Annotated in this window: 43 protein-coding genes and 1 riboswitch (1 of these 44 only partly in view); of the genes, 32 read left to right on the plus strand and 11 right to left on the minus strand. The window is 73.1% G+C overall.

What is annotated here, in order from left to right; all coding sequences use genetic code 11:
* Window positions 1-173, plus strand: the final stretch of a protein-coding gene (locus tag CHR28_RS17260) for a LuxR C-terminal-related transcriptional regulator (RefSeq protein WP_094054518.1). The gene continues 559 nt to the left of window position 1, outside the view; only the last 173 of its 732 coding nucleotides appear in the window; its start codon lies off the left edge, out of view; its stop codon occupies window positions 171-173.
* A gap of 137 nt (window positions 174-310) precedes the next feature.
* On the opposite strand, the gene CHR28_RS17265 is transcribed toward CHR28_RS17260, so the two are convergent.
* Window positions 311-1,366, minus strand: a complete 1,056-nt coding sequence (locus tag CHR28_RS17265) for a C40 family peptidase (RefSeq protein WP_094054519.1) — start codon at window positions 1,364-1,366, stop codon at window positions 311-313.
* A gap of 424 nt (window positions 1,367-1,790) precedes the next feature.
* On the opposite strand from CHR28_RS17265, the gene CHR28_RS17270 reads away from it, so the two are divergent.
* Entirely contained in the window at window positions 1,791-2,144 is a 354-nt protein-coding gene (locus tag CHR28_RS17270) for a hypothetical protein (protein ID WP_094054520.1), read from the plus strand.
* On the opposite strand, the gene CHR28_RS17275 is transcribed toward CHR28_RS17270, so the two are convergent.
* Complete coding sequence (locus CHR28_RS17275) at window positions 2,122-3,066, minus strand: hypothetical protein (RefSeq protein WP_094054521.1); 945 nt, start codon at window positions 3,064-3,066, stop codon at window positions 2,122-2,124. The genes CHR28_RS17270 and CHR28_RS17275 overlap by 23 nt on opposite strands.
* 77 nt (window positions 3,067-3,143) lie before the next feature.
* Window positions 3,144-4,316: a C40 family peptidase gene (locus CHR28_RS17280; protein ID WP_094054522.1), complete on the minus strand. Its 1,173-nt coding sequence runs from the start codon at window positions 4,314-4,316 to the stop codon at window positions 3,144-3,146.
* Window positions 4,317-4,324: 8 nt separating this feature from the next.
* A riboswitch (cyclic di-AMP (ydaO/yuaA leader) is annotated at window positions 4,325-4,496 on the minus strand.
* Window positions 4,497-4,808: 312 nt separating this feature from the next.
* Between CHR28_RS17280 and pcrA the strand changes: the two genes are divergently transcribed.
* Window positions 4,809-7,286 carry a DNA helicase PcrA gene (gene pcrA, locus CHR28_RS17285; protein ID WP_094054523.1) on the plus strand — a complete coding sequence of 826 codons (2,478 nt, stop codon included), beginning with the start codon at window positions 4,809-4,811 and terminating at the stop codon, window positions 7,284-7,286.
* 98 nt (window positions 7,287-7,384) lie between these two features.
* Here the strand turns inward: pcrA and CHR28_RS17290 are convergent, their stop codons facing one another.
* Together CHR28_RS17290 and CHR28_RS17295 are read right to left on the minus strand one after the other, a co-directional pair.
* A complete protein-coding gene (locus tag CHR28_RS17290; protein ID WP_094054524.1) occupies window positions 7,385-8,968 on the minus strand; it encodes a M23 family metallopeptidase in 1,584 nt (527 codons plus the stop codon).
* 317 nt (window positions 8,969-9,285) lie between these two features.
* Entirely contained in the window at window positions 9,286-10,149 is an 864-nt protein-coding gene (locus tag CHR28_RS17295) for an esterase/lipase family protein (RefSeq protein WP_094054525.1), read from the minus strand.
* 539 nt (window positions 10,150-10,688) lie between these two features.
* Between CHR28_RS17295 and CHR28_RS17305 the strand changes: the two genes are divergently transcribed.
* Window positions 10,689-11,111, plus strand: coding sequence for a cobalamin B12-binding domain-containing protein (locus CHR28_RS17305; RefSeq protein WP_094054527.1), 423 nt, complete (start codon window positions 10,689-10,691; stop codon window positions 11,109-11,111).
* A 206-nt stretch (window positions 11,112-11,317) separates the two neighbouring features.
* Here the strand turns inward: CHR28_RS17305 and CHR28_RS17310 are convergent, their stop codons facing one another.
* Window positions 11,318-12,982 carry a DUF5691 domain-containing protein gene (locus CHR28_RS17310; protein ID WP_094054528.1) on the minus strand — a complete coding sequence of 555 codons (1,665 nt, stop codon included), beginning with the start codon at window positions 12,980-12,982 and terminating at the stop codon, window positions 11,318-11,320.
* A gap of 139 nt (window positions 12,983-13,121) precedes the next feature.
* Complete coding sequence (locus tag CHR28_RS17315; RefSeq protein ID WP_094054529.1) at window positions 13,122-14,471, minus strand: SWIM zinc finger family protein; 1,350 nt, start codon at window positions 14,469-14,471, stop codon at window positions 13,122-13,124.
* A gap of 145 nt (window positions 14,472-14,616) precedes the next feature.
* Between CHR28_RS17315 and CHR28_RS17320 the strand changes: the two genes are divergently transcribed.
* The 6 genes from CHR28_RS17320 to sucD all read left to right on the plus strand — a co-directional run bounded on the left by CHR28_RS17320 (window position 14,617) and on the right by sucD (window position 23,932).
* On the plus strand, window positions 14,617-15,747 hold the full coding sequence (locus tag CHR28_RS17320; RefSeq protein ID WP_094054530.1) for an ATP-binding protein: 1,131 nt from the start codon (window positions 14,617-14,619) through the stop codon (window positions 15,745-15,747).
* A gap of 39 nt (window positions 15,748-15,786) precedes the next feature.
* Entirely contained in the window at window positions 15,787-18,255 is a 2,469-nt protein-coding gene (locus tag CHR28_RS17325) for a DUF5682 family protein (protein ID WP_094054531.1), read from the plus strand.
* 139 nt (window positions 18,256-18,394) lie between these two features.
* Window positions 18,395-19,582, plus strand: coding sequence for a VWA domain-containing protein (locus tag CHR28_RS17330; RefSeq protein WP_094054532.1), 1,188 nt, complete (start codon window positions 18,395-18,397; stop codon window positions 19,580-19,582).
* Window positions 19,583-20,932: 1,350 nt separating this feature from the next.
* Entirely contained in the window at window positions 20,933-21,205 is a 273-nt protein-coding gene (locus CHR28_RS17340; RefSeq protein WP_094054534.1) for a hypothetical protein, read from the plus strand.
* A gap of 639 nt (window positions 21,206-21,844) precedes the next feature.
* Complete coding sequence (gene sucC, locus CHR28_RS17345; protein ID WP_094054535.1) at window positions 21,845-23,026, plus strand: ADP-forming succinate--CoA ligase subunit beta; 1,182 nt, start codon at window positions 21,845-21,847, stop codon at window positions 23,024-23,026.
* A gap of 21 nt (window positions 23,027-23,047) precedes the next feature.
* Window positions 23,048-23,932 (plus strand): succinate--CoA ligase subunit alpha, encoded by an 885-nt coding sequence (gene sucD, locus CHR28_RS17350; protein WP_094054536.1) that lies wholly within the window; start codon window positions 23,048-23,050, stop codon window positions 23,930-23,932.
* 156 nt (window positions 23,933-24,088) lie between these two features.
* On the opposite strand, the gene CHR28_RS17355 is transcribed toward sucD, so the two are convergent.
* Entirely contained in the window at window positions 24,089-25,507 is a 1,419-nt protein-coding gene (locus CHR28_RS17355) for a helix-turn-helix domain-containing protein (protein WP_094054537.1), read from the minus strand.
* A 96-nt stretch (window positions 25,508-25,603) separates the two neighbouring features.
* Here CHR28_RS17355 and CHR28_RS38380 point away from each other — a divergent pair, with 96 nt between their 5' ends.
* Entirely contained in the window at window positions 25,604-27,775 is a 2,172-nt protein-coding gene (locus tag CHR28_RS38380; protein WP_256984280.1) for a cell division protein PerM, read from the plus strand.
* Between the two features lie 10 nt (window positions 27,776-27,785).
* Here CHR28_RS38380 and CHR28_RS17365 read toward each other — a convergent pair whose 3' ends face one another.
* The gene (locus CHR28_RS17365) at window positions 27,786-28,565 is read right to left on the minus strand and encodes a hypothetical protein (protein WP_094054538.1); all 780 of its coding nucleotides are present in this window, start codon (window positions 28,563-28,565) and stop codon (window positions 27,786-27,788) included.
* 306 nt (window positions 28,566-28,871) lie between these two features.
* On the opposite strand from CHR28_RS17365, the gene purN reads away from it, so the two are divergent.
* The 18 genes from purN (at window position 28,872) to CHR28_RS17455 (ending at window position 46,835) form a co-directional block, all read left to right on the plus strand.
* Entirely contained in the window at window positions 28,872-29,510 is a 639-nt protein-coding gene (gene purN / locus CHR28_RS17370; RefSeq protein ID WP_094054539.1) for a phosphoribosylglycinamide formyltransferase, read from the plus strand.
* On the plus strand, window positions 29,507-31,069 hold the full coding sequence (purH, locus tag CHR28_RS17375) for a bifunctional phosphoribosylaminoimidazolecarboxamide formyltransferase/IMP cyclohydrolase (RefSeq protein ID WP_094054540.1): 1,563 nt from the start codon (window positions 29,507-29,509) through the stop codon (window positions 31,067-31,069). Before purN ends, purH begins: the two co-directional genes overlap by 4 nt.
* A gap of 215 nt (window positions 31,070-31,284) precedes the next feature.
* A complete protein-coding gene (locus CHR28_RS17380) occupies window positions 31,285-31,926 on the plus strand; it encodes a ScbR family autoregulator-binding transcription factor (RefSeq protein WP_256984281.1) in 642 nt (213 codons plus the stop codon).
* A gap of 186 nt (window positions 31,927-32,112) precedes the next feature.
* Complete coding sequence (locus CHR28_RS17385; protein WP_094054541.1) at window positions 32,113-33,066, plus strand: helix-turn-helix transcriptional regulator; 954 nt, start codon at window positions 32,113-32,115, stop codon at window positions 33,064-33,066.
* On the plus strand, window positions 33,063-33,884 hold the full coding sequence (locus CHR28_RS17390) for an MBL fold metallo-hydrolase (RefSeq protein ID WP_094054542.1): 822 nt from the start codon (window positions 33,063-33,065) through the stop codon (window positions 33,882-33,884). The genes CHR28_RS17385 and CHR28_RS17390 overlap by 4 nt, the downstream gene beginning before the upstream one ends.
* Window positions 33,885-34,200: 316 nt before the next feature.
* Window positions 34,201-34,722 (plus strand): flavin reductase family protein, encoded by a 522-nt coding sequence (locus CHR28_RS17395; protein WP_094054543.1) that lies wholly within the window; start codon window positions 34,201-34,203, stop codon window positions 34,720-34,722.
* A 28-nt stretch (window positions 34,723-34,750) separates the two neighbouring features.
* On the plus strand, window positions 34,751-35,872 hold the full coding sequence (locus CHR28_RS17400) for a Gfo/Idh/MocA family oxidoreductase (RefSeq protein ID WP_094054544.1): 1,122 nt from the start codon (window positions 34,751-34,753) through the stop codon (window positions 35,870-35,872).
* Window positions 35,873-36,035: 163 nt separating this feature from the next.
* Window positions 36,036-37,184, plus strand: a complete 1,149-nt coding sequence (locus CHR28_RS17405; RefSeq protein ID WP_094054545.1) for an LLM class flavin-dependent oxidoreductase — start codon at window positions 36,036-36,038, stop codon at window positions 37,182-37,184.
* 215 nt (window positions 37,185-37,399) lie between these two features.
* Window positions 37,400-38,056, plus strand: coding sequence for an AAA family ATPase (locus tag CHR28_RS17410; RefSeq protein WP_094054546.1), 657 nt, complete (start codon window positions 37,400-37,402; stop codon window positions 38,054-38,056).
* Window positions 38,057-38,102: 46 nt separating this feature from the next.
* Window positions 38,103-38,900, plus strand: a complete 798-nt coding sequence (locus tag CHR28_RS17415) for an ATP/GTP-binding protein (RefSeq protein WP_094054547.1) — start codon at window positions 38,103-38,105, stop codon at window positions 38,898-38,900.
* Window positions 38,901-39,053: 153 nt separating this feature from the next.
* Window positions 39,054-40,523, plus strand: a complete 1,470-nt coding sequence (locus tag CHR28_RS17420) for an MFS transporter (protein WP_256984282.1) — start codon at window positions 39,054-39,056, stop codon at window positions 40,521-40,523.
* Window positions 40,524-40,644: 121 nt separating this feature from the next.
* Entirely contained in the window at window positions 40,645-41,580 is a 936-nt protein-coding gene (locus tag CHR28_RS17425) for an AvrD family protein (protein ID WP_094054548.1), read from the plus strand.
* 118 nt (window positions 41,581-41,698) lie between these two features.
* The gene (locus CHR28_RS17430; RefSeq protein WP_094054549.1) at window positions 41,699-42,712 is read left to right on the plus strand and encodes a beta-ketoacyl-ACP synthase III; all 1,014 of its coding nucleotides are present in this window, start codon (window positions 41,699-41,701) and stop codon (window positions 42,710-42,712) included.
* Window positions 42,713-42,762: 50 nt separating this feature from the next.
* Entirely contained in the window at window positions 42,763-43,026 is a 264-nt protein-coding gene (locus CHR28_RS17435; protein WP_094054550.1) for an acyl carrier protein, read from the plus strand.
* Window positions 43,016-43,774 carry an HAD family hydrolase gene (locus CHR28_RS17440; protein WP_094054551.1) on the plus strand — a complete coding sequence of 253 codons (759 nt, stop codon included), beginning with the start codon at window positions 43,016-43,018 and terminating at the stop codon, window positions 43,772-43,774. Before CHR28_RS17435 ends, CHR28_RS17440 begins: the two co-directional genes overlap by 11 nt.
* A 67-nt stretch (window positions 43,775-43,841) precedes the next feature.
* Window positions 43,842-44,855, plus strand: coding sequence for an NADP-dependent oxidoreductase (locus CHR28_RS17445; protein ID WP_094054552.1), 1,014 nt, complete (start codon window positions 43,842-43,844; stop codon window positions 44,853-44,855).
* A 132-nt stretch (window positions 44,856-44,987) separates the two neighbouring features.
* On the plus strand, window positions 44,988-46,040 hold the full coding sequence (locus tag CHR28_RS17450; RefSeq protein WP_094054553.1) for a ScbA/BarX family gamma-butyrolactone biosynthesis protein: 1,053 nt from the start codon (window positions 44,988-44,990) through the stop codon (window positions 46,038-46,040).
* Window positions 46,041-46,055: 15 nt separating this feature from the next.
* Window positions 46,056-46,835 carry an HAD-IA family hydrolase gene (locus CHR28_RS17455; RefSeq protein ID WP_256984283.1) on the plus strand — a complete coding sequence of 260 codons (780 nt, stop codon included), beginning with the start codon at window positions 46,056-46,058 and terminating at the stop codon, window positions 46,833-46,835.
* Here the strand turns inward: CHR28_RS17455 and CHR28_RS17460 are convergent.
* Together CHR28_RS17460 and CHR28_RS17470 are read right to left on the minus strand one after the other, a co-directional pair.
* Window positions 46,804-48,369: a protein kinase domain-containing protein gene (locus tag CHR28_RS17460; protein ID WP_094054554.1), complete on the minus strand. Its 1,566-nt coding sequence runs from the start codon at window positions 48,367-48,369 to the stop codon at window positions 46,804-46,806. The genes CHR28_RS17455 and CHR28_RS17460 overlap by 32 nt on opposite strands.
* Window positions 48,370-48,678: 309 nt before the next feature.
* Window positions 48,679-49,260: a hypothetical protein gene (locus CHR28_RS17470; RefSeq protein WP_094054556.1), complete on the minus strand. Its 582-nt coding sequence runs from the start codon at window positions 49,258-49,260 to the stop codon at window positions 48,679-48,681.
* A 275-nt stretch (window positions 49,261-49,535) separates the two neighbouring features.
* Here CHR28_RS17470 and CHR28_RS17475 point away from each other — a divergent pair, with 275 nt between their 5' ends.
* The 3 genes from CHR28_RS17475 to CHR28_RS17485 form a co-directional block, all read left to right on the plus strand.
* Window positions 49,536-50,390 (plus strand): bifunctional methylenetetrahydrofolate dehydrogenase/methenyltetrahydrofolate cyclohydrolase, encoded by an 855-nt coding sequence (locus tag CHR28_RS17475; protein WP_094054557.1) that lies wholly within the window; start codon window positions 49,536-49,538, stop codon window positions 50,388-50,390.
* The gene (locus CHR28_RS17480) at window positions 50,380-50,940 is read left to right on the plus strand and encodes a DUF3017 domain-containing protein (protein WP_094054558.1); all 561 of its coding nucleotides are present in this window, start codon (window positions 50,380-50,382) and stop codon (window positions 50,938-50,940) included. Before CHR28_RS17475 ends, CHR28_RS17480 begins: the two co-directional genes overlap by 11 nt.
* 382 nt (window positions 50,941-51,322) lie before the next feature.
* The coding region (locus CHR28_RS17485) for a helix-turn-helix domain-containing protein (protein WP_373453361.1) at window positions 51,323-52,035 on the plus strand (713 nt) is incomplete at its 3' end.

Genomic DNA, 52,035 nt, shown 5'->3' on the forward strand with positions numbered 1-52,035 from the left:
AGCGCGAGGTGCTGCGGCTCATCGCCCGGGGGTACGCGTACAAGGAGATCGCCAAGCAGCTGTTCATCTCCGTGAAGACGGTCGAGTCGCATGTCTCGGCGGTCCTGCGCAAGCTCCAGCTCTCCAACCGGCACGAGCTGACCCGCTGGGCGACGGCCCGCCGGCTGGTCTGACCCCGGCCCGGCGCACCGCCCGGGGCGTCCCCGCCCCCCGGCTCAGGCCGCCCGGGCCGCGTCCCCGCCCCCGGCTCAGGCCGCCCGGGCCGCGTCCCCGCCCCCGGCTCACCGCCCGGGCCGCGTCCCCGCCTTGCTCAGACCACCCGGGTGGCGCCCGCGTAGGGCATCTCGTCGAGCGGGGCGATCCGTACCGGCGCCGACGGGTTCGGGGCGTGGATCATGCGGCCGTCGCCCACGTAGATGCCGACGTGGCTGATGCCGGCGTAGAAGAACACCAGGTCGCCAGGGAGGAGTTCGGAGCGGGAGACGCGGCGGCCGGCGTCGATCTGGGAGTAGGTCGTACGCGGCAGCGAGACACCGGCGGAGCGGTACGCGGCCTGGACGAGGCCCGAGCAGTCGAAGGCGTTCGGGCCGGTCGCGCCCCAGACGTAGGGGCTGCCCAGCTTCTGGTAGGCGTAGGACACGGCCGCGGCGGCGCGGGAGTTGGGCGCCTGGGAGGCGGCGGGCCCGGGCGCCGCCAGGGGGTCCCGTGCCCCCGAGGCGCGTGAGGCGCGCGGGGACTCGCCGAGCCGGGTGCGCTCCTCGGCGGTGAGCCGGGTCAGCAGCCGCCGTGCCGAGCCCAGCTTGCCGGTGATGGTCCTCTTGTGCCGCTTCAGCTCCGACTGCCGCGACTTCAGGGAGGTCAGCTCGATGTGGGCGGCGCCGCGCAGCTGCTCGATCTCCCGGAGCTGCTTGCGGACGCCCGCGACGGCGGATCTCTGCCGGTTGCCGGCCCGCTCGACGAACTCGGCGTTCTCCAGGTAGCGGTCGGGGTCGTCGGACAGGGCGAGCTGCACCGCGGGATCCAGGCCGCCGTTGCGGTACTGCGCGGACGCGACCGCGCCGAGAGCCTCACGGGCCGTGTTGAGCCGTTCCTCCTTGCGGGCCGCCTGGTCCTGGAGGCCCTTCAGCCGCTGCCCGGCCGCCTCGGCCTTCTCCTTCGCGCCGTTGTACTTCTCGGTGGCGACCTCCGCCTCCTGGTACAGCTTGTCCACCTTGGCCTTGACCTGGCCGGGGGTGAGCTGCGGTTCGGCGTGCCCGGTCCCGTCGAAGCCGGTCGCCGTCGCCGCGCCCGCGAGGGCGATCGTGGCGGCCGTGCGGGCCGTGCCGCCACCTGTCGAGCGCTGTCGGGGCTTGCGGTGCGCTGCCACTGGGGGGCCACGTCCTTTCCTCGGCCGCCGATGGGTGCGTACGGCCGTCGGGGGAGCGGACAGCGGCCTGTGCGCGTCCGGCGACGGCCCGCACAGGGGAAGCGGACCGCCGCCGGACCTTCTCGGCGGTGGTGCCCGACTGCCGCCCCTGGCCCGGGCGGCGGTGGGGAGCCGGTCACCTGGTGGAGGACGCTAAACGTCGGCGCAGGGGGCCGGAGGCGGGTGCGCGGAAGTGTTGCGAGAGGACCGACGGTGACCGTATGCGACCGCGATGCGCCCCTGGCCCCGTTCACTCAACTCAGCGTGATGACCGATGTGTCCATTTCCTGAGCGAGTGACGGTGATCAGGTGCTATGGGGCCGCATATATGCATCGGCAGGCCGGTGTCCGGGCGCTGTGGGGCCCCTGATTAGGCTCCGGCCTCATGGACGTACTCATCCACCTCTTCGTCGGTCTCCACATCGTCGGCATCGCCGCGCTCCTGGGCGGATTCCTCACCCAGATGAAGGCGATGGGCCAGGGCACCGCCCGCTACACCCCCGCGATGCTGCACGGCGCCCTGACGATGCTGGTCACCGGAGTGATCCTGGTCGGCCTCAACCAGGCCGACGACCAGTCCGTGAACAACATCAAGATCGGGGTGAAGCTCGCCCTGCTGATCGTGATCCTCGGCCTGGTCTACGTGAAGCGGGACGACGAGAAGGTGGGCAAGGGCCTGTTCGGTCTGGTCGGGCTGCTGACCACGGCGAACGTCTTCATCGCCGTGCTCTGGACCTGACCCCGGCGGACCGGGATCCGGCCCGGGCCGCGGCGATCGCCCAGGCGGTGCACGCCAGCCACAGTGCCACCGCGGCCCACAGCAGCACCTCCCCGACGACATCGAGCCAGGGGGCGTCCAGGGCGGCGGCGACGGCCAGCGCCGCGGCCGCCGTCACGGCCGCGCCGAACACGCCGGCCCAGCGGCGCACGTCGCAGCCGTGCCGCGGCCACATGAGCGCGGCGGTGAGCAGGGCGACCCAGCACACCAGGGTGAGGACCAGCAGGGCGACCGTGACCCTGGTGAGGACGGCGTGGTCGTCGTCGTTCCACAGGTACAGGCGGTCGCTGTCGGCGCCGAGGAGCCGCGCCCCGGCCAGTGCCGAGACGGCGAGCGCGCCGCCCGCGAGCCAGTGGTCCCCGTGTCCCTCGGTGACCTCGCGCGGGGCGAAGCGGAACAGGGCGAAGCAGTAGAGGATCAGCCCGAGCCAGAACAGCACCAGGGCCGCGTGGGCGAGCCAGGCCGCCGACTCGGCCGCGGCGAGCGTGGCGCCCAGCACGGCGAGCCCCTGGGTGGCCACGCAGCGCAGGAACACGGTCCCGCCGCGGCCCGGGTCCCCCGCCGTGAGCAGCAGCGTCCAGCACAGCGCCGACAGCGCCAGCAGGGCCGCAGCGGACCGTTCCCAGCCGGCCGCGGCGAAGCCGGTGCCGATCAGGGCGGTCGCCGCCGTGAAGGTGTGGGCGGCCGGTGCCTGTGCCCGCCACGCCGCCCGCGGCAGCCGCAGCACGGCGTACGCCACCGCCCCCAGCCAGGCCGCGCAGGCGGGCACGAGCGCGATGCGGGAGAGGGCCTCGTACCCCGCCGAGTCGAAGCCGGCCGAGAGGGTGCCGATGGTCAGCGCGTAGGTCGCCCACAAGGTGGCAAACGGGGAGGGGCCGGACATAGCGCCGATGCTAGGCAGCGGCGCACGGGATGGGAGAGGGGCACGCGCGCGTGCCCCTCAAAAACGTCCCGGACCCCTCAGGCCGGCCGTACCACGCTGTGGATGGCCGACTCGCCGTCGTAGTAGATCGACTCCTCACGCACGTAGGTGCCGGGCTTCGGGGCGTGGATCATCATGCCGTTGCCGATGTAGATGCCGACGTGGGTGACGTCGTCGTAGAAGAACACCAGGTCACCGGGCTGGGCGGCGGCCAGGGAGACCGTCGTGCCGGCGTTGACCTGGTCGTACGTCGTGCGCGGCAGGGTCACCCCGGCGGCCTTCCACGCGGCCTGGGTGAGGCCGGAGCAGTCGTAGGAGCCGGGGCCGACGGCGCCCCATACGTACGGCTTGCCGATCTGGGCGCGGGCGAAGGCGAGCGCCTTGTCGGCCTTGGTGGCGTACGAGGAGTCGGCCGGGGCCGTGGAGGTGGGACCGGAGGCGGTGCCCGACGAGGGGGTGCCGCTCTCCTGCTGCTGGGCGGCCTCCTGCCGGGCCTTCTCCTGAGCGGCCTGCTCGCGGGCCAGCTCGGCGGCCTTGCGGGCGGCCTCCTCCCGCTTCTCCTTCTCGATCGCCGCGAGCCGCGCCTTCTCCTCGGCGGTCAGCCGGGACAGCAGGTCGCGGGCGTCGGCGAGCTTCCGCTGGACGGTGGCCTTGGCCGTCTTCAGGTCGCTCTGCGACTCGGTGAGCGTCCGCAGGCTCTCGGTGGCCTCCTGGCGCTTCTTCATCGTCGCGGACTGCTGAGTGACGTAGTCGTCGACGGCCACCTTCTGACGACCGGTCATCCGGTCCATCAGCTGGGACTGGTCGAAGTAGTCCTGTGGGGTCTCCGCGAGCAGGAACGTGGCGGTGTCGGGCGCCGCGGTGCCGGTGCGGTACTGGGCGGCGGCGAAGGAACCCAGCTTCTCGCGTGCCTCGTTGAGCTTCTCGGTGCGCTGGGCGACGTCGTCGAGGAGGGTGTCGACGCGCTTGCGCTGCTTCGCGGTCTTCTCCTTGGCCGCGTTGTACTTGTCGGTCGCCGACTCGGCCTGGCGGTACAGGTCGTCGACCTTCTTCTCGACTTCCTCCAGGCTGGGTTTGTCGTCGGCCTCGGGGGCGGCCTGGGCCGACTGGGACAGCAGGGCCACGGAGGTGAGGGCCGCCGTTGCGAGGGCGGGGGTCCGTATGCCTGCCACGCGCGTGCCCGAAGGACGCGACTTGCGGTGCGACGCCAAAGGAGGCGACTCCTTCCAAAGATCCGCCTACCGGGTTAGCTGTCGGGTTCGGGCGGGTGGTTCGGAAGGGTTGCCCTACGGCCTTCCCGGGACGGGAGTCGGGCCGATTCACCCCAGAGTCTCGGTGGGTCCCCGGCTCCGGCTGCCGCTGCGGCACACCGGACTCGGCGGAGGCCGCGCGGCCCGGCGACGTTCGCCGGTGAGGGTCGTGCGGCCCGGTCGCACCGTAGCCAACCGGTGTGGCGCCTGTGAAGGTTGATGGGTGATATGCCCGATACATTTTCGTGACCTTGTGCCGGAGCATTGCCGAGCGTGAGGTTGTGAGGGCTTCTGATGGCGACTTGTCCGGGATTGTGGGGATCGTCGCACGGTGTGATCACGCCATTCCGCAGGGCGATCAGGGGCTTCCGCTCGCCACGGAGGGCCCGATTCCCGGCGATGTTCTCGGGGCGGCGGCGGGCTGTCAGTGGGGCGCCCTAGACTCGGAGAGCGATGAGCAGCCTCTTTGACGACAGCTTCCTGGCGAGCCTCCAGGCCCAGCGGGGCCCCGCGGACGAGCCCCCTCCGCCACCCGAGGACGATCACGTTCCGGAGTCGATCCCGGACGATCTGTTCGGCGGGAAGTTCGACGTGCCGCCGGACCGGGACACCCACTACCGGGACGGCGCCCCCCGCCCGGTGATCGACTCCGCCGCGCTGCTGGACGGGCTGAACGACAACCAGCGCGCCGCCGTCGTCCACTCCGGCTCCCCGCTGCTCATCGTGGCCGGCGCCGGCTCCGGCAAGACCCGCGTGCTCACGCACCGCATCGCCCACCTGCTCGCCGAGCGGGACGTCCACCCCGGCCAGATCCTCGCGATCACCTTCACCAACAAGGCCGCCGGTGAGATGAAGGAGCGCGTCGAGCAGCTCGTCGGCCCGCGCGCGAACGCCATGTGGGTCATGACGTTCCACAGCGCCTGCGTGCGCATCCTCCGGCGCGAGAGCAAGAGGCTCGGCTTCACGTCCTCCTTCTCGATCTACGACGCCGCCGACTCCAAGCGCCTGATGGCCCTGGTCTGCCGCGACCTGGACCTCGACCCCAAGCGGTTCCCGCCGAAGTCCTTCAGCGCCAAGATCAGCAACCTGAAGAACGAGCTGATCGACGAGGAGGACTTCGCCGCCCAGGCCACCGACGGTTTCGAGAAGACCCTCGCCCAGGCCTACGCGCTCTACCAGTCGCGGCTGCGCGAGGCGAACGCCCTCGACTTCGACGACCTGATCATGACGACGGTCAACCTGCTGCGCGCCTTCCCGGACGTCGCCGAGCACTACCGCCGCCGCTTCCGGCACGTCCTGGTCGACGAGTACCAGGACACCAACCACGCGCAGTACGCGCTGGTCCGCGAGCTGGTCGGCACCTCCGAGCACCCCGTCGACGTGCCGCCCGAGGCCGAGATCCCGCCCGCCGAACTGTGCGTGGTGGGCGACGCCGACCAGTCGATCTACGCCTTCCGCGGCGCGACGATCCGCAACATCCTCCAGTTCGAGGAGGACTACCCGGACGCGACGACGATCCTGCTGGAGCAGAACTACCGCTCCACGCAGACCATCCTCAGCGCCGCCAACGCGGTCATCGAGCGCAACGAGTCCCGCCGCCCCAAGAACCTGTGGACCAACGCCGGCTCCGGCGCGCTGATCACCGGGTACGTCGCCGACACCGAGCACGACGAGGCGCAGTTCGTCGCCGACGAGATAGACCGTCTCACCGACGCCGGCGAGGCCAAGGCGGGCGACGTCGCGGTCTTCTACCGCACCAACGCCCAGTCCCGTGTCTTCGAAGAGGTCTTCATCCGCGTCGGCCTGCCCTACAAGGTCGTCGGCGGCGTCCGCTTCTACGAGCGCAAGGAGGTCCGGGACGTCCTGGCCTACCTGCGCGTCCTGGCCAACCCGGAGGACTCGGTGCCGCTGCGCCGGATCCTCAACGTGCCCAAGCGGGGCATCGGCGACCGCGCCGAGGCGATGATCGACGCGCTCGCCCAGCGCGAGAAGATCAGCTTCCCGCAGGCGCTCAAGCGGGTCGACGAGGCCTACGGCATGGCCGCGCGCTCCACCAACGCGGTCAAGCGGTTCAACACACTGATGGAGGACCTCCGCACGATCGTCGAGTCCGGCGCCGGACCGGCCACGGTGCTGGAGGCGGTGCTGGAGCGCACCGGCTACCTCGCCGAGCTGCAGGCCTCCACCGACCCGCAGGACGAGACCCGGATCGAGAACCTCCAGGAGCTCGCCGCCGTCGCCATGGAGTTCGAGCAGGAGCGCGGCGAGGACGAGCAGGGCACGCTGGCCGACTTCCTGGAGCAGGTCGCCCTGGTCGCCGACTCCGACCAGATCCCCGACGAGGAGGACGGCGACGGCGTCATCACGCTCATGACGCTGCACACAGCCAAGGGCCTGGAGTTCCCGGTCGTCTTCCTCACCGGCATGGAGGACGGCGTCTTCCCGCACATGCGCGCCCTCGGCCAGACCAAGGAACTGGAGGAGGAGCGGCGCCTGGCGTACGTCGGCATCACCCGCGCACGGGAGCGGCTGTACCTGACCCGCTCCACCTTGCGCAGCGCCTGGGGCCAGCCCTCGTACAACCCGCCCTCCCGGTTCCTGGAGGAGATCCCGCCGGCTCACGTGGAGTGGAAGCGCACGGGAGCGACCTCGCCCGCGTCCTCCGGTCCGGTCTCCGCCGTGGCGGCCTCCCTGTCGTCGTCCCGCTCGCGCTCGTCCGCCTCGGGCGCGTCCGGCTTCGCCACCCGCCGTACGTCGGAGAAGCCGGTGGTGTCGCTGGCGGTCGGAGACCGGGTCACGCACGACCAGTTCGGTCTCGGCACGGTCGTCGCGGTGAAGGGCACGGGGGCGAACGCCGAGGCAACGATCGACTTCGGCGACACGAAGCCGAAGCGGCTGCTGCTGCGGTACGCGCCGGTGGAGAAGCTGTAGCCCGGGGGCCGTCCGCCGGACGGCCTCCGCTGGTCGGTCTCTTGCCGGGCGGTCCTGTGCCGGGAGGTCTTGTGCCGACGGTCCTTCCCGGCGCGGCCTTACGTCGGGTCGACGCCGTGGCTGCGGAGCCAGGAGAGCGGGTCGATCGCCGAGCCGCCCGCGGGGCGCACCTCGAAGTGCAGGTGCGGGCCGGTCGAGTTGCCCGAGTTGCCGGAGCGCGCGATGGGGTCCCCGGCCTTGACGGCCGTCCCCGAGGGGACCGTGTACGTGGAGAGGTGGCAGTACCACGTCTCCGTACCGTCCTTCGCGGTCACGATCATCATGTTGCCGTACGCGCTGTTCCACTGCGTGCGCACGGTGCCGTCGGTCGCGGCCATCACGGTCGTGCCGTACGAGACGGGGAAGTCGATGCCGGTGTGCAGGGACATCCAGTTGATGCCCGACTGGCCGTAGAAGGCGCTCAGTCCGTGCTGCGCGACGGGCAGGGCGAACTTGGGGCGCAGCCGCTCCTTGCGAGCCGCCTCCTCCGCCGCCCGCTTGCGCTCGGCGGCCTGCTGGGCCTTGAGGTCGATGCGCTCCTGCGTACGGCTGGCCCGGTCGGCGAAGTCGTCGGCACCGGCGGCGAGGCTCTGCAACTGCGTGTCGAGCTTGTTGTTGGCCGCGGCCGGCTTCACCGGCTGCGCGTCCGCCGCGGTGGTCTGCGCCTCCGCCGCGCTGTCCTCGGTGAGGCTGCCGACGGAGGCGGCCGCGATCCCGGCCACGCCCATCACGCACGCCGAGGGCACCGCGATGGTCATCAGCGCCGAGCGCTTGGGCGGCGTACGGCGGCGGGAGCGGGAGCCGGAGCGCGAGGCCGCCCGGGAAGCGGGGGGCGCGACCTCTTCCTGGCCGTCCAGGAGCGGGGCGACGGTGGGCAGTTCGCCGGTGGCGGCCTGCTCGGGGGCGTCCGCGGCGGGGTCGTGGTACCCGGCTCCCGCGGATTCGTCGTAGGCCACCTGCTCGAACGTCGCGGTCTCGAGCTGGTCGAACGGCACCGCTTCGTGCTGGTCGAACGTCGCCGTCTCGTGCTGCTCGAAGGTTTCGCCGTGCTGCTCGTAGGCGTCCGGGGCGGCTGCGGCGGTGCCGTCGGAGTTCCACTGCGTGGCGTCGAAGGCGCCCGTGTCGAAGGTCTGCGTGCCCCATTCCCACTGCTGGGTCCGGTCGGCCGGATTGCCGCCCTGGTCCGGCTGGAGCCAGGCACCGGACTCCCACTGGCCGGTGCCGTCGGGGGACGCGGCCTGCGGCGGGACGGCCGACAGCGGCTGCTGCCCGGTGTGCCAGGAGGTCGTGTCGTAGACACCGGTGTCGTAGGCGGCGTGGTGCTGGGCCGCGTACGCGTCGTAGTGCGGGTTCTCGTGCGTACCCGTGGGCCAGTGGCCGGTGTCGTACGTGCCCGTGCCCTGGCCGCTGCCCGGCATGTCGCCGAACAGGGGGTCCGTGGCGAAGCTCGCGGTGGCGTGGCCGGTGGCGTCGAAACCGGCGCCGTCCGTGCCGGCGGGATCAAAACCAGTGGCGGCGTAGTCGCCGTACGTGGTGAAGTCGCCGTACTGGACTTCCTGGGAGCCGTACGACGCGTAGTGCGCCGAGGCGGCGTCGGAAGCCGGAGCCGGGGCCATGGTCCCCGACGGGTGACGGTCGTTCACCAACTTCTCTTTCGCCTCGACAACAGGGGCTGCCAGAGCAGTGCGGCGACTGTACCCGGCGGTACGCGGGCACGACAATCTTCGGCAGGTTTCGCGCGCGCAGGAAACGGGCATTCGGCCGTGTTTTGGCGGACTGCGGGCGCAGGCTTGGCCCTGTGTTCGAAGTTTGTTCGAGGCTGTTGGGTGATGCGGAACTGTGCGTCATCTGTATGACGAGTCCGCGCGCCGGGTGTGACGGCCGAGGGCCGACTGTCGCCCGACCGTGTGGTGTGACCGTCGGGCGGACCGGTGTGGTGTGACCGTCGGGCGGCCCGCCGTCAGGCCACCGTGAGTCCTCCGGCGTGGCCCGTGGACGGTTCACCCGGGCGGGCCGTGTCGAGAACCTGCCGTATCCCGTTGGCGACGGCGGGGTGGACGGGCAGGGCGAGATGACCGATGCCGGTGACCCGCACGTTCTGCGCCGTCAGATCCGGATGGTCGATGCAGGCCGACTCCAGCGGATCCATCACGTGGTCGAGGTCGCTCCAGAAGCTCACGAAGTGCGTACGGCAGCCCGGGGCGGGCCGAGTGAGCTCCTCGAGCACCGGCGAGCCGGGGCGCATCTGGCGCACGATGGGGTGCGCGTTGGCCAGGGGCGCCACCCGGGTGCCCGAGTGCGGCGTGCCGAGGGTCACCAGGGTCCGCACGCGCGTGTCGCCGCCGAGCCGCTGCACGTAGTAACGGGCTATGAGACCGCCGAGGCTGTGCCCGACGACGTCCACCCGCTGGGCGCCCGTGCGCTCGCAGATCTCCTCGATGTGCCGGCCGAGCAGCTCGGCCGCGGCCCGTATGTCACAGGTCAGCGGTGAGTAGTTGAGCGACTCGATCTGCTGCCTGCCGTGCTGGGCGAGGCTGCGGCGCAGCAGCACGAAGACCGAGCGGTTGTCGATGAAGCCGTGCAGCAGGACGACCGGGGGCTTGGCCTCCGTCGGCAGCTGGGCCGCGCCGTCGGCCGGCAGGACCGGGGCGGGGGCGCGCCGCTCCTGCGCGATGCCGGAGGGGTAGAGCAGGAGGTGCCCGGCCAGGATCGCGATCTCCAGGGCGGTGGCCTTCAGAAGCGCCAGGGAGAGCCCCGCCAGGCGGTTCGGCAGCAGGCGCTGGCAGAACGGAAGAAAGGGCAGAGCCGCCCCGGTGACCTTCATGGCCGACCTCCTGTCGGCACGCGGGAGGACGGCATGGCCCCCCGTGTGCACTCGTGGAAAGCAGCAGCGAAGACGGCCGACGACGACCGCGCGGGCGGCGTGAGCCGCGTGAGCTGCGGGGAATGAGCGCGGCGTGTGGCGTGTGTGACGCCGGTGGTGCGGCGGGGTCCCCGGTCGGTGCGGTGACGTGGCTCCCCGCTGGTGCGCCGTGCGTGCCCTGCGTGCTGTGCGTGCGGTGCGTTCAGTACGTGCGGTGCTTGCCCTGTGTGCTGTCGCCGAAGTGACGTACCGCCGCGGTGTGGGGTGGGTGGCGCGGCGGTGCGGCGGCCTCCTTGCGGCTCCCCTTGCGCTTGTCCCACCGTGTGATTTCCCCCTCGGTCAGCACCGTGAAACTGCCGGTTGCGGGATGCTGGAGATAACGTTCGTTCACTTCCCCGGGCGGTTCGGGGCGCGTCCGGGGCACGGTGACGTGTACGGCGTGCCGGATGTGTGCGGTACTTGTCCGTACGGATGGATGTAGTCGCTTCATGGAGGCAGTGATGGGTGTGGCAGCCGGTCCGATCCGCGTGGTGGTGGCCAAGCCGGGGCTCGACGGCCACGATCGCGGGGCCAAGGTGATCGCGCGGGCCCTGCGCGACGCCGGTATGGAGGTCATCTACACCGGCCTCCACCAGACTCCCGAGCAGATCGTCGACACGGCGATCCAGGAGGACGCCGACGCGATCGGGCTGTCCATCCTCTCCGGGGCGCACAACACGCTCTTCGCCGCGGTGATCGACCTGCTCCGGGAGCGGGACGCGGCGGACATCCTGGTCTTCGGCGGCGGGATCATCCCCGAGGCGGACATCGCCCCGCTGAAGGAGAAGGGTGTCGCGGAGATCTTCACGCCCGGTGCGACGACGCAGTCGATCGTGGACTGGGTCCGGGCGAACGTACGCCAGCCGGCTGCTTCCGGCGGCTGAGCCGACGCCGCCCGGCCCCGGGCCGGGCTGATCGTTGCCCGGGCCGGGGTGATCGTTTCCTGGGCCTTTGTGGTTGCGACCCGGGCTGGTGTGGTCGTTGCCCGGGCCGGTGCGGGCATGAGTCGGACTGGCGTGGTCGTGGCCCCGGCCGGTGTGGTCGAGGGCCGGACTGGCCTGGTCGGGGCCCCGGTGTGCGGGGTGTTTCTCTAGGCCGGGGTGATGGGTTTCGCCGGGCCCAGTTCCTCGATCATCGCCGCGCGCAGGCGCAGGGTCGTGACCAGGCGCTGGAAGGCCTCCGCCCAGTAGCCGCCCGCCCCGGGCGACGCGTCCTCCGGCTCGTCCGGTACGGCCAGCAGGGCGTCGAGACGGCCGGACTCGGACGGATCGAGGCAGCGCTCGGCCAGCCCCATGACTCCGCTGAAACTCCATGGATAACTCCCCGCGTCCCGCGCGATGTTGAGCGCGTCCACCACGGCCCGGCCGAGCGGCGGAGCCCACGGCACCGCGCACACGCCGAGCAGCTGAAAGGCTTCCGACAGGCCGTGCGCCGCGATGAAGCCGGCCACCCACTCGGCCCGTTCGGCGGCGCCCAGCGTGCCGAGCAGCTTGGCCCGTTCGGCCAGGGACACCGCGCCCGGCCCGCCCGCCTCCGGTGCGGAGGGCTCGCCGAGCAGCGCCCGCGACCACTCGGCGTCCCCCTGGCGGACCGCCGCCCGGCACCACGCCGCGTGCAGTTCGCCCTGCCAGTCGTCCGCCACCGGCAGCGCCACGATCTCCCGGGGCGTCCGGCCGCCGAGCCGCCGTGACCACGTCCCCAGCGGAGCCGCCTCCACCAACTGACCGAACCACCAGGAGCGTTCACCCCGCCCCGCCGGGGCCTTCGGCACGACGCCGTCGCGCTCCATGTCCGGATCGCACTCGTGCGGAGCCTCGACGACGATCGTGGGCGTGGGGGCCGTCCCCGCGGCCCCGCTGCCGCGCGTGTGGTCGATGGCCACGCACGCCGCCGCCCGGACCGCCATCCGCGCGGCGAGCGCCGAACCGGGCAGGGCCGACAGCAGTTCCGCCGCCGTCGCCCGGACGTTGCGGCTGCGGTCGCTCAGGGCCTGTTCCAGGAACGGCTCGTCGTCCGGGCCCAGTCCCGTGCGCAGGGAGTCGAGGAACATCAGCCGGTCCTCGGCCCGCTCCGTCGCCCAGGTCGTGGCGAGCAGCTCGCGTGCGGCGGCCGGGTCGCCGGAGCGCAGGGCGGACAGCAGGGCGACCCGCTCGGCGAACAGGCCCTCCTGCCACACCTGCCGGGTCCTGTCGTCGTCCGCGACCGGCGGTGGGGCCGCGCCGCCACCGGGAGCCGACCGCAGGGCGAATCGCCAGTCCGGGTTCAGCCGGGCCAGCCACAGGGCCCGGGGCCCCGCGAACTCCAGGGCGGCCGGGCGCAGATCCGTCCGCCCCCTGGCCGCGTCCAGCAGCGCCGGCAGCACCTGCGGAGGCGGGGCGAACCCCCGGGCGTTCGCCGCCGCCAGCCACTGGGGCAGCAACTCCATCAGGTCGGGTGCGGTGCCGCGGCGGCCGCCGGCGGACGCGCCGGGCCGGTCGGCCAGCAGCATCGCGAGTCTGCGGGCGGCAGCGGCGGGCAGCGGCGGGCGCCCGTCCGCCGGGGCCGGTCGCGGACGCTGCGCCGCCCGCGCCGGACGCAGCCCGGCCCGCCGCCGTACGGTCTCCACGGCCGCCGCGTCCAGCAGGGCCACCGGGGCGTCCTGCCCGGGGGCGGTGCCCGGCGGGGTGCGCCGGTCCGTGCCCAGCAGTGCCGTGGTGACGAGCCCCTCCCAGGCGCCCGTGCCGGGCGCGTCCACAGGAGCGGAGGTCCTGGTCATGCGCTTCCTTTCCGCGGGGCGCCCGGAGTTGGTTGAAGGCTCGCCCTTACCGGTTGTCCCGTGATGCCTGAAAGATTCATGGATCGGTGAGAAGGGTGGGTCCGGCCGGTGCCGCCCAGGCCGGGCGGCCGCCGTCGGTTCAGCACAGGGACACGGCGTCGCCCGCGCCCTCGGGCCAGGCCGTCAGAGGGTTGAAGCCCTGGTGGCCGCACTCGCCGAAGACCGTGACCGGGGCGCCGCCCGAGAGGGCGACGAGCCGCCACAGGCCGGGCCGGGACCGCGCGGCCGGAGTCAGCGGCAACGCCGCGTCCTCGTCGGCGTCGGCCAGCTGCCAGGAGTCGCCGTCGGGGGTCGGGACGACCCTGCCCAGCGTCACCGGGACGGACTCGAGCCACGGGTCGTCGCGCAGGGCGTCGCCGTAACGGGCGGCCGCCTCGGACGCCGTCACCCCCGGCGGGCGTATCTCCGCCGGTGCCGGTGGAGCGAACTGCTCGCCCAGGGCCACCCGCGGCTGCCCGGCGCCCGGGTAGGAGGACACCTCGGCCTCCAGGGCCAGCCCGACGGGCAGCGCCAGCTCCGGCGCGCGGCCGGCGGCACCGTAGGAGAGGAGCAGCGCCGTGCGCCCCGAGTCGGCGCCGTACAGCCATATCCGGCGGGTCGTCAGGCGCGAGTCCGCCGTGTCGTACTGGGCGAGCACCAGCCAGCGGTCCCGCACCGGCTTGCCGTCCGCCGAGGCCGGCAGGCCCATGCGGGAGCGGACCGTGGCGGCGAGGGCGTCCGGGAGCCGTTCGCGGCGCAGCCAGCCCTGGCCGAGCAGATGCAGCAGCGCGCACTCCTCCAGCAGCCGCACCGGCCAGCCGGGCCCCGTGGACGGGATCGCCCCCAACTCCCGCACCCGAGCGGCCAGACCTTGCGCCTGGGCGTCGACCATGCGGGCCGCCGTCTCCTCCCAGAGGCCGTACCCGGACTGCTCCGCCGTCGCCAGGCCGCCGCGCAGCAGGTCCGCCAGCCGCTGCTCCAGCTCCAGCGCGCCCGCCGTGACCCGCTCGGCCCGGCGCTCCGCCCGGCGCCGCGCCGCCTCCGGATCAGCCGACCCGGACGGCGCTTCCTGCCCGCTCCTCTTCTCTTCCGCGCGTCTGCGGCGCCCTGCCGTCCACTGCTCCGCCCACTCCGGCGCCTCCCCCCGCGGCACCGCCGCGTCGTCGCCCGCCCAGAGCAGCAGCAGCCCCAGCGCGTGCTTGCACGGGAACTTGCGGCTCGGACAACTGCACTTGTACGCGGGCCCGGAGGCGTCCGCGATGTCGACCACCGTCTGATACGGCTTGCTCCCGCTGCCCTTGCACAGCCCCCACACCGTCCCCTCGTCGGAACAGCCCGCCTCGGACCACGGCCCCGCCGCGCCGAGTTTGCTTCCCGCTTTGCGTGACGCGGCGTCAGGCGCCAAGGCCAGCACCTGGTCCGCAGTCCAGCGCACCCCCTGCTGAGTCATGCCATCGAAGGTAGATCCCACCACTGACAATCGGGTCCGCGAGCGACCCCGGCAGGGTATTTCCGCAGGTCAGAACGGATTGTCAGTGGTGTGGTGCAACGTTGGTGCCAGATCCGAACCGGCCGAGCTGGAGGGGGCCTCAGCCATGTCTGTGTCCATTGAACCGACGCCCGTGGAACCGAAGCAGCAGGAGCCGTCCGAGGCGTTGCGGCCGCATGCCGAGGACGCCTTCGCCGACGAACTCGCCGCGCTCGCCGCACAGGACGACCGCCCGCGCCCGGCCCGCTGGAAGCTGTCGCCGTGGGCCGTCGCGACGTACCTGCTGGGGGGCGTCCTGCCGGACGGCACGGTGATCACGCCGAAGTACGTCGGCCCGCGCCGCATCGTCGAGGTCGCCGTCACGACCCTCGCCACCGACCGCGCCCTGCTCCTGCTCGGCGTGCCCGGGACGGCGAAGACGTGGGTGTCCGAGCACCTGGCCGCTGCCGTCAGCGGCGACTCCACGCTGCTGGTGCAGGGCACCGCCGGCACGCCGGAGGAGGCCATCCGCTACGGCTGGAACTACGCGCAGCTGCTCGCCCACGGCCCGAGCCGCGACGCCCTCGTGCCCAGCCCGGTCATGCGTGCCATGGCCGAGGGCATGACGGCGCGCGTCGAGGAGCTGACGCGCATCCCGGCCGACGTGCAGGACACGCTCATCACGATCCTGTCGGAGAAGACGCTGCCCATACCGGAGCTGGGCCAGGAGGTGCAGGCGGTCCGGGGCTTCAACCTGATCGCCACGGCCAACGACCGCGACCGCGGGGTCAACGACCTGTCCAGCGCCCTGCGCCGCCGCTTCAACACGGTGGTTCTGCCGCTGCCGGAGACCCCCGACGCCGAGGTCGACATCGTCTCGCGCCGCGTGGACCAGATCGGCCGCTCCCTGGACCTGCCGCCCGCGCCCGACGGGCTCGACGAGATCCGCCGGGTCGTCACCGTCTTCCGCGAGCTGCGCGACGGGGTGACGACCGACGGCCGGACGAAGCTGAAGTCGCCCAGCGGCACGCTGTCCACGGCCGAGGCGATTTCCGTCGTCACCAACGGACTGGCGCTGGCCGCCCACTTCGGCGACGGAGTGCTGCGGGCCGGCGATGTCGCCGCGGGCATCCTCGGCGCGGTGGTCCGCGACCCGGCGGCCGACCGCGTGATCTGGCAGGAGTACCTGGAGACGGTCGTCCGTGAGCGCGACGGCTGGAAGGACTTCTACCGGGCCTGCCGCGAGGTGAGCGGGTGAGCGACCGGGGGCGGGGGCCGGTCGGGGGACGGACAGGGGATGGGAGGGAACCAAGTGACCATTGAGGAACGGCCCGCGGGCCGGGGGGCCGGGGCGGGGCCGGTGCTGCTGGGGGTGCGGCATCACGGACCGGGATCGGCGCGGGCCGTGCGCGCGGCGCTGGAGGCGGCGAGGCCGGGAGTCGTGCTGATCGAGGGGCCGCCCGAGGCGGACGCCCTGATCCCGCTCGCCGCCGACGAGGAGATGCGGCCGCCGGTCGCCCTGCTCGCCCATGCGGTGGACGAGCCCGGCCGCTCGGCGTTCTGGCCGCTGGCCGAGTTCTCGCCCGAGTGGGTCGCCCTCCGCTGGGCTCTGGAGCACGGCGTTCCGGCCCGCTTCATCGACCTGCCGGCCACGCACACGCTGGCCTGGGGACAGCGCGAGGACGAGGAGGGAGCGCGGGGCGAATCCCCGCTGGACGGGGATCCGGCCCAGCCGGCGGACGGTGACCATGCTCCCGGCACCGCCCCCGCCCGCGAACCCGAGCTCGAACCCGAACCCGAACCTGAGCCTGACGGTGCCGACGAGGTGCGGATCGACCCGCTCGGGGTGCTCGCCGACGCCGCCGGGTACGACGACCCGGAGCGGTGGTGGGAGGACGTCGTCGAGCACCGCGGCGCCGGTCAGGGGGACGCGCTCGCGCCGTTCACCGCGCTGGAGGAGGCCATGGCGGCCCTGCGGGAGACCTACGGCAGCGGGGGCCACGACCGGGACCTGGTCCGGGAGGCGTACATGCGGCTCCAGCTGCGGTCCGCACAGCGGGAGTTCGAGGACGGCGTGGCCGTCGTCTGCGGCGCCTGGCACGTGCCCGCGCTGCGGCAGAAGACCACCGTCGCCGCCGACAAGGCGCTGCTGAAGGGCCTGCCCAAGGTCAAGACGGACATGACCTGGGTCCCGTGGACCCACCGCAGGCTGTCCCGGGTCAGCGGCTACGGGGCCGGCATCGACTCGCCGGGCTGGTACGGCCACCTGTTCAGCGCCCCCGACCGGCCGGTCGAGCGGTGGATGACCAAGGTGGCCGGCCTGCTGCGCGCGGAGGACCGGATCGTCTCCTCCGCGCACGTCATCGAGGCGGTGCGGCTGGCCGAGACGCTCGCCGCGATGCGCGGCCGCCCGCTGCCGGGCCTGAGCGAGTCGACCGACGCGGTGCGGGCGGTGATGTGCGAGGGCTCGGACGTGCCGCTGGCCCTGGTGCACGACCGGCTGGTCGTAGGTGACGTCCTGGGGGAGGTGCCGTCGACGGCACCGGCGGTGCCGCTGCAGCGGGACCTCACCCGGCTGCAGCGCCGGCTGCGGCTGAAGCCGGAGGCGCTGGAGCGGGAGCTGGAGCTCGACCTGCGCAAGGAGAACGACGCCGCACGCAGCAGGCTGCTGCACCGGCTGCGGCTGCTCGGCATCGCGTGGGGCGAACCGGCCGCCTCGCGGGGCAGCACCGGCACGTTCCGGGAGACCTGGCGGCTGCGCTGGGAACCGGAACTGTCCGTGCGGGTCGCCGAGGCAGGCGTGTGGGGGACGACCGTGCTGTCCGCCGCCACCGCCAAGGCCGAGGCGGACGCCGTCACCGCGGAGGGCCTCGCCGACGTGACGGCGCTCGCCGAGCGCTGCCTGCTGGCCGAACTGCCCGACGCGCTGCCCACGGTGATGCGGATCCTCGCCGACCGGGCGGCCCTCGACTCGGACGTCGGCCACCTCGCCCAGGCGCTGCCCGCCCTGGTCCGTTCGCTGCGCTACGGCGACGTCCGCGGCACCGACACCGGGGCCCTCGGCGAGGTCGCCGCGGGGCTGGCCGAGCGGGTCTTCGTCGGGCTGCCCCCGGCCTGCGCCGCGCTCGACGCCGACGCGGCGGAGGAGATGCGGCGCCATGTGGACGCGGTGCACGGGGCCGTCGGGCTCCTGGGCGACGCCCCGGCAGCGGGACACGGTCACCTCAGAGCACGCTGGCAGTCGGTGCTGCGGGTGCTGTCCGGGCGGGACACCGTGCCGGGCGTGATCCGGGGACGGGCCGTGCGGCTGCTGCTGGACGACGGGGAGCTGGCGCAGGACGAGGCGGCGCGGCTCATGGGGCTCGTCCTGTCGCCGGGCACGCCGCCCGCGGACGCGGCCGCCTGGATCGAGGGCTTCGTCGGCGGCGGCTCCGGCGGCGGCATGCTCCTGGTGCACGACGAGCGGCTGCTCGGGCTGGTCGACGCGTGGCTGACCGGGGTCCCGGCGGAAGCGTTCACGGACGTACTGCCGCTGCTGCGGCGGACGTTCTCGGCGTACGAACCGGGGGTGCGCCGGACCCTGGGCGAACTGGTCCGGCGCGGTCCGGCCGCACCGGGCGCCGCGACGGCCGCCGGCGCCGCGATACCCGGCTTCGCGGCGGAACTCGACACCGCACGCGCGGACGCCGTGCTGCCGGTCGTGCGGCTGCTGCTCGGCCTCGACGAGATGGACACGCGGAACGACCTGGTGGGGGTGGAGAGATGACGACCGACGGACTGCGAGCACCGACGCCGCGGGCGGCGGAGGCGGACACGGTCGGAAGGGGGCCAGGGGCGGAAGACCGGCCGGCGACGACCGTGCCGGTGATCCCGCTGTGGGAACGGTCGCGCGGGGGAGGACACGGATGACGGCCGACGGAACGGGGGGGATCGCCGGGGCGACGGACCCGGCGCGGGAGCGGCTGCGGCGGTGGCGGCTCGTGCTCGGGGGAGACGCGGCGGACGGCACCGGATGCGCGCTGTCCGGTCAGGACGCGGCGATGGACGGGGCGCTCACCGCGCTCTACGGCAGGAAGGACGGCAAGGGGCAGGGCGGCCGGGACCGTTCGGCGGGGCTCGGGGCATCGGCGCCGTCCGTGGCGCGCTGGCTGGGTGACATCCGGACGTACTTCCCGTCCTCCGTCGTCCAGGTCATGCAGCGCGACGCCATCGACCGGCTCGGTCTCGCCACGCTCCTGTTGGAGCCGGAGATGCTGGAGGCGGTGGAGGCCGACGTGCACCTGGTCGGCACGCTGCTGTCGCTCAACAAGGCGATGCCCGAGACGACGAAGGAGACGGCACGGGCCGTCGTGCGCAAGGTCGTCGAGGACCTGGAAAAGCGGCTCGCCACCCGCACCCGGGCCACTCTGACCGGTGCGCTCGACCGCAGTGCCCGGATCAGCCGGCCGCGCCACCACGACATCGACTGGAACCGCACGATCGCGGCCAACCTCAAGCACTACCTGCCCGAGTACCGCACGATTGTGCCGGAGCGGCTCATCGGATACGGGCGGGCGACCCAGTCCACGAAGAAGGAGGTCATCCTCTGTATCGATCAGTCGGGATCCATGGCGGCGTCGGTCGTGTACGCCTCGGTGTTCGGAGCGGTGCTCGCCTCGATGCGGACGATCTCCACGCGACTCGTCGTCTTCGACACGGCGGTCGTCGATCTCACGGACCAGCTCGACGACCCGGTGGACGTCCTGTTCGGCACGCAGCTGGGCGGCGGCACGGACATCAACCGGGCCCTGGCCTACTGCCAGTCGCAGATCACCCGGCCCGCGGAGACGGTCGTCGTACTGATCAGTGACCTCTACGAAGGGGGCATCCGGAACGAGATGCTCAAGCGGGTCTCGGCGATGAAGGCCTCCGGGGTGCAGTTCGTGACGCTGCTGGCGCTCTCGGACGAGGGCGCACCGGCGTACGACCGGGAACACGCGGCCGCGCTGGCGGCGTTGGGGGCGCCGGCGTTCGCCTGTACGCCCGATCTGTTTCCGGAGGTGATGGCGGCGGCGATCGAGAAGCGGCCGCTGCCGATACCGGACGCGGCCTGAGGGCCCGCGTCCCGCGGGAGCCGGTCGGATGGCGACATGTCGACCGATCGTCGCCCGACTTGGGCCGGTAAACCGGACATGACGGCCCATCGTCCGGCAAGGGCTTGCGTGACCTCCGCACTCCCGTGCGAGGATCGGCGCCTGCTCGGCGGTGCGTTGCGCCGCGCCGGGCGGACCGCGTCGTGCCGACCGTTGCCCGTGGCGCGTGATGCGTTCCGCGCGCTTGTTCCGTCGCACGGAGGAACTCCCCTTTTGACCTGGTCAGCAGCCCTGTCCGGTGCCGCGTCGCGCGTGCTGCGCACGGCGGCCGGACGGCGTGCGCTCCAAGTGGCGCTGCTGGTGGGCGGGTTGCTGGTGATCGGGCTGCTGTGCGGGGAGCGGGCCGATGCGGCGGACGGCACGGTCGGGCGGACCGCCGGCGGGGAGCGGCCCTTGATCCGACAGGACGTGCACGCTGCGGCGGGGCGGGGGGCTTCGCTTCTGCCCCGGGGCCAGGACGCGCTCGGGCCGGGAGCGGGGGCGGGAGCAGGGACGGTGACGGGGACGGTTGGGGAGCGGCCGCGTCTCGCCGGCCGCCCGCCTGCGTCTCCGGCGGTGCGCGAGGCGCCGTCGGTCCTGGAATCGTCGGCGCCGCCGTCTCGGCCGGAGCCGCCGGCCCAACGGACCCGGCCGTCCACGCGGCCCATCTCCGAGCCGCCACCGTCGCTCTCCGGCTCTCCCGCCCCGGCGCCCTTGCCCGAGATCCCGGCGCTGCCGGTGGGGTCGGGGCTGTCGATCAGGTCGGGGCTGCCGGTCGGGTCAGCCCTACCGGTCGTGTCGACGCTGCCGATCGCACCGGCCTTGCCCGACCCACCCGCCGTACCGACGCTGCCCACAGCCCCTGGCACGTCACCGCTGCCGGGCCTGCCTGACCTACCCGAGCTGCCCGGGGCGGCGCTGCCGACCCTGCCCACCATCCCCGGCACGCCGCCGCTGCCTGGCCTGCCCGACCTGCCCGGGGTATCGCCGCACATCCCCAACCTGCCGGGCGATGCCATCGCGCTCCCAGAAGCCCCCGGCTTCCCCGAGCCTCCCGGCCTTCCCGAGCCTCCCGGCATTCCCCAGCCCCCTGGCCTTCCTGTGCCCCCTGATGCCCCGGTCGTCCCTGGCGCCTCGGTCTTCCCCGGCGCCCCGGTCCTCCCCGGGCAGCTTCTCCCCACCCCGGTGACGGGGGTCCCGGGGACGGGTGTCCCGGCGTTGGACGTGGCGGGTGGGCCGTCGGGCGGTGTCGGTGTGGCCGGTGCCGTGGGGCCGGCTGTCGGGGGCGAGTCGTGCTCTGTCGGCTGGCAGCGTGCTGGCTGGACGGCTCGCGTGGATCATCACCCTGGACACCGTGACGGCCGGACCGCGCAGGCCGCCCGTACCGCCGGGCACGCCCCCGCCGACGAGGCCCCCGCCGAGCGGCCGGACGGCACGCTGGGCAACCGTTCCTCGGCCGACAACGGCACGCCCCGGCACGGCGAAGCGCACGCCGTCACGCCGAGCGGGCGGGCCCCGTCGCGGCTCGCGCCCGGTACCGCGGCCCGTGACGAGGCGGCCGGTACGCGGGACAGCCGCGGGGACGTTCCCCTCTTCCCTGGCTAGCAGGACAGCAGGACAGCAGGCCGGGCCCGCGGCCCCTCTCCCGTCAACCTCCGGTCCGCCCGCGTGTCGCATGCACGGCGCCCGCCCGGGGAGACCGAACGCCGCGCGCCACCGCCCGTCACCACTGCCGCTGCCGCCACAGCACAGCTACCTGCCGACAGCCGTCAAGACACAGCCACCGCCGCCGCCACCGCCAGCCAAGCTTCCACGAGACATCCCCCCGGACGGTCGAAAGCCGTCGGCCCTTCGGGGGCCGAGGTCTCGTGGGGAGGGGCGGCCGGTTCCCCTCGGGGTGGGGACCGGCCGGCCCGCACCCCGAGGAGCCAGGGCCCGAGCAGGCCCTCCACGCTCCTCCGGAGGTGTCCCGCGGGCCTCACCGGGTGAACCCCAGCCCGGTGAGGCCCCTCACCCCCGGCACGCCGTGCCAGACAGGGCGGCATCATGTGACAGGTATCACCGCTCAGGTGTGACCCTCGATTTAGAGGCCTCCCGGAAGCAGCGATAACCTGCGAGACGGACATGCCGCGCGCTCGGACACCGTGTGCGCCTCCCTTGTGACAGACAGCGGACGTCACGTTGCCCTCGCGGCACGCCCACGCAGACAACGAACCGCGAGATCACTGATAGGGACGGAAGCGCGTGGACCTGTTCGAGTACCAGGCGAGGGACCTCTTCGCCAAGCACGATGTACCGGTGCTGGCCGGTGAAGTCATCGACACGCCTGAGGCGGCCCGCGCAGCCACCGAGCGCCTCGGTGGCAAGTCCGTCGTCAAGGCCCAGGTGAAGGTCGGCGGCCGTGGCAAGGCCGGTGGCGTCAAGCTCGCCGCCACCCCCGACGAGGCGGTCGAGCACGCGACCAACATCCTCGGCATGGACATCAAGGGCCACACGGTCCACAAGGTGATGATCGCCGAGACGGCCCCGGAGATCGTGGAGGAGTACTACGTCTCCTTCCTCCTGGACCGCGCCAACCGCACCTTCCTCTCCATCGCGTCCGTCGAGGGCGGCATGGAGATCGAGGAGGTGGCGGCCACCCGCCCCGAGGCCGTCGCCAAGACGCCGATCGACGCCAACGAGGGCGTGACCGAGGAGAAGGCGCGCGAGATCGTCGCGGCTGCCAAGTTCCCGGCCGAGGTCGCCGACAAGGTCGTCAACGTCCTGGTCAAGCTGTGGGACACCTTCATCAAGGAGGACGCCCTCCTGGTCGAGGTCAACCCGCTGGCCAAGGTCGCCTCCGGTGACGTCATCGCCCTGGACGGCAAGGTCTCCCTCGACGAGAACGCCGAGTTCCGTCAGCCGGAGCACGAGGCCCTCCAGGACAAGGACGCGGCCAACCCGCTCGAGGCCGCCGCCAAGGCCAAGAACCTCAACTACGTCAAGCTCGACGGCGAGGTCGGCATCATCGGCAACGGCGCGGGTCTCGTCATGAGCACCCTGGACGTCGTCGCGTACGCCGGTGAGGCGCACGGTGGCGTCAAGCCCGCCAACTTCCTCGACATCGGTGGTGGCGCCTCCGCCGCCGTCATGGCGAACGGCCTGGAGATCATCCTCGGCGACCCGGACGTCAAGTCCGTCTTCGTCAACGTCTTCGGTGGCATCACCGCCTGTGACGAGGTCGCCAACGGCATCGTCCAGGCGCTGCAGCTGCTCAAGGACAAGGGCGAGGACGTCAACAAGCCGCTCGTCGTCCGTCTGGACGGCAACAACGCCGAGCTGGGTCGCAAGATCCTCTCCGACGCCAACCACCCGCTGGTCCAGCGCGTGGACACCATGGACGGCGCGGCCGACAAGGCCGCCGAGCTCGCGGCTGCTGCGAAGTAAGGGACGAGGGACTACACAGCCATGGCTATCTTCCTCAACAAGGACAGCAAGGTCATCGTCCAGGGCATGACCGGTGCCACGGGCATGAAGCACACCAAGCTCATGCTGGCCGACGGCACGAACATCGTCGGTGGCGTGAACCCGCGCAAGGCGGGCACGACCGTCGACGTCGACGGCACCGAGATCCCGGTCTTCGGCACGGTCGCCGAGGCGATCGAGAAGACGGGTGCCAACGTATCCGTCCTCTTCGTCCCGCCGGCCTTCGCCAAGGCCGCCGTCGTCGAGGCCATCGACGCCGAGATCCCGCTCGCGGTCGTCATCACCGAGGGCATCGCCGTCCACGACTCGGCCGCGTTCTACGCCTACGCCGTGTCCAAGGGCAACAAGACCCGGATCATCGGCCCGAACTGCCCCGGTCTCATCACCCCGGGCCAGTCCAACGCCGGCATCATCCCGGGCGACATCACCAAGCCGGGCCGCATCGGCCTGGTCTCGAAGTCCGGCACGCTGACGTACCAGATGATGTACGAGCTGCGTGACATCGGCTTCTCCTCCGCCGTCGGCATCGGTGGCGACCCGGTCATCGGCACCACGCACATCGACGCGCTCGCCGCGTTCGAGGCCGACCCCGACACCGACCTGATCGTCATGATCGGTGAGATCGGCGGCGACGCCGAGGAGCGGGCCGCGGCCTTCATCAAGGAGAACGTGAAGAAGCCGGTCGTCGGCTACGTCGCGGGCTTCACCGCGCCCGAGGGCAAGACCATGGGCCACGCCGGCGCCATCGTCTCCGGTTCCTCCGGCACGGCCGCCGCGAAGAAGGAGGCCCTCGAGGCCGCCGGCGTCAAGGTCGGCAAGACGCCGACCGAGACGGCCAAGCTGGCGCGCGAGATCCTCGCCGGCTGACACCACCCCGGCTCCGGCCGACCGTGGGCCCGCTCCCCGTCCGGGAGCGGGCCCACCGCCGTTTCCGTCACCGCCGTTCCGCAACCCCCGTTTCCGTCACCCCCGTTTCCGTCACCGCCGTTTCCGCCACCGCCGTTTCCACCACCGGCGATTCCGTCACCGCGGTTGTGGAAGAAGCCGTTCCGGTCCCTTCTGGGTCTGCTTGCGCAGCTTCGCCCGCAGCTCGCGCTCCGACTCCGACAGCGGCCCGGGCGCGACCGGGGGCGGTACGCCCTGGACCGTCTCGCCCTGCGGCACGGGCGGTTCGTAGCGCGTGGGGGCCGTGCGGAGGGTGAGGGCCGTGGTGCCGATCAGGGCGACGGTGAAGGCGATGGCGGCCCGGGTCCAGAAGCGGGCCCGGCGTTCCCCGCCCTTGCGCACCACCTGGGGCTTGGCGGCGCGGAGCCGCTCGGTGGAGGCGAGTTCGACCAGCCGCCAGTGCAGCGTCTCGGGGTCAGCCAGCTCCGGCAGCCGTTCGGCGACCGTCTCCCGCGCGTGCATCAGCCGGTTCACGGCCGCGCGCGTGCTGGCCTCCGTCTCAGCGGCCGTCTCCGGCAGGCCGAGCCCCACGCCGTCGTGGAGCAGGAGCGTGCGGCGGTACGAGGGTGGGAGGTTCAGCAGGGTGTCCATCAGTGCGCGGTCGACCGGATCCGAGGGCGGCGGCTCGGGGTGCCGGTAGCGGGGGCGGAGCCGTTGCCAGGGGGAGAGCGCGCACTCGTAGGCCAGCGCCCGCACCCAGCTCGCCGGGTCACGGTCCCGGGCCACCTCGGGCCAGCGCTGCCAGGCGTTCTGGAACGCGCGTTCGACTGACTCCCGGGCCAGTTCACGGCTCCCGGTCAGCAGGTAGGTCTGCCGGACGAGTGCGGGGGCGCAGAAGGCGTACAGCGCGTCGAAGGCCTGGTCGGGGGTGAGCGCGGTGGTGGCGTCGTCCGGCAGGTACGTCCGCGTCGGGCGCGCGACCGGGGCGGAACGCCGATCGAGCGTCGGGACGCGCCCACGGTCGAGGGCCGTATGGTGCGCTCGGCCGGAGAGGGGGGTGTGCCCGCGGTCGGGAGGGGGTGAGTGGGGTCGTTCGTGGGCGGGGCCGCGGGACCGGTCGGTGGTCGCGGTGCGACCGCGGCCCGGGTCTGACCCGGTGGCGCGACGCCTGTCCTTGGTGGAGACCCGGCCCCGGTCGGTCCCGGCCCCGGTGCCGGCGGAGGCGCGCTTGCGGCCCGGGGCGGAGGCCCGGCCGCGCCCGCTCGTCGACTGGGCCGTACGAGTGACCTGGGAGGCCTGTGCCGCCTCCACCGGGTGCGCCTCGCCGTCCGGCTGAGGAGTCGTCACGTCGGCCTCCTCGTACAGTTCGTCGAGGACCCTCGCGTACTTCTCGCCTTTCCGGCCGCGCGGCGTCGAGCGGCCGGTCTCCCATCCGCGCACCGTCTCACTGGTCACGCCCACCCGGGAGGCCAGTTGAGCCCGCGTCAGGGACGCGGCCTCACGCAGGCGTCGGCGCTCCTTCGGTGGGGGGAGCGGCATGGCAGGGCCCTGAGTCACAGCATGCCCCTCCGTGCAGAAAAGTACATAAACGTATATTGAGCGACACAGCGGTGGTTCGCCTGTTACGACGGGAAAGCGCGTGTCGTTGGGAGCATGGCGGGCGTGACCGAGATGACCGCTCGCCGACGTCCCTCGTCGCCCCTGCTCGCCCGGGTGCGCGACCGTTCGCCCGCACTGGTCGGCGGCCTGCTGGGTGGTGCGGTCGCGGCGGGTCTGGGGCTGGCGTCGTTCGCCGTGCTGGTGACGCTGCTGTGGATCAGCTCGCCGTACCCCGACAGCGGTCCCGGCGGCGCACTGCACATCGCGGCGGCCCTGTGGCTGCTGGCCCACGGAGCCGAACTGGTCCGGGTCGACACGCTCACCGGCGGCGCCGCCCCCATGGGCGTCCCGCCGCTGCTGCTGCTCGCCGTGCCCGTGTACCTGCTGCACCGCGCGGCGCGGGACGCCACGGACGGCCGGACGGGGGGCGGCCGCGACGCCCATGACGAGTACGGCGCCGGCGAGTACGGCGCCGGCGAGTACGGCGTCGTCGGCGAATATCACGTCGTCGATGTGGGCGCGGAACCTCCCCTCGCCCCGGCGGGCACCGCCTGGGCGGGAGTCGTGCTCGGCTACCTGGCCGTCGCCGCGCCCGCCGCCCTGTACGCGGCCGGCGGTGTGCTGCGGCCCGCGTGGGTGTCGGCGTGGGTGTGCGTGCCGGTCGTGACCGTCGTGGCGGCGGGGCTGGGGGTGTGGTCGGCGTACGGCCGTCCCGGCGGGCCGCTGCGGCGGCTGCTCGGGGTGCTGCCCGGGGGAGTGCGGTCGCTGGTGCTCGCCCCGGACGGACGCCCGGGTGTCGCCGCCCGGGCCGCGGCGGCGGGGCTGGCCGTGCTGCTCGGGGGCGGCGCGCTGCTCGTGGCGGTGTCGCTGGCCTGGCACGGGGGCGCGGCCCAGTCGTCGCTGCTCCGGCTGACCGAGGGCTGGTCGGGGCGGTTCGCGGTGCTGCTGCTGTGCGTGGCCCTGGTGCCGAACGCGGCGGTGTGGGGTGCGGCGTACGCGCTCGGGCCCGGCTTCGCCCTCGGTGCCGGGCACGCCGTCGGCCCGTTGTCCTCGGCGTCGGCGCCGTTCCTGCCGCCGTTTCCGCTGCTGGCGGCGGTGCCGGAGGCCGGGGCGGGGACGCCGGTGCACTGGGCGGCCGGGGCGGTGCCGTTGGTCGCCGGGGTGATGGTGGGCAGGTGGGTGGCGAAGGCGGCGGCCGCGGCGGAGCGGGGCGGGACGCGGCCGGGGGGCCGGCCGGCCGTGGTCTGGTCGGCCGGGCGCACGGCCCGTGCGGCCGGTGTGGCGTCCGTGCTGTGCGCCGCCGTGCTGGCCGGGCTCGCCGCGCTGTCCGGTGGCCCGCTCGGGGTGTCCGTGCTGGCCCGTTTCGGGCCGGTGTGGTGGCAGGTCGGTGCGGCGGCACTGGCGTGGCTGGCGCTGGCGGCGATCCCGACGGCGCTGGCCGTACGGTCCCGGCGGTGCCGGCCCTCGCGCGACGAGGACCCGAGAATCGGCCGGCAGCGGGACGACGCGCCCGAGGAGGAGAAGGACCACCGGGCCCGACGCCTCTGGAAGGCCCCGCGCTGGGCCGGACGCCGTTCGCCCGCCCGCGCGGGCACCGACGCGACCGGGAAGAGGGAGGGCTCGGTCACCACCGCCGGCGGGAAGACGTCAGCATGGGCCGACGACGAGGCCCTGGACGCGCTGTGGACCCCAGAGACTTCAGCCGACGCCCCGGACCCCTTCGCCCCGCACGACGACACCTGGCCGACCGGCACTCCGGCGGGGCGGGGCGGTTCTAGGGCGGGAGGGGCTCCCGGCGGCGGGCCGGCCCCGTTCACCTCGGACGACGACGCCTGGCAGACACCCTGGCCGACTGAAATGCCTGCGGGGCGGGACGGTTCTCGTGCGGGTGGGTCTCCCGGCGGCGGGCCGGACCCGTTCGCCTCGGATGACGACGCCTGGGAGACCCCCTGGCCGACCGGTGCCCCGGCGGGGCGGGGCGGTTCCCGTGCGGGTGGGTCTGCCGGCGACGCCCCGGACCCGTTCGCCCCGCACGACGACGCCTGGGAGACCCCCTGGCCGACCTCAAGCTCTGCCGGGCGGGGTGGTCTGCCGGGGGAGTCAGGACCCGGCGTGGTACCTGAAGGTGAGGTCCTGGGGCAGGACAGTGCAGGTCCCGGCGGTCAGGAGCGCAGAGGCGCCTTCGAGCGGCATGACGTTCCGCCGCCCGGGGCGGAGACCCTCTGAGGACGCGGGGTCAGCCGTCCGTGCCCAGTACTCCGCGGAGTTCGTCCGGCAGGAGCTTGGAGCAGGACTGCTTCGCCTCGTTGGTCAGGGCGTCGGTCGTGCACGTGTAGTAGTCGCGGTAGACCAGCTGTGCCGCGAAGGACGCCGCGACCAGGACGATGGCCAGGGACGCCGTCACCAGGCCGCTCACCGCCGCCGTCGTCTGCGGGCGGCCCTGCTGCTCGGGAGCCGGGGAGTCCGGGTCGGACCTGCGGGGCTTGGCGCGCAGGGAGCTGATGGCCCAGTACAGGGCCAGCGCGCCGAGCAGCAGCGCCACGTACGGCCAGCTGAACAGGGCGAAGAAGAACGCCCACATGCCCGAGAGCAGGGCGTAGCGCGCGCGGCGCTGGGCCGGGTCGGTCGGGTCCCAGCGCATGTTCGGGCCGCTGCCCTGGGGGCCGCCCTGGCCTTCGGGGCCGCCGCGCGGGCGCTCGCCGAAGCCGCCGGGGGAGCGGCCGGGCTGCCGGTCGCTCCACTGACTGCCCCACGGCGAACCGTCACGCTCCCCGCCGTCCTGCGCGCCGTCACCGGACGGGCGCCGCGGCTGCCAGGGCCGGTCCGGCGTGCCCTCGGGCGGCGGCGCGAAGGGGTTGTCCTCCTGGGACCCGCGCTCGCGCCCGCCCCGGTCGCCGCCGTCCGACGGCGCCTCGGGCGGTGAGCCGGGGCGCTCCCGCAGCAGCACGGCGCCGCGCTCCCCTCCCTGTGGCGACAGCTGGGGGAACGTGAGGAGTCGCAGGCTGCGGTCCGGCATCAAGTGAGCGTCTTCCCGTTGGTGAGTAGGACTGGCTGGACAGGACTGGGTGGTGTCGGATCCGGGTCCGTCACCTCCTGAACGCTCCGCGCCCGGACGGCGTTCCCGGAGCCGGCCCCGCCCCGACGCTACCTTCCGGCCATGCCCCCGTCCCGTGGGGGCCGTCCGGTGTGCCGGTATCGTTGCTGACGGTCGGCCGGTTCGTAGGCTTCCCCGTATCCGGGGGCCCGAAGCATTCGTATGAACGCACAAACGCCACGAGGCGGGCCGTCCGGACAGACGCTCCCCCGAGAAAGGCCCACCACCGTGGCCGCCAAGCCCGTGGCCCCGCGCGCCAAGCGCCTCGTCGTGCTGGTCTCCGGATCCGGCACCAACCTCCAGGCGCTGCTGGACGAGATCGCCGCCACCGGCACGCAGGAGTACGGAGCCGAGATCGTCGCGGTCGGCGCCGACCGCGAGGGCATCGAAGGGCTGGCCCGCGCCGAGCGCGCCGGGCTGCCGACCTTCGTGTGCAAGGTCAGGGACCACGGCAGCCGCGAGGAGTGGGACGCCGCACTCGCCGAGGCCGTCGCCGCCTTCGAGCCCGACCTCGTCGTCTCCGCCGGGTTCATGAAGATCGTCGGCAAGGAGTTCCTCGCCCGGTTCGGCGGGCGGTTCGTCAACACCCACCCCGCCCTGCTGCCCAGTTTCCCGGGGGCCCACGGCGTACGGGACGCGCTCGCGTACGGCGCCAAGGTCACCGGCTGCACCGTCCACTTCGTCGACGACGGCGTCGACACCGGGCCGATCATCGCGCAGGGCGTGGTGGAGGTCCGGGACGAGGACGACGAGAGCGCTCTGCACGAGCGCATCAAGGAAGTCGAGCGAAGGCTGCTCGTCGAGGTCGTGGGGCGGCTCGCCCGCAACGGCTATCGCATTGAGGGACGAAAGGTAGTTATCCAGTGACCGCCGAGAGCAACAAGCGGCCCCTTCGCCGGGCGCTCGTCAGCGTCTACGACAAGACCGGTCTGGAGGACCTCGCGCGCGGGCTCCACGAGGCCGGGGTCGAGCTCGTCTCCACCGGCTCCACCGCCGCGAAGATCGCCGCTGCCGGCGTCCCCGTCACCAAGGTCGAGGAGCTCACCGGCTTCCCCGAGTGCCTGGACGGCCGCGTGAAGACGCTGCACCCGCGCGTGCACGCCGGCATCCTGGCCGACCTGCGCCTGGACAGCCACCGCGAGCAGCTCGCCGAGCTGGGCGTCGAGCCGTTCGACCTCGTCGTGGTGAACCTCTACCCGTTCCGCGAGACCGTCGCCTCCGGCGCCTCGCCCGACGAGTGCGTGGAGCAGATCGACATCGGCGGCCCCTCGATGGTCCGCGCCGCCGCCAAGAACCACCCCTCGGTCGCGGTCGTCACCAGCCCGGCCCGCTACGCCGATGTCCTCGATGCCGTACAGAGCGGCGGCTTCGACCTCGCCACCCGCAAGCGGCTCGCCGCCGAGGCCTTCCAGCACACGGCCGCCTACGACGTGGCCGTCGCCTCCTGGTTCGCCTCCTCCTACGCGCCGGTCGACGACTCGCAGTTCCCCGACTTCCTCGGCGCCACCTTTGAGCGCGAGCACACCCTGCGCTACGGCGAGAACCCGCACCAGCCCGCCGCGCTCTACGTCTCGGGCACCGGCGGCCTCGCGGAGGCGGAGCAGCTGCACGGCAAGGAGATGTCGTACAACAACTACACGGACACGGACGCCGCCCGCCGTGCCGCGTACGACCACGCCGAGCCGTGCGTCGCGATCATCAAGCACGCCAACCCCTGCGGCATCGCGGTCGGCGCGGACGTCGCCGAGGCCCACCGCAAGGCGCACGCCTGCGACCCGCTGTCGGCGTTCGGCGGCGTGATCGCGGTCAACCGCCCGGTCAGCAGGGAGATGGCCGAGCAGGTCGCGGAGATCTTCACCGAGGTCATCGTCGCGCCGGACTACGAGGACGGCGCCCTGGAGGCCCTCACCAAGAAGAAGAACATCCGCGTGCTGCGCTGCCCCGACGGTCCCTCGGCCCCCGTCGAGGTCAAGCCGATCGACGGCGGCGCACTGCTGCAGGTCACCGACCGGCTCCAGGCCGACGGCGACGACCCGGCCCATTGGACGCTGGCGACCGGCGAGGCGCTGGGCGAGGCCGAGCTCGCCGAGCTGGCCTTCGCCTGGAAGGCCTGCCGCGCGGTGAAGTCCAACGCGATCCTGCTCGCCAAGGACGGCGCCTCGGTCGGCGTCGGCATGGGGCAGGTCAACCGCGTCGACTCCGCGAAGCTGGCCGTCGAGCGGGCGGGCGCCGAGCGCGCGGCGGGTTCCTACGCCGCGTCCGACGCCTTCTTCCCCTTCCCGGACGGCCTGGAGATCCTCACCGCGGCCGGCGTGAAGGCCGTGGTCCAGCCCGGCGGTTCGGTCCGCGACGAACTCGTCGTCGAGGCCGCGCGGAAGGCGGGCGTCACGATGTACTTCACGGGCACGCGGCACTTCTTCCACTGACCCGGGACGATTCGACGGAGCGGCCGGACCGCACGAGCGGCGCCACGCGGAGACGCGGGGCGCCGCTCCCCGTTTTTCGGGCTGCACCCCACTTATCGGATCCACGGACCGCGAGTAACATACAGACTTATCTGTTTCCCGCTGTGCGCCGTCCGGTTACCGGCACCCGCCCCTTCACCTCGGAGATCCCGTACATGCCACGTCAGGAACGCGCTGTGCGCACCAGGGCACTGTTGCTCCGGTCCGCCGCCGAATGCATCAAGGAGCACGGCTACGACGGCTCCAGCACCACGGACGTGCTGCGGCGGGCAGGGGTGACCCGGGGCGCCCTCTACTTCCACTTCCCGTCCAAGGAGGCGCTGGCCGACGCCATCGTCGAGTACCAGATGCCGCTGCTGCGGCCGCTGCCCGGGGACTGCTCCCTGCAGTCCGCCATCGACCTCACGCTCTCCTACGCGCGGATGCTGCAGAAGGACGTGGTGCTGCAGGCCGCCGTACGGCTGGCGACCGAGGAGACCTCCTACCAGCCCGGGACCCGCCCCTATCTGTGGTCCCAGCAGAGCGTGGCCGACCTGCTGCACCAGGCCCGCAACAAGGGCGAGCTGCTGCCGCACACCGACCCCGACGAGATCGCGGTCCTGATCGTGGGGGCCTTCACCGGCATCCAGCTGCTGTCCCAGCTGTCCTGCGGGCGGTCCGACCTGCTGTTCCGTGTCTGCGTGCTGTGGCGGGCCCTGCTGCCCGGGATCGCCGCTCCCGGGCTGCTGCTGCGCCTGCGGACCGACGAGAAGCGGGCGGAGGAGCTGGAGGAGGCCGACGCGGCACCGGAAGACCGGCTCCTGCACGACGTGGGGTGACGGCGCATGACCCTGGGTGATGCTTCTCACGTCTCTCGGGACGGTAGTTCAAAACATGTAGCACCATAGAAATAAACAGACGAGTATGTTTGTTTGTGAGGCTGAGGCGGCACGGGGGAGCCGCGTGGTCCTGGTGCGTCCGTATGTCCCCCTGCTCCGTCATGAACAGAAGGGGAACCGCAACCGATGGCAAACGCTGCTTCCGCCAGGCGCGTGGCACCTCCGCACCTCCTCGAACTCGGCCGGTTCCTGATGGCACGGCGGGCCGAGGTGTCCCCGAACCAGGTCGGCCTCCCGGACGCCGGCAAACGCCGCACGCCGGGGCTGCGCCGGGAGGAGGTCGCGCTGCTCGCCGGCGTGGGCGTCTCCTGGTACACGTGGATCGAACAGGGCCGTGCCGAGAACGTCTCGGGCGAGGTCCTCGACTCCATCGCCCGGGTGCTCCGGCTCAGTGAGAACCAACGCCTGTACCTGCGCCAGCTGGCCGGGGTGCAGGCCGTCCCGCTGCTGCCGGACGCCCCGCCGGAGGCGGAGGCCATGCGCCCGTTCGTCGAGAACTGGTGGCCCAACCCCGCCTACATCGCCGACCACGCCTGGAACGTCGTCGTCGCCAACGCGGCGGCGGAGACCCTCCTCGGCATGACCGACGACCATCCGGGCGACGCCCGGCTCGGCGGCCCCGGTGCCGGCGCCCTCGGCAGGCGACGGCCGTACAACATCCTGCGGGAGTTCTTCACCAACGACGGCGTGCGGTCCGCCTACCCGCTGTGGGAGAAGATCGCCCCGACCGTCGTGGCCCGCTTCCGCAGCCAGGCGGCGCTACACATTGAGGACGCGGCGATCCCGGCGCTCGTGGAGGAACTGCGGGTCGCCAGCCCCCTGTTCGCGCAGCTGTGGGACCGGCACGAGGTGCTGGAGGACTCCTGCGGTCCCGAGGTGCTCACCCACCCCGCCGTCGGCGACCTGCACTTCACCCGCGCCACGCTCGACTTCACGCGCCGCATCGCCCTGCGGATGACGGTGTTCCTGCCCGCTCCGGGCACCGGCACGGAGGCGGCGCTGCGCCGGATGTCCCATGTGACGCTGGCGCAGCGGATGAACCTCCTGGGCCGCGACGACCTGGTGGGAGAGGCCCGATGAGCACAGCGGTGAACAGTCATGTGACCGAGCCGGTCCGGGTCACGCTCGGTACGCACCGGCTGACCTATCTCCCCGACGGCTATGTGCAGTTGCATCCGCGGGCCTGGTTCCCGGACTCACCCGGAGCGTTCTGGGAGGACCGCGCCGGGCATCTGGACGACGAGGGGTTCCTGCGGGCCTCGGTCGGCGCGCTGCTCGTCGAGTACGAGGACCGGGCGATGCTCTTCGACACCGGCTTCGGACCGGCCCGCATCCCCGCCGGCCACACCATCCCGCCCCTGGGGCGGATCGAGGGCGGAGGCCTGCCCGACGCGCTGGCGGCGGCGGGGGCCGCCTGGGAGTCGGTGGACACCGTGGCGTTCACGCACCTGCACGACGACCACGTCGGCTGGGCGGGGGACGAGCGGCTGCGCGGTGCCCGGTTCGTGGCCTCGGCCGCCGAATGGCGTGGTGCGCACCGCCGTCCGGCCGGGCAGCCGGTGGCCGTACGGGACGGTCAGGAGGTCTTCCCCGGCGTCACGGCACTGGCCACCCCGGGACACACCCCGGGCCACCTCTCGTACGTGATCCGGGGCGGGGCGGACGGGCCCGCGGCCGTGGTCGTCGGCGACGTCCTGCACTCCGCCCTGCAACTGGCCGACCTCACCTGGCGGGCGGCCTCGGACCTCGATCCCGCGGAGGCGGTGCGCAGCCGCCGCAAGGTCGTGGCCGAACTGTCCCGCCCCGGCACGATCGGCTTCGCCGGCCACTTCTCCGGCGCGGTGTTCGGGCGCCTGGTGTCCTCCGGCGACGGGCCGCGGTGGCAGCCGCTGGACTGACGTCCCACCGCTTCCCCTTCTGGCCCACCGGCCCCCGGTCCTCCCACGGACCGGGGGCCGGGCGCTTTTCCCGGGCCGGGGTTCCGCTTCCGTCCCACGCCCGCCGCCCCTCGCTTACGCCCGCTCGCTTACGCCCCCACGCTTTACGCTCCCTCGCTTTACGCCCCCACGCATCCCGTCACCGGGGGCGTCCCGTGCTCCGGCAGACGCCGCGAATATTCCCGGTCCCGGATACGTGGCCAGTCCCTTCTGTTGGCGCGAGCAATATGTTGCATGCGCACTGGCAGGGTCTACGGGCCCGGCCGAGCCTGAGGTCATGTCCTCAACGGTTGTTCCCCCGATGACCTGCACGGCCCCGGTCGAACCGCGGCGGCTGCGGACCGTCGCCGGACGGTTCACCACCGGAGTGGTGGCCGTGACGGCGCTGCGCGGCTCCGACGGCGCTCCCGCAGGGCTGGCCGTCAACTCGTTCACCTCGGTGTCCCTGGACCCTCCACTTGTCCTGTTCTGTGTGGGCAGGACCAGCACCAGCTGGCCCGACGTCCGCTCGGCGGACCGGTTCTGCGTGAACATCCTCGGCGAGGGCCAGCGCGACCTCAGCGCCCGCTTCGCGACCAGCGGCTCCGACAAGTTCGGTGAGGCCTCCTGGACGCCCTCCCCGGGCGGCGCGCCCGTGCTCGACGGCTCGATCGGCTGGATCGAGTGCTCCGTCGAGGAGGAGATACCGGCCGGCGACCACGACGTGGTGATAGCCCGCGTCCACGACCTGGACACCCACCACGAGGACTCGCCCCTGCTGTTCTTCCGCGGCCTGTACGGGCGTTACGCCCAGCTCTGACCCTCTTTCAGGAAAGGACGATGCTTTCGTGAAGCACACAGCGGCCCCGCTCGGAGTGGGGATCGTCGGACTGAGCGCGGACGGCGGGTGGGGCGGGCGCGGCCACCTGCCCGCACTGCGCGCCGTCGAAGGCTACGAACTGCGCGCGCTGACGGCGTCCACGCCCGACTCCGCGCGCAAGGCCGCCGCGGCGTTCGGACTGCCCGAGTCGGCGGCGGGGACCGACGCCGCCGCACTCGCGGCCCGGGACGACGTCGACCTGGTGGTGATCGCCGTGCGCGTACCGCACCACCGGGAACTGATCCTGCCCGTCCTGCGGGCCGGCAAGACGGTGCTCAGCGAGTGGCCCCTGGGCAACGGCACGGCCGAGGCCGAGGAACTCGCCGCCTACGCGGCCGAGGCGGGCGTGCGGACGGCCGTGGGCCTCCAGGCCCGGTCGGCCCCGGTGGTCCGCTACCTCCGGGACCTCGTCGCGGACGGGTTCGTCGGCGAGGTGCTGTCCACCACGCTGGTGGGCTCCGGCGGCGGCTGGGGCCCGGTGGTCGCCGAGCGCACCGCCTACGTCGCCGACCGCGCCAACGGGGCGACCCTGCTGACCGTTCCGTTCGGGCACACCCTGGACGCGCTGACCATGGTGCTGTCCGGGTTCGCGACCCTGACCGCCACCACGGCGACCAGGCGTCCCCGGGTGCGGATCGCCGAGACCGGTGCCGAGCTGCCGATGACCGCCGAGGACCAGATCGCCGTGACCGGGCGCCTGGAGAGCGGGGCGGTGGCCTCCCTGCACTACCGGGGCGGCTCCTCGCGCGGCACCAATCTGCTCTGGGAGATCAACGGCACCGAGGGCGATCTGGTGCTGACCGGCGACTCCGGCCATCTGCAGTTCGGCCAGGTGGAACTGCGCGGCGCCCGGGGCGACCAGCGGGACCTGCGGCCACTGCCCGTGCCCGGTGAGTATCTGCTGCCGGACGGCCTCGACGGCCTCGCGGCGCTGGAAGGGCCGGCCGGGGTGGTCGCCCACGCCTACCACCAGTTGCGCGCCGACCTGCGGGACGGCACCTCCGTGGTGCCGGACTTCGCCCACGCCGCCGCCCACCACCGGCTGCTGGACCGCATCACGCGCGCCGCGGAGACCGGCACCGCGCAGTGACCAACCCCTGACCACCGCCCATCCCCCCGGCCCCTCCGGCCCTCCCCCCCCGGCCCTCCCCCCCCCGACCCCTCCGGCCATCCCCCCAGACCCGGCGGACCCCGTGCCGACCAGCGCGCGGCACCACGGTGTCCGCCGCCACCCCCCGATCACAGGAGCACCCATGCACACCGGCTTCGGAGCCTTCCTCTCCCCCCTCCACGCGCCCGGACAGGACCCGCACCTGACCATCCGCCGTGACCTCCAGCTCGTCGAGCACCTCGACGAACTCAACTTCGACGAGTGCTGGTTCGGCGAGCACCACTCCCTGTCCTGGCCCACCGTGGGCGCCCCGGAGACGATGATCGCGGCCCTCGCCGAGCGGACCCGGCAGATCAAGCTGGCCAACGGTGTCGTGACGCTGCCCTTCCACCACCCGTTCCACGTCGCGACCCGGGCGATCATGCTGGACCACCTGACGCGCGGCCGGTACATCCTGGGCGTCGGCCCCGGTGCCACCCCCAACGACGCCCACATGCTCGGCCTCGACCTCGGCGAGCTGAAGCGCATGGCGCGCGAGGCCATCCCCACCGTCATGGAACTGGTCAACGGCGAGGAGCGGATCTCGGAGAAGACCGACTGGTACACCCTCCAGGACGCCAAGATGCAGCTGCCGCGCTACAGCAAGCCCGGCATCGAGATCGCCGTCTCCAGCGTCGGCACCCCCAACAGCCCCCAGATCGCGGGCAAGTACGGCCTCGGCCTGCTGTCCTTCGGCGCCCCGCCGCCCGGCTGGCCGGCCGTCGACCTGGCCCGGCAGTGGAGTTACGCGGAGGAGTCGGCCGAGGAGCACGGCCAGACCGTGGACCGCCGCAACTGGCGCATCGCCGTGCCCCTGCACATCGCCGAGACCCGCGAGGAGGCCTTCCGGGACGCCCGGGAGGGCTTCGGGCAGTGGCTGCACGGCTACTGGGGCGAGGCGGTCGGCGCCGATGTCCTCGGCGGCCTCGAAGGCGTGCCGCAGTCCCGGCACCTGGAGGCGACCGTCGAGCAGGGCCGGGCCGTCGTCGGATCGGTCGAGGACGCGGTGGAGGCGATCCGGAACCTCCAGGAGAGCACCGGCGGCTTCGGCACGTTTCTCACCTACGTCGTCAACTGGGCCTCCTTCGAGAAGGTCAAGCGCAGCTTCGAACTGCTCGCGACCGAGGTGGCCCCGCGGTTCACCGGCACCGCCGACCGCGGTCTGGAGTCGGTGCGCTGGAGCACCGAGAACCGGGCCCTGTTCCCGCACACCGAGCCGCTGCGCACGCGCCTGGCCGCGAACGCCCGCTGACCCGGACCCCGTGACCCGCGCCCGGCCCCGCCGCCCCACCGGCGGGGCCGGGCGCACCCATGTTGCGGAATTCTCAATTCCAGCTTCGTTCTCGCACACATTCCCGTAACGTGTATCCGGACCTCCCATTTCCGGATTCGAGCTCATCCTGTTGTTCATGGCAATAGCGTTGATGGCCACTGGTTCAAGTCAAAGTCCCCTGTGATGCTTGATCCGTGACGAAACGAATCGCCGTCGTAGGCGCCTACGGATCGGGAAAGACAACGCTTTCCACGGCGCTCTCGCATCTGGCCGGCCTGCCCCGCACCCACGGTTCGCCCATGCGGGAGCCGATCGGGGGCGAGGGCCGCAGCGTGCACAACTGGACCGACGGACAGCTCATCCAGCTCACCGTGAACCGCTATGCGGAACGGCTGCTCGGTGAGGCCGCCCACCCCGGCGGCTTCGTGTCCGACGGCTCGGTGGTGCACGAGTGGGTGTACGCCAAGCTCCGCCTGGTGGCCGGCTCGTACCCGGGCACGCTCACCCCGCTCGAGGACCGGCACCGTGCCGCCACGACGGCCGCGCTCGAAGCCGCCGTGGACGACATCGGCCTGCTGATGAAGCACCACGCCCGCACCGCCTACCAGGCCTTCGTACACGTGCCGGTGGAGTTCGAGCTGGCACCGGACAACCGTCCGATCAACGAGAACTTCCGGCGTCTGTCCGACTCCCTGCTGCTGCCCGCCCTGGAAGCCACGGGCGTTCCCGTGCACACCGTCCACGGCGACCTGGCCGAGCGCCTCGGCCAGACCGTGAAGCACCTGGGACTCCAGGACGCGACGGTCATGACGGTCGACGAGGCCGCCGCACTCGCCGCGCCCGCCCGCTAATCCACCCACCGAGCCCCGGGGCTCCCTTCCGCAAAGGTGACCATCTGTGTCCGCGCTCGAAGTACCCAGTTTCAAGGACAATCCCAAGCTGAAGCTCGCCATTTCCGGCACGTATTCGACGGGTAAGTCGACGACGACCGAGGCCCTTTCCATAGCCACCGGAATACCGCGCACCCACGCCAAGACGTCCCGCGAGCTGCTGGTGGACCTCGTTCCCGGCAAGACCGTCATGGAACTGAACGCCATGGAACTCGTGAAACTCGGACTGCGCCGCTTCGAGGAGCGCGTGCACAACGAGTCCAGCGGTGACGCCTTCATCTCCGACGGCGGCGTGTTCCACGAGTGGGTGTATTTCGAGGCGCGCATGCGCGTCGGCATCAACCCCGGCGCCGACTGGTGGTTCAAGGGCATCAAGAAGGTCATGGGCCTGCCGGTGAAGCACTTCTACCAGCGCTACACCGACACCCTGGGCGACATCACCCGCGCCCGCGCCAAGCGGATCTACGACGCCTATGTCCACCTGCCGGTGGAGTTCGACATGGAGCCCGACGGCCACCGGCCGGTCTCCGAGAAGTTCCGCCGGCTCTCCGACGACCTGCTCATCGAGGCGCTGGAGCGGATGGACATCCCCTACCGGGTCGTCGGCGGTCCCATCCCGGACCGGATCGAGAAGATCGTCAAGCTTTTCGACCTGCCGGTGGTGGTCCCGATCGAGGAGGCCATCGAGGAGGCGCAGCGGCGCGTCCTGGCCGACATCGAGGACCTCAAGGCCGACGCCCGGTTCCACGAGGCACAGCGCCAGAAGTCGCTGGCCCGGCGCATCGGTTACGCCATGCGCTACTGACGGCCGCCGCGTCCCGGCCCCGTCCCGGCCGCTCCCGCCTCCCCGGATTCCCCCCACAACCACAAGCCCCCACAACCCAACCCCCCACGCCCACCTCCCCATCCCCTCCCTTCCCACCCTCGTCCCCCGACGTCAACCACGAAAGGAACCGGCGTGTCCGGCATCAACTCGACACGGCCGCGTCATCTGGGTGCGGTGCTCGCACTGCTCGCGTTCGCCCAGATGATCATTGCGATCGACTACAACATCGTCTTCGTCTCCCTGCCGGAGATCGGCGACAAGCTCGGCTTCGGCGCCCAGGACCTCCAGTGGGTCGTGTCCGCCTACGCCGTCGCCTTCGGCGGATTCCTGCTGCTGGGCGGCCGTGCGACCGACCTCTTCGGCCGCAAGCGGATGTTCGTCCTCGGCCTCTTCCTCTACGCGGCGTCCTCCCTCGCGGGCGGTCTCGCCGAGGAGCCCTGGCTGCTCATCGCCGCCCGCGCGGTGCAGGGCCTGGGCGGCGCGTTCCTCGCGCCTGCGACCCTGTCCCTCGTCACGACGCTCTTCGCGGAGGGCGCCGAACGCAACCGCGCCCTGTCCGTGTGGGGCGGCGCCGGCGGCTCCGGCATGGTGCTCGGCTCGATCCTCGGCGGTCTGCTGACCGACGCCTTCGGCTGGCCCTCCGTCTTCTACGTCAACGTGCTGCTGGCCGGCGCCGCCATGTTCGTGGCGATGTCCCTGCTGCCCGACGACAAGCCGCAGGCCGGCGGCGGGTTCGACCTGCCCGGCGCGATCACCGGCACCGTCGCCTCCACGCTGTTCGTCTTCGCCCTGGTGCAGGGCCCGGAGGCGGGCTGGGGCTCCGCCCAGGTCCTGGCGGCCCTCGGCGTCGCCGTGCTGACCTTCGCGCTGTTCCTGGTCATCGAGAGCCGCAGCGCGGCCCCGATGGTGCCGCTGCGGCTGTTCGGCAACCGCAACCTGTCCACCGGCGCCGGCATCACCTTCCTGTTCATGGCCACCTTCGGCGCCCTGGCGTACTTCCTCACCCAGTACTGGCAGATCGTGCAGGGCTACAGCGCCTGGACCACCGGCTTCGCCTTCGTGCTGCCTTCCGGCAGCGTGCTGATCGGCACGATCGTCGGCGGCAAGTGGGCCACCAAGTTCGGTGTGCGCAACACCCTGTTCATCGGTCTGACCATGGGCCTGGTGGGCACCGTCGTCCTCGCCCTCACGCTGGGCCAGGACGCCTCCTACGGCGTGATCGCGCCCTCCCTGTTCGTGCTCTCGCTGGGCCAGGGCATCGTCTTCACGACGATGTTCGCCGCGGCCACCACCGGCGTCGAGGCGGCGGACCAGGGCATCGGCTCCGGTATCGCCACCACCGGCCAGCAGATCGGCGGCGCCGTCGGCCTCGCCGTGCTGATCGCGATCGCCAACGCCTCCGGCGGCGGCGAGACCAAGGACCTCGGCGAGCTGATGGACGGGGTCACCACGGCCACCTGGGCGATCGCCGTCGGCATCGCGCTGACGTTCCTCGTGGTGCTCAACTTCAAGAAGCCGGCGGCGGGCGACCACGTCGACCCCTCGGAGACCGAGCCGGTCGCAGGCACCGCTGAGCCCGTCCAGGCCAGCCGGACCGCCTGAGCACCGCCCGACCTGGACGTCGGCGATACCCGGTCCACTGTTGCGGAGGGTCCCGGGCATCGCCGTCGCCGTTCAACGGCCGTCACCCCGCAGGGGTATGGCCGCCTACGAAGGAAACTCTATGACTACGGCAGCACCTCTCGACACCCTGGGCACCGTGGACGACTTCCTCGGCGCCAGGCAGGAACGGTTCTTCGGTGAGGGCTTCAAACGGGTCCACCACTCGCTCACCGACCTCACCGTCGACGACCGCGGGATCACCGGCACGGCGGGCCTGGAGATCCCGGGCGCCTGGTCCCGCAAGGGCGAAAGCACCCAGCGGCCCCACCTGTCCACCATCGACGTCATGCTCTACGGCGCCCGGCTCGCCGGCCTGCACGCGGCCCACACCCGCGGCCTCGGCCCGCACACGCCGTTCACCGTCCGGTCGCTGACCATCAAGGCCGGGAAGAAGCCGCAGGAGGAGGACCTCGACACGTTCGCGGTCTCCGGGCGGCTCCTGGACACCACCGGCGACGGCACCACGACCATGGAATGCCGCGTGGGCCTGCTCACCGTGCAGGTGGAGACCACCACCGGCGGCGGATCGCCGCAGCCGGCCCCCACGCAGGCGGGCACGGCCCACTACGCGGACGCGGACGCGCTCGCCGGGCCCTGGAACGACGCGCCCTTCGGCACCCCGCACCGCGACCGGCGGCAGCTGCTCACCTCCGTCGACGTGGCCCCGGACGCCTCGCTGGCCCGGGCCGACCTCACCCTCGACCCCGACGGACCGGCGACGATGATCGACCTGTTCGTCGCGGCCCTCCAGCTCGGCCAGGTCCTGCTCTACTCGCTGGACGGGGTCGCCCGGGCCGACAGCAACACGCTGTGGATGCGGCGCACCGTCATCGGGCCGGCGCCCGGAACCGGCGCGTCCGACGGCCGGTTCGAGGTCGAGCTCCGGGAACCGCAGCTGCTGCGCAGCGCCCAGGGCACCTGGCGCAGCGCCGAGATCGCCGCCGACCACGCGGGGCTGCGGCTGAGCTGCTCCGTCGCCCATCTGCTCCCCGCGTGACGGCCTTCGAGCGCACCACCACCCGGAGCCGATCGCTCCGATCCCAGTTCGCGTCCTCGGCCGCAGCCGGACACCGCCGGCGCCCGCGGCCCACGGTCCTTCACGGGAGGCGAGAGACATGCCCCTGACCGCCGTACTCACCGGACTCGGCGCCTACCTTCCCCCGCGTCGCGTCAGCAACGAAGAACTCGCGGACCGCTTCGACACCACCGACGAATGGATCACGTCCAGAACCGGCATACGCAGCCGGCGCTGGGCGGACCCGGGCACCTCCACCGGCGACCTCGCCGTGGAGGCCGGACACCGCGCGCTGAAGTCCGCGGGCGTCGACCCCGAGCCCGGCGCGGTCGACCTCGTGGTCCTCGCGACCACCACGCCCGACCACCTGTGCCCGGCCACCGCGCCCGACGTCGCGGCCCGGCTCGGCCTCGTCGGCGCCGCGGCGTTCGACATCAGCGCCGTCTGCTCCGGGTTCGTCTACGCGCTGGAGACCGCGGCCAACGCCATCGGCACCGGCCGGGCGAAGACCGCCCTGGTCATCGGCGCCGAGACCTACTCGACGATCCTCAACCCGGCCGACCGCACCACCTCGGTGATCTTCGGGGACGGGGCCGGCGCGGTCGTCCTCACCGCGGGCGACGCGGACCTGCCCGGAGCCCTGCACGGCTTCGAACTCGGCTCCGACGGCACACAGAAGGACGTCATCTGCATCCCCGCGGGGGGCTCGCGGCAACGCGCCGCGCTGACCGAACCCGCCCCGGGCGACGAGTACTTCGCCATGGAGGGCCGCAAGGTCTTCCTCTCGGCCGTGCAGCGCATGAGCGAGTCGTCCACGTCGCTGCTCGACCGGATCGGCTGGCCCGTCGAGAGCCTCGGCCACCTGGTCGGCCACCAGGCCAACGTCCGCATCCTGCGGGCGGTCGCCGAGCAGCTCGGCGTCCCCGCCGAGCGGGCGGTGGTCAACCTCGACCAGGTCGGGAACACCTCGGCCGCCTCCATCCCCATCGCCCTGGCGGACGCCGCGGCCTCGGACTCCCTCACGGTGGGGGAGCGGGTGCTGCTCACCGCCTTCGGCGGCGGGCTCACCTGGGGCTCCGCGGCCCTCACCTGGCCCGACGTCGTACCCGCCTGACCACACCCGGCTCCACCCGCCGGCCCTCGCAGACCAAGGAGAAGGACACCATGACCGCACCCACCACCGCCCCCGGCGACCTGACCGACGCCGTGCTCGACATCGTCCGCGGCAAGTTCGAGGCACCGCAGGACTCCACCGCCACCACGCCGTACGAGGACATGGAGTTCGACTCCCTCGTCCTGCTGGAACTCGCGGTGCACCTGTCCAAGGTGTACGGGGTGGAGATCGGCGACGACGAGATACTCGAGGCGTCCAACGTCGCCGAGACCGCACGGCTGCTCAGCGCGAAGGGCGCCCGCCTTGCCCGGTGACGGCCCGGCCGGCGCTCCGGGGGCCGCGTTCTTCGACGTCGACGGGACACTCACGACCGGGACCACCCTGTTCCGGTTCCTCGAGTACCGCTTCGCCGTCGAGGGACGCCCCCCGCAGGCCTACACGGAGGAACGGCAGCGCCTGCGCGCCATGACCGAGGCGGGCGTCTGCCGGTCGCGCACCAACCGTGCCTACTTCGCCAGCTACGCCCGGCTCGGCGTCTCGTACGTGGCGGACCTGGCCGAGGACTGGTTCCGCGCGGAGCTGGAGTCCGAGGGCTTCCTGCACGACAGCGCCGTCGCGGCGCTGCGCGGGCACCAGGCGGCGGGGGAGCCTGTGGTGCTCGTCTCGGGCTCCTTCCCGGCGCTCCTCGCGCCGCTGGCCCGCCTGCTCGAGGTGGACGCGGTCCTGGCGACGGAGCCCGAGACCCTGCTCGGCCACTACACCGGCGACGCGGTGGTCACGATGATCGGCAGCACCAAGGCGGACGCCGTCCGGTCCTGGTGCGCCGAGCACGGCATCGACCCGGCCGCCGCCACCGCCTACGGCGACCATGTCTCGGACCTGCCCATGCTGCGGGCCACGGGCCGGGGCGTGGTCGTCGGCGGCGACCGGGAACTGCGCGCCGTCGCCGCACGGCAGGGCTGGCGCCTGCTGCCCGCCCCGCCCGCGGCGCCGGCGCTGCGGCTCCCCGAGCCCCTCTGGACGGCCCGGGCGCCGTCCACCGCCGTGCGACGCCCGGCCTGACCGCCCCGTCGCACCCGTACGAGACCACCCACCCGCAGGCCTCACGGCCCCACACGGAAGATCCACCATGCGCGCAGTCGGAATCCTGGAATACGGCAGACCGGACGTGCTCGAGGTCATCGACCGGGGGATACCGGACCCCGGCCCCGGAGAGCTGCGCATCCGCGTGGCCGCCGCGGCCGTCAACCCCACCGACCTCATGCTCCGCTCGGGCGAACTCGCGGCCTACATGGCCGCCTTCGAGCCCCCGTACATTCCCGGCATGGACGTGTCCGGCACCGTCGACGCCGCCGGCGCCGGCACCCTGTTCGCCCTGGGCGACCGGGTCATGGCCTTCGTCAACCCGTTCCGCCCGCAGGGCGGGGCCCAGGCCGAGTACGTCGTCGTCCCGGCCGCCGACACGGTCCTGGTCCCGCCGGGCCTGGACCTCATCGACGCGGCCGGGCTGCCGATGAACGCGCTGACCGCCCATCAGGCGCTCGCCCTGCTCGGGCTCCGCCGCGGGGCCACCCTGGCCGTCACCGGCGGAGCCGGCGCGCTCGGCGGCTTCGTGATCCAGCTCGCCGTCCACCGCGGCCTGCGCGTGGTCGCCGAGGCGGCCGCGCAGGACGAGCCGCTGCTCAAGCAGCTCGGCGCGGAGATCATCGTGCCGCGGCACGCGGAGCCGACGGACACGCCGCAGGAGCCCGACGCGGCGGCGGCCTCGCTCGCCGAGCGGTACCGCCGCGCCGTGCCCGAGGGCGTCGACGCGCTGGTGGACGCCGCCGTCCTGGGCGCACCGATCCTCGGCGCCGTCCGGGACGGCGGTGCCGTGGCGACCTGCCGCCCGGGCCCGCTGGACCCGCCCCGCGGCATCGTGCGCCACGAACTCAACGTCCTGGCCCACCCGGACAAGGCCGCCGCCCTCACCGAACTCGCCGCGCTCGCCTGCGAGGGACTGATCTCGCCGCGCACGGACACGCTGCTCGCCCCGTCCGCCGCGCCCGAGGCCCACCGCCGGCTCGCCGCGGGCGGTGTGCGGGGACGCCAGCTCCTCGTCTTCGACGGGGCCTTCGACGGACGACCCACCGCCGGTCCCTGACCGGGCGTCACCCCTCACCGGGCCCTGCCGGGCCGGCGGCGGTCCCCGCCCCGCCGTCGCCCCGGCAGCCGCCCCGCAGTACCGCACCGCTCAGCCCGACCCGACACGAACCCGCCCGAGGAGGCAACACCCATGACAGACGGGGTCCTTTCCTACGCCCGGACCGTCGATCGCGCCCTCACCCACCGTGCCGCCGTGAGCGAGTGCTTCCTGACCGACGCGCTGCGCACCGGTGAGCGCACCTTCCGGGTCGCGGCCCAGCCGCCCCGCGCGCACCTGTACTACAGCGACCACGTCACGGACGCACGGACGGCCCCGTCCTACGACCCGCTGCTCGTACTGGAGATCTTCCGCCAGTCCTGCATCCTCGCCTCGCACGAGTACCTCGCGGCACCGGCGGACAGCAGCTTCGTCTTCGACCTGGGCGTGCTGGAGGTGACCGACCCCGAGGCGCTGTGCGTCGGCGAGGGACCCGCCGCCGTCACCGTGGAGGGCGAGTTCACCGAGGTCCGGGAGCGGGCCGGTCGGCCCTGCGGCGCCACCGCGGAGGTGCGGGCGTCGGTCGACGGCAGGGCGGCGGCGACCATGCGGCTGGCCTACCGGTGGATACCGCGCCGGAGCATGCTGCACCTGCGCACCCGCGCCAGGGCCGCTCTCGCCCGGACCCCGCACCGCGCGCACCCGCTGGTCAACCGGCTGGCGCCCGAGCAGGTGGGCCGTGAGCTGTCCGCCAACGTCGTCCTGGGGCGGGTGACCGTGTCCTCCACTTCGGAGGTGGTGGCCCAGGTGGTCGTCGACCGCGGCCACCCCGCCCTCTTCGACCACTACGTCGACCACATTCCGGGCGCGGTGATGTTCGAGGCACTCCGGCAGACGGCCACCGCCGCCGCCCGTGAGCTGTGCGGCCTCGACGTCGCTCCCCAGCACCTGGCGCTCACCGGCTGCGAGGTGGCGTTCCGCAAGTTCGGCGAGTTCGAGCTGCCCACCGACTGCCGCGCCCGGGTGGCCGAGGGGGCCGACGGCCGCCCCGTGCTCGACCTGGTCCTGGAACAGGAGGGCGACGTGCTGGCGACGGCGCGGGTGACCCTCGCCGTGCGGGAGCGCGCGCTGTCGGAGCGAGGTGGCTGCGGCGGCCGCGACGTCATGGTGCCGGGCCCCCGCCCCCGGCTCCTGACCGCCGCCTGAGACGGGCGGCGCACCGTGACGACCACGCGTGACGACCACCGCCCACCGGCGCACGCCCCGGAGGGTGAGGCGTCCGCCACCACCGTCTGGTTCGACTTCGGCGGTGTCCTGACCCCCACCATGGACGAGCTGTACGCCCGGTACGCCGAGGAGACCGGCATCTCGCCCGAGCGGCTGCGCCGGGCCGTGGCCGACGTGGGAGCCGACCTCGGGATGCACCCGCTGGCCCCGCTCGAACTGGGCCGGATCAGCGAGGCCGAGTGGGGAGCACGGGTCCGGGCCGCGCTGCGCGCCCGCCACCCGGGCCTGGACCTGGGCGCCGCGCGGCTGGAGCGGTTCGGCGAGCAGTGGCTGGGCGGGCGGCCGGGCAACCCGGTGATGGCGGCGGTGGTCCGCGCCGTCCGGGCCGCCGGTCACCCGGTCGGGCTGCTCACCAACAACGTGCCCGAGTGGGAGGGGCACTGGCGGCGCATCACCGCTCCGGCGGGCCGCTTCGACGCCGTCGTGGACTCGTGCCGGGTCGGTGTGCGCAAGCCCGATCCGGCCGTCTTCCGCATCGCGGCGGCGGCGTCCCCGACCGCCCGCCACGTCCTCGTCGACGACCTGCCGGAGAACTGCGCGGCCGCCGCCGCGGCGGGCTGGCGGACCGTGTGCTTCCGCGACGACGCGCAGGCGTCCGGCGAGCTGTCCGCGCTCCTGGGCATCCCGCTGCCCGGCCCCGGCACGCTCCCGGCGGCCGGCACGCTGCCCGCCACCGGCCCGCTCACTTCCGGCCGGGCGGGGCGTACTCCTTGAGGTAGTGGGCGACGCGGCCGGCGTACTTCCGTACGTCCGGCGGCACGCCACCCGCCTTGTTCACCGTGTCGAACGACGTGCGGTAGGCGGTCGCGACCAGGACCTGCCGGTCGCCCCTCAGGTCGTCGTGCAGGCGGGGCGCGATCCAGCACAGATAGCGGCCCATCGCCGGGATGGACTCGGCCGGCGGGAACGGGGGCTGGGGCACGGTCTCCCCGGGGGTGCCGTCCTCGTTCATCCACCAGCGCAGGACGCGCGGGGTCCAGCGGGCGATGCCGTACTCGTCGTTGGCCGGGTCGGACAGATCGGGGTCGAAGTCGCTCTCCACCTTCAGCATGGCGGCGATCAGGGCCGGTGTGACCTCCTGCTGGTCGCAGTCGTGTGCCGTCTCGACGATCAGCAGCCGGTAGGCGGGCGGGATGCCGCGGTCGGTGCGCAGGTCGGAGGCGCCGTACGTGGCGGCGGAGACGTTCGCCGTCGCCCCCGCGCCGCTGCCCCCGCCGCGTCCGCCGTCGCCCCAGACGCTGACGCCGTAGGCCAGCGCGGCGACGGCCGTGACGCCGGCGGCGGCGCCCGCCACGACCGAGGCCCGGCGCGGGCGGCGGCGGCCCGGGCGCAGACGGGGCAGGCGGAAGGGGCCGTGTCGGGTGCCGGCGGCCGCCTCGACACGGCGCAGCAGCGCCTCGGCGGTGATGCGGTGCTCGTGGGTGCGGGTGAGGCAGGCGGAGATGATCTCCCGCCAGTCGTCGGTCAGCCGGGGCGACAGACGCAGCTCGTCGGTGCCGCGGGCGTAGGCGGCGGCGGCGTCGCGGCGCGCCGCCGGGGTGGCGCCGGGCAGCGGGAAGGAGTCGGTGAGCACGAGGTGGGCGAGCACACCGAAGGCCCAGACGTCGGCGGAGGCGCGGATCCGGCGGCCGCGTTCGCCGATCTCGGTCCACAGCAGCTCGGGCGGGGTGTAGTCCGGGGTGGAGAAGGCCGGTGTGTAGGCGTGGGTGCCCTCCAGCTCGGCGGCCATGTTGAAGTCGGCGAGCCGGACCGAACCGTCCTTCATCAGCAGGACGTTGGCCGGTTTCAGGTCGCCGTGCACCCAGCCGGCGCCGTGCAGCTGGGCCAGCCCCTCGCAGATCTGCGCGAGCAGGGCCGGGCCGGCCGCGGGCCGGGGCGTGGCGGCGAGCAGGGCGGACAGCGAGCCCTCGGCGCGCTCCAGGACGAGGACGGTGGCGCCGTCCAGCCCCGGGCGGCCGGGGTCGTCGACGGTCAGCGTCTCGTACATCCGCACCAGGCGCGGATGCCGCAGCCGCCGGTACAGCTCCACCTCGCGTTCGATCAACTCCCGCAGGTGGGCCAGCCGGCGGGGCGTCGCGGTGCCGGTGGGCAGGAACTTCAGGGCGGCCGTGGGCGGCAGCACGTCGCTGTCGCCGACGCGCCGGGCCGTGTACACACTGCCGAAGGCGCCGGTCGCGAGGGGCTCGCGCACTTCCCAGACGCCGACCCGGTAGCCCTTGGGTACGGGTACGGCGTAGGGCTCCGTCACCGGGTCACCTCGCCCGGCGGGGCGGCCGGTCCGGCGCCGGACGCGGCGCGGACGGAGCAGTGGGCAACGTTGTCGGGCGCGCCGGGCGTGGGATACGGGCCGGGCGCGCAGCGGATGGGGGTGCGGTCTCGCTCGTCCTCCGTGGTCGGCGGAGGTACCACGACGATGCTGTACAAGGTGCTCTCCCCGTGCCTGAACAGCTACCACCGTCAGACTAGGACGACGCACCAGGGCCGTGCCCCCCTCGTACGGGTGAGACACGGCCCTTGGATGTGATTGGCGTGAAGTGGTCCGCTCGACCGGGTCCGCTCAGTAGCGGGGGCGGTTGAACCAGGCCTTGCCGGCCGCGTTGCCGACGAACACCGCCACCAGGACGGCCAGGATCGTGTGCACCAGGCCCACGATGACGAACGGGTAGATGCCGAGGACGGCCGTGATGATGGCGAAGACCAGGATGGTGACCCGGGCGCCGTTGCCGCCGTTCTTGAACTTCGTCGCCAGCACGGCGGCGAACACCAGCCAGGCCAGGCCGAACACGACGTAGCCCCAGATCACGCCGGTCGAGTCACCGACCAGGTCCTGGAAGGCGGTGTTGTCCTTGAGGGCCTCGTCGTCCTTCGCGGCGTTCAGCGCGACGGCGGAGAAGGCGAAGATCGCCACACCGAGGACCTGCAGACCGACGATGACCCACAGCATCACGCGGGCCGCGCTCACCGAGCCGGGCATCGTGGCCGGGGCGGCCGGGCCGCCGCCGTAGGGGGAGACCGGAGGGGCCTGCGGATAGCCGTAGCCGGGCGCCTGTCCCTGCTGCTGCGGGTAGCCGTAGCCCTGCTGCTGCGGCTGCTGCCCCTGGGGCGGGCCGTAGGGGTTGTTCGGGTCGCCGAAGCTCATGGCGGACTTTCCTCCGTTGTTCCGAGTGCGGGGACGACGCGTGCCGTCCGTACGGAGGAGAGCTCTTCAGATTGCGACCGTCCCCCCGTTGAACTGCCCGCGGCACTAGTCAGGTCATCGTTCTGCACCACTGACCGGCTTGTCCAGCCGCATTCCCGATGTGTTGTGCAAGTGCAACATCGCTGATCATGGGCGGATACGGGGGGAGCGCACCCGCGGTGCCCGGATTGCGGGCGGATTGGAACCGGGGCGGGGTCATCCGCGAGGATGGGGTCATGACCGCCCAGATTCTCGATGGCAAGGCCACCGCAGCCGCGATCAAGTCCGATCTGACCGCCCGCGTGGCGGCGCTGAAGGAGAAGGGCGTCACGCCCGGCCTCGGCACGATCCTGGTCGGGGACGACCCCGGCAGCCAGAAGTACGTCGCCGGCAAGCACCGCGACTGCGCGCAGGTCGGCATCGCCTCCATCCAGCGCGAGCTGCCCGCCACCGCCACGCAGGAGGAGATCGAGGCGGTCGTGCGCGAGCTGAACGAGGACCCGGCCTGCACCGGCTACATCGTGCAACTCCCGCTGCCCCGCGGCATCGACGAGAACCGCATCCTCGAACTCATGGACCCGGACAAGGACGCCGACGGCCTGCACCCGATGAACCTCGGCCGCCTCGTCCTGAACGAGCCGGCGCCGCTGCCCTGCACCCCCAACGGCGTGCTGACCCTGCTGCGGCAGTACGGCGTGGAGATCAAGGGCGCCGAGGTCGTCGTGGTCGGACGCGGCGTGACCATCGGCCGCCCGATGCCGCTGCTGCTCACCCGGCGCAGCGAGAACGCGACCGTGACCCAGTGCCACACCGGCACGCGCGACCTGTCGGCCCACCTGAAGCGCGCGGACATCATCGTCGCCGCGGCCGGTTCCGCCCATCTGATCCGCGCCGAGGACGTCAAGCCGGGCGCGGCCGTGCTCGACGTCGGTGTCTCCCGCAGCGCGGAGGGCAAGATCGTGGGCGACGTCCACCCCGACGTGGCCGAGGTCGCCGGCTTCATCTCGCCCAACCCCGGCGGAGTCGGCCCGATGACCCGCGCGCAACTGCTCGTCAACGTGGTCGAGGCGGCGGAGCGCAGTGCCGGCTGACCGCAACGCAGCGAGCGCGCCGAGCGCCGCGCCCGGCCCGGACGACCCGGACGAGCCGAACGGCCGGGGTGGCCCCGGTGCGGCGGACGGCGCCGACGGTGACGAGCTCACCGTCCGGGACCCCGTCAGCGCCCCCGACGCCCAGGGGCGGCCGCGGCGGGTCACCCGGCGGTTCCCGCTGTTCACCAAGGACACCGCGCGCCCCGAGGGCGGCGGCCGGGCCGCGTCCGGGGACGCGCCCGCGCCGGCGCGGCAGTGGCCCGTGCTCGCCGTGCTGGGGCTCGCCGGGCTCGGGCTGCTGATCACCGCGTTCGACCAGTTCCGGCTCGGGACGCTGCTGATCGGCGTCGCCCTGCTGGGCGGCGGTGCGATGCGCTGGCTGCTGCCGGACGTGGGCATGCTCGCCGTCCGCTCCCGCTTCACGGACATCGTCACGTACGGCGTGCTGGGCACCGTGATCGTCCTGCTGGCGCTGATGGCCCAGCCGCATCCGCTGCTGCAGATCCCGTTCCTGAAGGACACCCTGCACTTCACGGTCACCAGCGAGTGACCGACGACGGCCCGTCCTCTCCCCCGAGGAAGGACGGGCCGCCGCCGCGATCCACTTTTGTGCACCGCGAACGGCCTGTTCAACGCCTGTCAGTACGCTGTGGCACGGAAGTGACGGTTCCGGTACGTCCTGCTTCCGATTCCGCACGAAGTGGTGCGACACGGGGGTTGGCGTGGACAATCGGGACGGTCCAGGGTGTATCGCGCGCGGGCACCATGCTTCCGTGCGCCCCCCGTCGGGGAACTGAGATCCTGACTGGGCGCATCCCTGTGGGTAGCCACAACGGGGATCGGCCGAGGCCGCCACGCGCGGGGCGAACAGCGCGGGAAAGAACAGCACTACCCGGGGGAAGAGGGGGGAAGCAATGCCTCGTTGGAAGGCCTTGCCGGATGAGCTCGATCCGCAGATCAGGGAGTTCACCAGCCAGCTGCGCAGGCTCGTGGACCGCAGCGGTCTGAGCATCGCGTCGGTGGCGGACCGCACGGGCTACAGCAAGACGTCGTGGGAGCGATATCTGAACGGCCGGCTGCTCGCGCCCAAGGGCGCGATCGTGGCCCTGGCCGAGGTCACCGGGACCAACCCGGTGCACCTCACCACCATGTGGGAGCTCGCCGAGCGTGCCTGGAGCCGCTCGGAGATGCGCCACGACATGACGATGGAGGCCATCCGGATCTCGCAGGCGCGCGCCGCGCTCGGCGAGTTCGGCGGCCAGGACTTCGGCGCCGCCGCGGCCGGCTCCAAGGAGGACGCAAGACCCGGGGGCGGCAAGCCGTCCCGCCGGAGCGGCAGCGCCACGGTCACGCCCGGCATCGCGGGCCCGGCCGGCGTCGTCCCGAGCGTGCCGCCGCAGCCGACGGCGCCCGAGGTCCAGGACTCCACCGGCAGCGGTCCGGGGGAGGACCGCACCGACGTCAACTCCTGGGGGCTGGCCGGGTACAAGGGCCCGTCGCCGACCGGGCCGGGAGCGGGCGGACGCACCGCCGGCCCGGGCACCGGCACCCGGCCCGGCGCGGGGAACGCGGCCGGAGCGCCGGGCGCGACCGCCCGGACCCCGTCCGCGAGCGCGAGCGCGGGCGGCGCGTACGGCGGGCGGCA

The organism is Streptomyces sp. XY006 (assembly GCF_002237655.1).
Taxonomy (GTDB): Bacteria; Actinomycetota; Actinomycetes; order Streptomycetales; family Streptomycetaceae; genus Streptomyces; species Streptomyces levis.

Excerpts from the sequence above, each read along its gene's own strand:
- CHR28_RS17385 (WP_094054541.1), top strand. The coding sequence starts at position 32,113 with ATGGCAAACGCTGCTTCCGCCAGGCGCGTGGCACCTCCGCACCTCCTC.
- CHR28_RS17395 (WP_094054543.1), top strand. The coding sequence starts at position 34,201 with ATGTCCTCAACGGTTGTTCCCCCGATGACCTGCACGGCCCCGGTCGAA.
- CHR28_RS17310 (WP_094054528.1), bottom strand. The coding sequence starts at position 12,982 with ATGACCAGGACCTCCGCTCCTGTGGACGCGCCCGGCACGGGCGCCTGG.
- CHR28_RS17270 (WP_094054520.1), top strand. The coding sequence starts at position 1,791 with ATGGACGTACTCATCCACCTCTTCGTCGGTCTCCACATCGTCGGCATC.
- CHR28_RS17320 (WP_094054530.1), top strand. The coding sequence starts at position 14,617 with ATGTCTGTGTCCATTGAACCGACGCCCGTGGAACCGAAGCAGCAGGAG.
- CHR28_RS17325 (WP_094054531.1), top strand. The coding sequence starts at position 15,787 with ATGGGAGGGAACCAAGTGACCATTGAGGAACGGCCCGCGGGCCGGGGG.
- CHR28_RS17450 (WP_094054553.1), top strand. The coding sequence starts at position 44,988 with ATGACAGACGGGGTCCTTTCCTACGCCCGGACCGTCGATCGCGCCCTC.
- CHR28_RS17425 (WP_094054548.1), top strand. The coding sequence starts at position 40,645 with ATGACTACGGCAGCACCTCTCGACACCCTGGGCACCGTGGACGACTTC.
- CHR28_RS17295 (WP_094054525.1), bottom strand. The coding sequence starts at position 10,149 with ATGAAGGTCACCGGGGCGGCTCTGCCCTTTCTTCCGTTCTGCCAGCGC.
- CHR28_RS17330 (WP_094054532.1), top strand. The coding sequence starts at position 18,395 with ATGACGGCCGACGGAACGGGGGGGATCGCCGGGGCGACGGACCCGGCG.
- CHR28_RS17275 (WP_094054521.1), bottom strand. The coding sequence starts at position 3,066 with ATGTCCGGCCCCTCCCCGTTTGCCACCTTGTGGGCGACCTACGCGCTG.
- CHR28_RS17435 (WP_094054550.1), top strand. The coding sequence starts at position 42,763 with ATGACCGCACCCACCACCGCCCCCGGCGACCTGACCGACGCCGTGCTC.
- CHR28_RS17475 (WP_094054557.1), top strand. The coding sequence starts at position 49,536 with ATGACCGCCCAGATTCTCGATGGCAAGGCCACCGCAGCCGCGATCAAG.
- CHR28_RS17390 (WP_094054542.1), top strand. The coding sequence starts at position 33,063 with ATGAGCACAGCGGTGAACAGTCATGTGACCGAGCCGGTCCGGGTCACG.
- CHR28_RS17405 (WP_094054545.1), top strand. The coding sequence starts at position 36,036 with ATGCACACCGGCTTCGGAGCCTTCCTCTCCCCCCTCCACGCGCCCGGA.
- CHR28_RS17315 (WP_094054529.1), bottom strand. The coding sequence starts at position 14,471 with ATGACTCAGCAGGGGGTGCGCTGGACTGCGGACCAGGTGCTGGCCTTG.
- pcrA (WP_094054523.1), top strand. The coding sequence starts at position 4,809 with ATGAGCAGCCTCTTTGACGACAGCTTCCTGGCGAGCCTCCAGGCCCAG.
- CHR28_RS17305 (WP_094054527.1), top strand. The coding sequence starts at position 10,689 with ATGGGTGTGGCAGCCGGTCCGATCCGCGTGGTGGTGGCCAAGCCGGGG.
- sucD (WP_094054536.1), top strand. The coding sequence starts at position 23,048 with ATGGCTATCTTCCTCAACAAGGACAGCAAGGTCATCGTCCAGGGCATG.
- CHR28_RS17365 (WP_094054538.1), bottom strand. The coding sequence starts at position 28,565 with ATGCCGGACCGCAGCCTGCGACTCCTCACGTTCCCCCAGCTGTCGCCA.
- CHR28_RS17445 (WP_094054552.1), top strand. The coding sequence starts at position 43,842 with ATGCGCGCAGTCGGAATCCTGGAATACGGCAGACCGGACGTGCTCGAG.
- CHR28_RS17430 (WP_094054549.1), top strand. The coding sequence starts at position 41,699 with ATGCCCCTGACCGCCGTACTCACCGGACTCGGCGCCTACCTTCCCCCG.
- CHR28_RS38380 (WP_256984280.1), top strand. The coding sequence starts at position 25,604 with ATGGCGGGCGTGACCGAGATGACCGCTCGCCGACGTCCCTCGTCGCCC.
- CHR28_RS17470 (WP_094054556.1), bottom strand. The coding sequence starts at position 49,260 with ATGAGCTTCGGCGACCCGAACAACCCCTACGGCCCGCCCCAGGGGCAG.